The 54,158-nt window shown below is 71.5% G+C and carries 54 protein-coding genes and 1 riboswitch; of the genes, 32 read left to right on the top strand and 22 right to left on the bottom strand.

What is annotated here, in order from left to right:
- Together LB823_RS15330 and LB823_RS15325 are read right to left on the bottom strand one after the other, a co-directional pair.
- On the bottom strand, window positions 1–275 hold a 275-nt coding region (locus LB823_RS15330; RefSeq protein WP_304941284.1), incomplete at its 3' end, for a biotin/lipoyl-containing protein.
- A gap of 155 nt (window positions 276–430) precedes the next feature.
- The gene (locus LB823_RS15325; RefSeq protein ID WP_224648141.1) at window positions 431–1,957 is read right to left on the bottom strand and encodes a leucyl aminopeptidase; all 1,527 of its coding nucleotides are present in this window, start codon (window positions 1,955–1,957) and stop codon (window positions 431–433) included.
- Window positions 1,958–2,001: 44 nt separating this feature from the next.
- On the opposite strand from LB823_RS15325, the gene LB823_RS15320 reads away from it, so the two are divergent.
- The 7 genes from LB823_RS15320 to LB823_RS15290 all read left to right on the top strand — a co-directional run bounded on the left by LB823_RS15320 (window position 2,002) and on the right by LB823_RS15290 (window position 10,017).
- Window positions 2,002–3,096: an AraC family transcriptional regulator gene (locus tag LB823_RS15320; protein ID WP_224648118.1), complete on the top strand. Its 1,095-nt coding sequence runs from the start codon at window positions 2,002–2,004 to the stop codon at window positions 3,094–3,096.
- A 31-nt stretch (window positions 3,097–3,127) separates the two neighbouring features.
- Window positions 3,128–4,444, top strand: coding sequence for an alanine racemase (locus LB823_RS15315; RefSeq protein WP_224648117.1), 1,317 nt, complete (start codon window positions 3,128–3,130; stop codon window positions 4,442–4,444).
- The gene (locus LB823_RS15310; protein ID WP_224648115.1) at window positions 4,441–5,778 is read left to right on the top strand and encodes a D-arabinono-1,4-lactone oxidase; all 1,338 of its coding nucleotides are present in this window, start codon (window positions 4,441–4,443) and stop codon (window positions 5,776–5,778) included. Before LB823_RS15315 ends, LB823_RS15310 begins: the two co-directional genes overlap by 4 nt.
- A gap of 20 nt (window positions 5,779–5,798) precedes the next feature.
- Complete coding sequence (locus LB823_RS15305; protein WP_224648113.1) at window positions 5,799–7,049, top strand: uracil-xanthine permease family protein; 1,251 nt, start codon at window positions 5,799–5,801, stop codon at window positions 7,047–7,049.
- A 58-nt stretch (window positions 7,050–7,107) separates the two neighbouring features.
- The gene (locus LB823_RS15300; RefSeq protein ID WP_224648111.1) at window positions 7,108–7,689 is read left to right on the top strand and encodes a hypothetical protein; all 582 of its coding nucleotides are present in this window, start codon (window positions 7,108–7,110) and stop codon (window positions 7,687–7,689) included.
- Between the two features lie 36 nt (window positions 7,690–7,725).
- Entirely contained in the window at window positions 7,726–8,826 is a 1,101-nt protein-coding gene (gene gcvT, locus LB823_RS15295; protein ID WP_224648108.1) for a glycine cleavage system aminomethyltransferase GcvT, read from the top strand.
- Between the two features lie 87 nt (window positions 8,827–8,913).
- On the top strand, window positions 8,914–10,017 hold the full coding sequence (locus LB823_RS15290) for a branched-chain amino acid aminotransferase (protein ID WP_224648106.1): 1,104 nt from the start codon (window positions 8,914–8,916) through the stop codon (window positions 10,015–10,017).
- A 143-nt stretch (window positions 10,018–10,160) separates the two neighbouring features.
- On the opposite strand, the gene LB823_RS15285 is transcribed toward LB823_RS15290, so the two are convergent.
- The 7 genes from LB823_RS15285 to LB823_RS15255 all read right to left on the bottom strand — a co-directional run bounded on the left by LB823_RS15285 (window position 10,161) and on the right by LB823_RS15255 (window position 16,535).
- Window positions 10,161–11,375 carry an oxygenase MpaB family protein gene (locus LB823_RS15285; RefSeq protein WP_374201335.1) on the bottom strand — a complete coding sequence of 405 codons (1,215 nt, stop codon included), beginning with the start codon at window positions 11,373–11,375 and terminating at the stop codon, window positions 10,161–10,163.
- 62 nt (window positions 11,376–11,437) lie between these two features.
- Complete coding sequence (locus LB823_RS15280) at window positions 11,438–11,872, bottom strand: hypothetical protein (protein WP_224648104.1); 435 nt, start codon at window positions 11,870–11,872, stop codon at window positions 11,438–11,440.
- 74 nt (window positions 11,873–11,946) lie between these two features.
- Complete coding sequence (locus LB823_RS15275) at window positions 11,947–12,555, bottom strand: hypothetical protein (RefSeq protein ID WP_224648102.1); 609 nt, start codon at window positions 12,553–12,555, stop codon at window positions 11,947–11,949.
- Window positions 12,552–13,406 carry a hypothetical protein gene (locus tag LB823_RS15270; RefSeq protein WP_224648100.1) on the bottom strand — a complete coding sequence of 285 codons (855 nt, stop codon included), beginning with the start codon at window positions 13,404–13,406 and terminating at the stop codon, window positions 12,552–12,554. Before LB823_RS15270 ends, LB823_RS15275 begins: the two co-directional genes overlap by 4 nt.
- Entirely contained in the window at window positions 13,403–14,140 is a 738-nt protein-coding gene (locus LB823_RS15265) for an adenosylcobinamide-GDP ribazoletransferase (protein ID WP_255603754.1), read from the bottom strand. Before LB823_RS15265 ends, LB823_RS15270 begins: the two co-directional genes overlap by 4 nt.
- A gap of 31 nt (window positions 14,141–14,171) precedes the next feature.
- Entirely contained in the window at window positions 14,172–15,845 is a 1,674-nt protein-coding gene (gene cobT, locus LB823_RS15260; RefSeq protein WP_224648096.1) for a nicotinate-nucleotide--dimethylbenzimidazole phosphoribosyltransferase, read from the bottom strand.
- Window positions 15,846–15,848: 3 nt separating this feature from the next.
- Window positions 15,849–16,535 carry a DUF3043 domain-containing protein gene (locus LB823_RS15255; RefSeq protein ID WP_224648094.1) on the bottom strand — a complete coding sequence of 229 codons (687 nt, stop codon included), beginning with the start codon at window positions 16,533–16,535 and terminating at the stop codon, window positions 15,849–15,851.
- A gap of 121 nt (window positions 16,536–16,656) precedes the next feature.
- Here LB823_RS15255 and LB823_RS15250 point away from each other — a divergent pair, with 121 nt between their 5' ends.
- From LB823_RS15250 to LB823_RS15240, 3 genes are all read left to right on the top strand, one after another.
- Window positions 16,657–17,007 carry an iron-sulfur cluster assembly accessory protein gene (locus LB823_RS15250; protein WP_224648092.1) on the top strand — a complete coding sequence of 117 codons (351 nt, stop codon included), beginning with the start codon at window positions 16,657–16,659 and terminating at the stop codon, window positions 17,005–17,007.
- Between the two features lie 89 nt (window positions 17,008–17,096).
- On the top strand, window positions 17,097–18,086 hold the full coding sequence (locus tag LB823_RS15245) for a carbohydrate kinase family protein (protein ID WP_224648090.1): 990 nt from the start codon (window positions 17,097–17,099) through the stop codon (window positions 18,084–18,086).
- A gap of 46 nt (window positions 18,087–18,132) precedes the next feature.
- A complete protein-coding gene (locus LB823_RS15240; RefSeq protein WP_224648088.1) occupies window positions 18,133–18,789 on the top strand; it encodes a hemolysin III family protein in 657 nt (218 codons plus the stop codon).
- 2 nt (window positions 18,790–18,791) lie between these two features.
- Here LB823_RS15240 and asnB read toward each other — a convergent pair whose 3' ends face one another.
- On the bottom strand, window positions 18,792–20,756 hold the full coding sequence (gene asnB, locus LB823_RS15235; RefSeq protein ID WP_224648085.1) for an asparagine synthase (glutamine-hydrolyzing): 1,965 nt from the start codon (window positions 20,754–20,756) through the stop codon (window positions 18,792–18,794).
- A gap of 312 nt (window positions 20,757–21,068) precedes the next feature.
- Between asnB and LB823_RS15230 the strand changes: the two genes are divergently transcribed.
- The 3 genes from LB823_RS15230 (at window position 21,069) to LB823_RS15220 (ending at window position 23,365) form a co-directional block, all read left to right on the top strand.
- Window positions 21,069–22,094: a cytochrome c oxidase subunit II gene (locus LB823_RS15230; protein ID WP_224648083.1), complete on the top strand. Its 1,026-nt coding sequence runs from the start codon at window positions 21,069–21,071 to the stop codon at window positions 22,092–22,094.
- Between the two features lie 3 nt (window positions 22,095–22,097).
- Window positions 22,098–22,529, top strand: coding sequence for a cytochrome c oxidase subunit 4 (locus LB823_RS15225; RefSeq protein ID WP_068521058.1), 432 nt, complete (start codon window positions 22,098–22,100; stop codon window positions 22,527–22,529).
- A 113-nt stretch (window positions 22,530–22,642) separates the two neighbouring features.
- Window positions 22,643–23,365, top strand: coding sequence for a hypothetical protein (locus LB823_RS15220; protein ID WP_224648081.1), 723 nt, complete (start codon window positions 22,643–22,645; stop codon window positions 23,363–23,365).
- Between the two features lies 1 nt (window position 23,366).
- Here LB823_RS15220 and LB823_RS15215 read toward each other — a convergent pair whose 3' ends face one another.
- The 5 genes from LB823_RS15215 to LB823_RS15195 all read right to left on the bottom strand — a co-directional run bounded on the left by LB823_RS15215 (window position 23,367) and on the right by LB823_RS15195 (window position 28,414).
- The gene (locus LB823_RS15215) at window positions 23,367–23,957 is read right to left on the bottom strand and encodes a nitroreductase family protein (protein WP_374201334.1); all 591 of its coding nucleotides are present in this window, start codon (window positions 23,955–23,957) and stop codon (window positions 23,367–23,369) included.
- Between the two features lie 80 nt (window positions 23,958–24,037).
- A complete protein-coding gene (locus LB823_RS15210) occupies window positions 24,038–25,663 on the bottom strand; it encodes a cytochrome bc complex cytochrome b subunit (protein ID WP_224648077.1) in 1,626 nt (541 codons plus the stop codon).
- Window positions 25,663–26,844, bottom strand: coding sequence for a ubiquinol-cytochrome c reductase iron-sulfur subunit (locus LB823_RS15205; RefSeq protein WP_224648075.1), 1,182 nt, complete (start codon window positions 26,842–26,844; stop codon window positions 25,663–25,665). Before LB823_RS15205 ends, LB823_RS15210 begins: the two co-directional genes overlap by 1 nt.
- Window positions 26,841–27,761 carry a c-type cytochrome gene (locus tag LB823_RS15200; RefSeq protein WP_224648074.1) on the bottom strand — a complete coding sequence of 307 codons (921 nt, stop codon included), beginning with the start codon at window positions 27,759–27,761 and terminating at the stop codon, window positions 26,841–26,843. Before LB823_RS15200 ends, LB823_RS15205 begins: the two co-directional genes overlap by 4 nt.
- A gap of 38 nt (window positions 27,762–27,799) precedes the next feature.
- Complete coding sequence (locus LB823_RS15195; RefSeq protein ID WP_224648073.1) at window positions 27,800–28,414, bottom strand: heme-copper oxidase subunit III; 615 nt, start codon at window positions 28,412–28,414, stop codon at window positions 27,800–27,802.
- Window positions 28,415–28,680: 266 nt separating this feature from the next.
- Here LB823_RS15195 and LB823_RS15190 point away from each other — a divergent pair, with 266 nt between their 5' ends.
- The 5 genes from LB823_RS15190 (at window position 28,681) to LB823_RS15170 (ending at window position 32,405) form a co-directional block, all read left to right on the top strand.
- On the top strand, window positions 28,681–29,010 hold the full coding sequence (locus LB823_RS15190) for a hypothetical protein (RefSeq protein WP_224648072.1): 330 nt from the start codon (window positions 28,681–28,683) through the stop codon (window positions 29,008–29,010).
- A 23-nt stretch (window positions 29,011–29,033) separates the two neighbouring features.
- Window positions 29,034–30,080, top strand: coding sequence for an anthranilate phosphoribosyltransferase (gene trpD, locus LB823_RS15185; RefSeq protein WP_224648071.1), 1,047 nt, complete (start codon window positions 29,034–29,036; stop codon window positions 30,078–30,080).
- Window positions 30,077–30,544: an aminoacyl-tRNA deacylase gene (locus LB823_RS15180; RefSeq protein ID WP_224648070.1), complete on the top strand. Its 468-nt coding sequence runs from the start codon at window positions 30,077–30,079 to the stop codon at window positions 30,542–30,544. Before trpD ends, LB823_RS15180 begins: the two co-directional genes overlap by 4 nt.
- Before the next feature lie 69 nt (window positions 30,545–30,613).
- Window positions 30,614–31,465 (top strand): CoA ester lyase, encoded by an 852-nt coding sequence (locus LB823_RS15175; protein ID WP_224648069.1) that lies wholly within the window; start codon window positions 30,614–30,616, stop codon window positions 31,463–31,465.
- Window positions 31,466–31,487: 22 nt separating this feature from the next.
- Window positions 31,488–32,405 carry a hypothetical protein gene (locus LB823_RS15170; protein ID WP_224648068.1) on the top strand — a complete coding sequence of 306 codons (918 nt, stop codon included), beginning with the start codon at window positions 31,488–31,490 and terminating at the stop codon, window positions 32,403–32,405.
- A 3-nt stretch (window positions 32,406–32,408) separates the two neighbouring features.
- On the opposite strand, the gene LB823_RS15165 is transcribed toward LB823_RS15170, so the two are convergent.
- On the bottom strand, window positions 32,409–32,684 hold the full coding sequence (locus LB823_RS15165) for an Lrp/AsnC family transcriptional regulator (RefSeq protein WP_068521033.1): 276 nt from the start codon (window positions 32,682–32,684) through the stop codon (window positions 32,409–32,411).
- 27 nt (window positions 32,685–32,711) lie between these two features.
- Entirely contained in the window at window positions 32,712–34,538 is a 1,827-nt protein-coding gene (locus tag LB823_RS15160; protein WP_224648067.1) for a DEDD exonuclease domain-containing protein, read from the bottom strand.
- 119 nt (window positions 34,539–34,657) lie between these two features.
- On the opposite strand from LB823_RS15160, the gene LB823_RS15155 reads away from it, so the two are divergent.
- The 5 genes from LB823_RS15155 to LB823_RS15135 all read left to right on the top strand — a co-directional run bounded on the left by LB823_RS15155 (window position 34,658) and on the right by LB823_RS15135 (window position 39,894).
- On the top strand, window positions 34,658–34,897 hold the full coding sequence (locus LB823_RS15155; protein ID WP_224648066.1) for a hypothetical protein: 240 nt from the start codon (window positions 34,658–34,660) through the stop codon (window positions 34,895–34,897).
- Between the two features lie 121 nt (window positions 34,898–35,018).
- A riboswitch (cyclic di-AMP (ydaO/yuaA leader) is annotated at window positions 35,019–35,171 on the top strand.
- A gap of 14 nt (window positions 35,172–35,185) precedes the next feature.
- A complete protein-coding gene (locus LB823_RS15150) occupies window positions 35,186–35,863 on the top strand; it encodes a C40 family peptidase (protein WP_224648065.1) in 678 nt (225 codons plus the stop codon).
- 60 nt (window positions 35,864–35,923) lie between these two features.
- Window positions 35,924–36,967 carry an NlpC/P60 family protein gene (locus LB823_RS15145; RefSeq protein WP_224648064.1) on the top strand — a complete coding sequence of 348 codons (1,044 nt, stop codon included), beginning with the start codon at window positions 35,924–35,926 and terminating at the stop codon, window positions 36,965–36,967.
- Window positions 36,968–37,009: 42 nt separating this feature from the next.
- Window positions 37,010–38,728, top strand: a complete 1,719-nt coding sequence (locus LB823_RS15140; protein ID WP_224648063.1) for an acyl-CoA dehydrogenase family protein — start codon at window positions 37,010–37,012, stop codon at window positions 38,726–38,728.
- A gap of 35 nt (window positions 38,729–38,763) precedes the next feature.
- On the top strand, window positions 38,764–39,894 hold the full coding sequence (locus tag LB823_RS15135) for a glycosyltransferase family 4 protein (RefSeq protein WP_224648062.1): 1,131 nt from the start codon (window positions 38,764–38,766) through the stop codon (window positions 39,892–39,894).
- A 74-nt stretch (window positions 39,895–39,968) separates the two neighbouring features.
- Here the strand turns inward: LB823_RS15135 and LB823_RS15130 are convergent, their stop codons facing one another.
- The gene (locus tag LB823_RS15130; protein ID WP_224648061.1) at window positions 39,969–41,771 is read right to left on the bottom strand and encodes a long-chain fatty acid--CoA ligase; all 1,803 of its coding nucleotides are present in this window, start codon (window positions 41,769–41,771) and stop codon (window positions 39,969–39,971) included.
- A gap of 122 nt (window positions 41,772–41,893) precedes the next feature.
- On the opposite strand from LB823_RS15130, the gene LB823_RS15125 reads away from it, so the two are divergent.
- The 8 genes from LB823_RS15125 (at window position 41,894) to LB823_RS15090 (ending at window position 48,059) form a co-directional block, all read left to right on the top strand.
- Window positions 41,894–42,286 carry a hypothetical protein gene (locus LB823_RS15125; RefSeq protein ID WP_224648060.1) on the top strand — a complete coding sequence of 131 codons (393 nt, stop codon included), beginning with the start codon at window positions 41,894–41,896 and terminating at the stop codon, window positions 42,284–42,286.
- The gene (locus tag LB823_RS15120) at window positions 42,279–42,743 is read left to right on the top strand and encodes an SRPBCC family protein (protein WP_224648059.1); all 465 of its coding nucleotides are present in this window, start codon (window positions 42,279–42,281) and stop codon (window positions 42,741–42,743) included. The genes LB823_RS15125 and LB823_RS15120 overlap by 8 nt, the downstream gene beginning before the upstream one ends.
- Window positions 42,743–43,969, top strand: a complete 1,227-nt coding sequence (locus LB823_RS15115; RefSeq protein ID WP_224648058.1) for a hypothetical protein — start codon at window positions 42,743–42,745, stop codon at window positions 43,967–43,969. The genes LB823_RS15120 and LB823_RS15115 overlap by 1 nt, the downstream gene beginning before the upstream one ends.
- Window positions 43,962–44,414: a hypothetical protein gene (locus LB823_RS15110; RefSeq protein WP_224648057.1), complete on the top strand. Its 453-nt coding sequence runs from the start codon at window positions 43,962–43,964 to the stop codon at window positions 44,412–44,414. Before LB823_RS15115 ends, LB823_RS15110 begins: the two co-directional genes overlap by 8 nt.
- Entirely contained in the window at window positions 44,411–45,361 is a 951-nt protein-coding gene (locus LB823_RS15105) for an ROK family protein (RefSeq protein ID WP_224648056.1), read from the top strand. The genes LB823_RS15110 and LB823_RS15105 overlap by 4 nt, the downstream gene beginning before the upstream one ends.
- A 74-nt stretch (window positions 45,362–45,435) precedes the next feature.
- Complete coding sequence (locus LB823_RS15100) at window positions 45,436–46,146, top strand: 1-acyl-sn-glycerol-3-phosphate acyltransferase (protein WP_224648055.1); 711 nt, start codon at window positions 45,436–45,438, stop codon at window positions 46,144–46,146.
- Between the two features lie 11 nt (window positions 46,147–46,157).
- Window positions 46,158–46,634, top strand: a complete 477-nt coding sequence (locus tag LB823_RS15095; RefSeq protein WP_224648054.1) for a polyadenylate-specific 3'-exoribonuclease AS — start codon at window positions 46,158–46,160, stop codon at window positions 46,632–46,634.
- A gap of 27 nt (window positions 46,635–46,661) precedes the next feature.
- Window positions 46,662–48,059 (top strand): class II 3-deoxy-7-phosphoheptulonate synthase, encoded by a 1,398-nt coding sequence (locus tag LB823_RS15090; RefSeq protein WP_224648143.1) that lies wholly within the window; start codon window positions 46,662–46,664, stop codon window positions 48,057–48,059.
- On the opposite strand, the gene LB823_RS15085 is transcribed toward LB823_RS15090, so the two are convergent.
- Complete coding sequence (locus LB823_RS15085) at window positions 48,060–49,013, bottom strand: hypothetical protein (RefSeq protein WP_224648053.1); 954 nt, start codon at window positions 49,011–49,013, stop codon at window positions 48,060–48,062.
- 162 nt (window positions 49,014–49,175) lie between these two features.
- On the opposite strand from LB823_RS15085, the gene LB823_RS15080 reads away from it, so the two are divergent.
- Entirely contained in the window at window positions 49,176–51,050 is a 1,875-nt protein-coding gene (locus LB823_RS15080) for an acetate--CoA ligase (protein WP_224648052.1), read from the top strand.
- A 4-nt stretch (window positions 51,051–51,054) separates the two neighbouring features.
- Here the strand turns inward: LB823_RS15080 and LB823_RS15075 are convergent, their stop codons facing one another.
- From LB823_RS15075 to LB823_RS15065, 3 genes are all read right to left on the bottom strand, one after another.
- Window positions 51,055–52,164 (bottom strand): YdcF family protein, encoded by a 1,110-nt coding sequence (locus tag LB823_RS15075; protein WP_224648051.1) that lies wholly within the window; start codon window positions 52,162–52,164, stop codon window positions 51,055–51,057.
- Between the two features lie 40 nt (window positions 52,165–52,204).
- Complete coding sequence (locus tag LB823_RS15070; protein ID WP_224648050.1) at window positions 52,205–52,972, bottom strand: GTP pyrophosphokinase family protein; 768 nt, start codon at window positions 52,970–52,972, stop codon at window positions 52,205–52,207.
- A gap of 16 nt (window positions 52,973–52,988) precedes the next feature.
- A partial coding sequence (locus LB823_RS15065; RefSeq protein WP_224648049.1) for a PASTA domain-containing protein occupies window positions 52,989–54,158 on the bottom strand: 1,170 nt, incomplete at its 5' end.

Genomic DNA, 54,158 nt, shown 5'->3' with positions numbered 1-54,158 from the left:
GCGGGGGCGGGGGTGGACTCCGCGGGGGCGGACTCGCCCGCCTCGCCGATGGTGGCGAGATCGCCACCGACCTCGACGACGTCGTCCTCCTGCGCCAGGATCTTCAGCAGCACACCCGAAGCCGGAGCCGGGATCTCGGTGTCGACCTTGTCGGTCGAGACCTCGAGCAGGGGCTCGTCGACGGTGATCGTGTCGCCCTCCTGCTTGAGCCACCGGGTGACGGTGCCTTCGGTGACGCTCTCGCCGAGTGCCGGCATCTGGACGGAGAAGGCCATTTCCTCTGACTCCTCAGGTTCGGTTATCTGCTGTGATACGAGCTGAACGCGGGTTTCGGCTGGTGGCCTCCACCGACACCTGACCCTACCCTCAGGGGTCCGGTCCGCGCGGCGGTTGGGGGCTTACTCGCCGGTAACTCCCAGGGGTCGGGACGTCAGCCCCGCTGCGCGATGTCGCGGAGCACCGCGAGCATCGTGCGAACCGGGACGCCCGTGCCACCCTTGGTGATGTAGCCGAAGGGGCCGCCGGTGTTGAACGCCGGGCCCGCGACGTCGACGTGCGCCCACTGCACCCCGTCGGCCACGAACTCCTTGAGGTACACGCCGGCGGTGAGCATGCCGCCCCACCGGTTCGGGCTCACGTTCGCCAGATCCGCGACGCGCGAGTTGATGTCGGCGCGCAGCTCCTCCGGGAAGGGCATCGCCCAGCCGTTCTCGCCGACGGAGCGGGAGAGCTCCGCGACGCGGTCGCGGAAGTCGTCGGTGCCCATGACGCCGGGCGTGCGGGTGCCGAGCGCGACCATCTGCGCGCCCGTCAGCGTCGCGGTGTCGATGAGGTAGTCGGGCCCGTCCTCGCAGGCGCGGACGATGGCGTCGGCCAGGATCAGGCGGCCCTCGGCGTCGGTGTTGATCACCTCGACGGTGATGCCGCCCTTCTCCGTGCCGGGGTACTGGGTCAGCACGTCGCCGGGGCGCTGCGCGGTGTGCGATGGCATGTTCTCGGCCATCGGCACCGTCGCGGTCACGTCGACGTGCAGTCCGAGCTGCGCGGCCAGGATCACCGTGGCGATGACCGCTGCGGCGCCGCCCATGTCGGAGGTCATCTGCTCCATGCCCGCGGCCGGCTTGATCGAGATGCCGCCGGTGTCGAAGGTGATGCCCTTGCCGACCAGCGCGACGTGCTTGGCACCGTCGACGCCCGAGACGTGCCGCAGGCGCACGAGGCGCGGCGGGCGCGAGCTGCCCTTGCCGACCCCGACGATGCCGCCGTAACCGTTCGCGTCGAGGTACTGCTCGTCGAAGACCTCCACCTCGAGGCCTGCCGCGGTGCCGAGGCGCTGGGCGCGGTCGGCGAACTCGCCGGGGGAGAGGACGTTCGGCGGGGTGTTGACGAAGTCGCGGGCCAGCGCCACCGCGCCGGCCGTCAGCCGGGCCTGCTCGACGGTGCCGCGCACCTCGTCCGCGAGCGCCTCGGACGCGGGGGCGGACAGCAGCGCGAGCGCGCCGAGCGTCGCCTTCTTCGGCGTGGAGGTGGTGCGGAACTCGGCGAACCGGTACGCGCCCAGGATCGCGCCCTCGACGGTGGCCGCCAAGTCGACCGAGGAGAGGGTGGTGGCCGCTGCGGCGACGCCCTCGAGAGCGCGGCTCGCGACGCCCGCGGCGCGGCGCACCGTCTCCGGGGTCACCGACGCCGCGGCGCCGAGCCCCACGCCCAGCACCGTCGCCGCGCCCAGGCCGGTCCCGGCAGGCGTGGCGATCCGGACGGCCTCGCCGGCCTTGCCCTCGGCGCCGAGGAGCGCGAGCGACTCCGCGACCGGACCGCGCGCGGCCTCCGGGACGCCGGCGTCGAGCGTGATCGGCCCGTCGCCCTCCGCGGAGTACACGCCCACGACGAGCGCGTCGGTCGTCGCCGCGAGATCGTCGGTCAGCGTGATGGCGGGTCCGGTGAACGGCGTGCTCAAGGGGTTTCCTCTCGTCGGGGCGGCGGGTGTGCTTGCCTGTACGGATGTTACGCCTGGGACTGTGGGGCGCGCCGCCGCCCGGGGCCGCCGGCTATGCGGCCGCGATGCCCGCTCCAGTCGTCGCGCATCTGATGGAGACGCTCGGGCGGGAGGGGCACCCGGTACCCGCGTGGGCGGCGCGCGCCGGGATCCGCCGGACCGACCCCTCCGTCGACCTCGTACTCGCGTTCCCGCAGGTCGTGCAGTTCCTCACCGAAGTGGTCCGTGCGCTCCCGGACCGGCCCCTGGGACTGCAGGCGGGCGCTCGGCCGTTGCTGCAGTCCTTCGGGATGCTCGGGGTGGCGGTGCAGACCGCCGACGACGTGGAGGGCGCCGTCGCCGTCGGTCTGCAGTACCACCAGGCGGCGGGCAGCCTGGTGGACTTCGACGTGGACGCCGACGGCGACGCCCTCCGCCTCGCCGTGGTGCCGCGCTCCACGGACCCGGACCTCCTGCCCTTCCTCTGCGAGGAGACCCTGCTCAGCGTCACGACCCTGCTGCGCTCCGCGCTCGGGGACGAGCGCTGGGCGCCCGTGCTGGTCGAGCTGCCGTACCCGGCGCCGTCGTACGCCGCCGAGTACCCCCGCTCCTTCGGGGGCGCCGTGCGCTTCGACGCCCCGTCCGGGCGGATGACAGTGCCGCGGAGCCTGCTCGGCACGCCCCTGCCCCAGCGTGAGCCCGCGGTGCACGCCGCCGCGCTGGCGGCCTGCCGGGCGCTCACCGGGACGAGGGCGGAGGCGCGCGACCTCGACCACGTCTGGGCCGTCGAGCAGCTGCTCCGGGCCGACCTGCGCCGCCCGTTCGCGATGGCCGGCGTGGCCCGACAGCTCAACACCACCGAGCGGACACTGCGCCGGCACCTGGTGGAAGCGGGCGAGTCCTTCCGGTCGATCCACACCCGGGTCCGGCGCGAGCGCGCCGAGGCCCTGCTGCGCTCGACCGACCTGCCGGTGCGGTCCGTGGCCGAGGCGGTCGGCTTCGCCGACGTCCGTGACTTCCGACGGGCCTTCGCACAGTGGACCGGGAGTACTCCCGCCCAGGTCCGGGCCGCCGGGGGGATCCGGACGGGCGAGGGGGGATCTGCGGTCACGCCGAGCTGAGGTGGCACCTGCGCCCGTACGATCGGTGCTCATGACGGGAAACGGCACGGGCGAGACCACGACCGGAGCGGGCGCACTGGACCTGGCGGCGGCACCGTCGTCCCTCGACCGGGACTGGGAGATCGACCCGGCCGCGTACTGGGCGACCATCGACGCCGCCACGCACGGTCTCGACGCGCCGATCCTCGCCGCGGACCTCGATGCGCTGCGCTACAACGTGGCCGACATGCTGCGGCGCGCGGGCGGGAAGCCGATCCGGGTGGCCTCGAAGTCGATCCGCTCCCGCCCCGTGCTCGACGCGCTGCTGCGCGTGCCCGGTTATGCGGGCGTGCTCGCCTACGACGTGGCGGAGGCGCAGTGGCTCGCGGCCGACGGCGTCGACCACGACGGCGCCGATCGGCCGGGGTGCACCGACGTGCTGGTCGCGTACCCGAGCGCCGACCTTGGCGCGATCGCGGCGCTGGCCGCCGATCCGGCCGCCGCGATGCGGGTGACCCTGATGATCGACGACGCCGAGCAGCTCGACCTCATCGACGCCGCCGCGCCGCCGAGCCGCCGCCCCGAACTGCGGGTCTGCATCGACGTCGACGCCTCGTACCACGCCCCCGCGCTGGGCGCGATCGGCGCGCGGCGCTCCCCGATCCGCACGCGCGGCGAGGCCTCGGTCCTCGCGGCGACGGTGGCGGGGCGCAAGGGGTTCCGGCTCGTCGGCGTGATGACCTACGACGCCCAGATCGCGGGCGTCGGTGACCTGAGCATCCGCCGGCCCGGCGCCGGGGCCCTGCTGCGGACCATGCAGCGCGCGTCCTGGGACGAGCTGGTGACGCGCCGCCGGGAGATCCTCACGGACCTGCGCCGGATCGCCGACCTCGAGTTCGTCAACGGCGGCGGCACCGGCTCCCTGGAGCGCAACGCCGAGGACCCCAACGTCACCGACATCGCCGCCGGCAGCGGCCTGTACGGGCCGCACCTCTTCGACGGCTACTCCCACTTCCGCCCGGCGCCCGCCATGGGTTTCGGGCTCGCGGTGGTGCGCCGCCCGGACGCGGACACCGTGACCTGCCACGGCGGCGGCTGGATCGCCTCGGGCGCCGCGGGCTCCGACCGCCTGCCGCGGCCGGTGTGGCCCGAGGGACTCAAGCTCACCGGTCGCGAGGGCGCCGGCGAGGTGCAGACGCCGCTGACCGGTGAGCGCGCCGAGCGGATCTCGCTCGGTGACCGGATCTGGTTCCGGCACACCAAGGCCGGGGAGCCGGCCGAACACGCCGACGATCTGGTGATCGTCTCCGACGGTGCCGTGCACGCCACGGTCCCGACCTACCGCGGCGAGGGGAAGTGCTTCCTGTGAACAAGTGGATCCCGAGCCTGGATCAGCTGACCGGCAACGTGGGCGAGTGGCGGAACTGGGGGCGCACCGCCTCCGCTTTTCCCTCGTACGTCTCGCGGCCGGCGAAGATCGAGGACGTGGTGCGCACCGTCGAGCGGGCCCGCGAGCGCGGCGGCACCGTCAAGGCGCTCGGCGCCGGGCACTCGTTCACGGCGATCTCCGCCCCGCGCGATGTGGCGCTGGCGCCCGACCACCAGGGCGGGTTGGTCACCGTCGACGTCGACGCCAAGCGGGTGACGCTGCGCGCCGGCACCCGCCTGTACGACGTGCCGGCGCTGCTCGAGCCCTACGGGCTCGCCATGGCGAACCTGGGCGACATCGACCGGCAGACCGTCGCGGGCGCGATCTCGACCGGCACGCACGGCACCGGGCTGGGCTTCGGCGGCATCGCGACCCAGGTGGTCGGGGCGACCCTCGTCTCCGGGACCGGGGAGGTGGTCACCGTCGGCGAGAACGACCCGCGGCTGCAGGCTGTTGCCCTCGGGCTCGGCGCGCTGGGGATCCTGGTCGAGGTCACGCTGCAGTGCGTGGACCGGTTCGTGCTCGAGGCGACCGAGGCGCCGATGTCGCTGGCGGAGACGGTGGACGGGTTCGTCGAGCGGGTGCGCGGCGTGGACCACTTCGAGTTCTTCTGGTTCCCCGGTTCCGACGGCACGCTCACCAAATCGCAGATCCGCCGCCCGGGCGACCACAAGCGCAAGCCGATCGGGACGGTGCGGCGGTTCGTCGACGACAAGGTGGTCGGCACCGGCGCCCTGATGGCCGTGTGCGAGGCGGGGCGTGCGGTCCCGTCGCTGACGCCCCGGCTGGTCTCGCTCGCCACGTCGATGCTCTCCGAGCACACCGAGATCGACTACTCCACGAACGTGCTCACGACCGACCGTTCCGTGCGCTTCCGCGAGACGGAATGGGCCGTGCCACTGGAGAACACGATGCCGGCGTTCGCCGCGCTCAAGGCGGCGACCGAGAAGCACGACTGGAACCTCACCTTCCCGATCGAGGTGCGCGTCGCGGCCGCCGACGACCTGATGCTGTCGACGGCCTCGGGCCGGCAGTCCGGGTACATCGCCGCGCACCGCTACATCCGCGACAAGCCCAGCGACTACTTCGCCGAGGTCGAGCGGATCATGATCGAGCACGGCGGTCGCCCGCACTGGGGCAAGATGCACACGCGCACCGCCGAGTTCTTCCGCGGCGCGTACCCCCGGTTCGAGGAGTTCCTGGCCGTGCGCGACGAGCTCGACCCGGACCGCGTGTTCGCCAACGACCACCTGGACGCTGTGCTCGGCCGCTGACTCGTGCATGATTTCCGGCCATGAAGACATTCGGCTGGACGCCGACCACTGATGGCGCGGGCGTGGTGGGGCCCGGTGAGCGGCTGAGCTGGCCCAAGACGTTGGGCATCGGCGTGCAGCACGTGGTGGCGATGTTCGGCTCCACGTTCCTGGTGCCGGTGCTCACCGGCTTCCCGCCGGCGACGACGCTGCTGTTCTCCGGTGTGGGCACCCTGCTGTTCCTGCTCATCACCGGCAACCGGCTGCCCAGCTACCTGGGGTCGAGCTTCGCGGTGATCTCGCCGATCACCGCGGCGACGGCCTCGCAGGGGATGGGGAGCGCGCTGGGCGGCATCGTCGCCGTGGGCGCGCTGTTGATCCTGGTCGGCGGCGTGGTGCATCTCGTGGGCACCGCATGGATCGAGAAGCTGATGCCGCCCGTCGTGACGGGCGCGATCGTCGCGCTGATCGGCCTCAACCTGGCGCCCGCGGCGAAGGCGAACTACGAGAAGGCCGCCGTGACGGCCACGATCACGCTGGTCTGCCTCATCCTCTCCCTCGCCCTGTTCAAGGGCATGCTCGGGCGCCTCGCGATCTTCACCTCGGTACTCATCGGCTACGCGGTCGCGTGGATCCGCGGCGAGGTCGACTTCTCGAAGGTCTCCGCGGCGTCCTGGGTCGGCTTCCCGGAGTTCCACGCCCCGTCGTTCTCCTGGGCCGTGCTGCCCATGTTCCTGCCCGTGGTCCTCGTGCTCGTGGCCGAGAACGTCGGGCACGTGCGGTCCGTCGCGCAGATGACCGGCGAGGACTACGACCCGGTGATGGGGCGCGCGCTCGCCTCCGACGGCCTCGCGACCGTGCTCGCGGGCGCCGGCGGCGGATCCGCCACCACGACCTACGCGGAGAACATCGGCGTCATGGCCGCGACCCGCGTCTACTCGACGGCCGCGTACTGGGTGGCCGGTGTCGCCGCGATCCTGCTCGGCATGTCGCCGAAGGTGGGCGCCGTGATCGCGTCGATCCCGCCCGGCGTGCTCGGCGGCATCACGACGGCGCTGTACGGCCTCGTCGGCATCCTCGGCGTGCGGATCTGGGTGGAGGCGCGCGTCGACTTCTCGCAGCCGATCAACCAGTTGACCGCGGCCGTGCCGCTGATCATCGGCATCGCCGACTTCACCTGGTCCGTCGGCGACGTCACCTTCACCGGCATCGCGCTCGGCTCTGTCGCCGCGATCGTCATCTACCAGGGGATGCGGCTGTTGGGCCGGTCCGGGAGCGCCGCGCTGGACTGACCGACGGGCATCAGGCGATCGCAAGCGGTGTGCAAGTGCATCATCGTAGGGTCGCCGCATGACCGAGCCGGCACACGTCGACAACTACACGATGAGGAGCGCGCGACGCCAGGTCGCGCAGTGGCCGACCTGGCCGCAGGCACTGCCCGGCGGGCCCTCGGGCTGGTTGTGGCGGATGATCGTCACGGCCACGGCGGTCTGCTTCGTGTGCGGCGGGTGGGCCTGGTATTGGTGGAACAGCTGGGAGACTGAATGCCACGGCATCCCGATGCAGCCCGGCGATGTCTGCCAGGTCTATTCGGGGACGCGCCAGATCAAGACGCGCACCTATGAGGAGATGGCGTCGGACTACGGGTTCGTCATTCCGTGGGTCGTGCTCGCGGTCGGTGCGGTGATCGGGACTGCGGTCGTCGGATCGATGGTGCGCCGAGCGAGGGAGGTCCGCCTACCCACGGAGGCGGAGATCGCGGACTTCATGCAGTCGTACAACGCCCGCTGCGCCGAGCTGCAGAGGACGATCGACTTCGTGCCCGCGGCGACGAGTGCGCCGCCCGAGCTCGCGGCGGTGCGCCTCGCCGCGGCCGAGCTCGCCGAGCAGAACGGCTTCCGGATCGACGGGTCGACCGCCACCCTGCTGTGACCCCCGCGGTGGGGCGCGTCGTCTAAGGTGCGAGGCATGAGTGAGACGCTGATCGAGGGCCCCCTGAACGCCGTGCACGTCGAGCTGGGGGCGGCGTTCGCGCCGTTCGGCGGCTGGTCGATGCCCGTCAAGTACGCGGGCACCGTCGGCGAGCACACCGCCGTCCGCGAAGCCGTGGGCATCTTCGACGTCAGCCACCTCGGCAAGGCCACCGTCGCCGGGCCCGGCGCCAAGGACTTCGTCAACCGCGTGCTCACCGCCGACCTCGGCAAGATCCACCCCGGCAAGGCGCAGTACACCCTGTGCACCAACGAATCCGGCGGTGTGATCGACGACCTCATCGTCTACTACGTCTCCGACGACGAGCTCTTCCTCGTGCCCAACGCCGCCAACACGGCCGCGGTGGTCGCGCACCTCGTCGCGCGCGCGCCCGAGGGGATCACCGTCACCGACCAGCACCGCGACTACGCCGTGCTCGCCGTGCAGGGCCCGAAGTCGGCGGAGGTGCTGGCGGCCGTCGGGCTGCCCACCGAGATGGAGTACATGGCCTACGAGGACGCCTCCCTGAACGGCACCCCCGTGCGCGTCTGCCGCACCGGGTACACGGGCGAGCACGGTTACGAGCTGATTCCCGCCTGGGGCGACGCCGAGACCGTCTTCCGCGCGTTGCTCCCGGAGATCACCTCGCGCGGCGGCCAGCCCGCCGGGCTCGGCGCCCGCGACACCCTCCGCACCGAGATGGGCTACCCGCTGCACGGGCACGAGCTCACCGTCGACATCACGCCCGTCCAGGCCCGGGCCGGCTGGGCCGTCGGGTGGAAGAAGCCCGAGTTCGTCGGCCGCGAGGCCCTCCTGGCGGAGAAGGAGGCCGGCCCGGCCCGCAAGCTCTGGGGCCTGCGCGCCACCGGCAAGGGCGTGCTGCGCGCCGACCTCACGGTGCTCTCCGCCGACGGCGCGCCGATCGGCACCACCACGTCGGGCACCTTCAGCCCCAGCCTCAAGACCGGAATCGCCCTGGCGCTCATCGATTCCGCGGCGGGCGTCGAGAAGGGGACGCCGGTGAGCGTGGACGTGCGCGGCCGCGCGATCGAGTGCGAGGTGGTCCTCCCGCCGTTCGTCGAGGCGAACACCAAGTAGTCCCGCGGAGGCCCCGAAAAAATACTCGGGGTTCCTACTGATTGGTACGGCCCGCGCCCACCCGCGCGGGTCGTAGAATCAGGTCCCATGACAACTGGCACGGCCTTCGCCCTCACCCGCAACGACCACCCCCGCTCTGCGGCTGAGCGCTCCGAGATCCTGGCGAACCCGGGATTCGGCAGGTACTTCACCGACCACATGATCTCGCTCCGCTGGAACGAGGCCGAGGGCTGGCACGCGCCCGAGGTGCTGCCCTACGGGCCCATCCCGATGGAGCCCTCGGCGTCGGTGCTGCACTACGCGCAGGAGATCTTCGAGGGTCTCAAGGCCTACCGCCAGCCCGACGGTTCCGTCGCCACCTTCCGGCCCGAGGCCAACGCCGCGCGCTTCCAGCGCTCCGCCGAGCGGCTCGCGATCCCGCCGCTGCCCGAGGACGTCTTCGTGGAGTCGCTCAAGCAGCTCGTGGCCATCGACGGCGAGTGGGTGCCCGCGGCCGGCGGCGAGGAGGCCCTGTACTTCCGGCCGTTCATCTTCGCCGACGAGGAGACCCTCGGCGTCAAGCCGTCGAACAGCTACCGCTTCCTGGTGATCGCCTCGCCCGCCGGCGCCTACTTCGCGGGCGGCGTGAAGCCCGTCTCCGTGTGGCTCTCGCGGGAGTACGTGCGCGCCGCGCCCGGTGGCACCGGCTTCGCCAAGTGCGGCGGCAACTACGCCGCGTCGCTCGTCGCGCAGGCCCAGGCCGCGCAGCAGGGCTGCGACCAGGTCGTGTGGCTCGACGCCATCGAGCACGAGGCGATCGAGGAGATGGGCGGCATGAACCTGTTCTTCGTCCTCGGCTCGGGCTCCTCGGCCCGGATCGTCACGCCGGAGCTGTCCGGATCGCTGCTCCCCGGCGTGACCCGCAGCTCGCTGCTCCAGCTCGCCCGCGACGCCGGCTTCGAGACCGAGGAGCGTCGCATCACCGTCGACGAGCTCAAGGAAGGCGTCGCGTCCGGCGCCATCACCGAGGTCTTCGCCTGCGGCACCGCCGCCGTCATCACGCCCGTCGGGCGGGTCAAGGGGGCGTCCGAGGACTTCGTGATCGGCGACGGCGAGCCCGGCGAGATCACGATGGCGCTGCGCGAGACCCTCACCGGCATCCAGCGCGGCACCGTCCCCGACACCCACGGCTGGATGCACACCCTGAGCTGACGCTCACCCCCGCCGCCGTCGGCCCGCGCCGGATCCCGGTGCGGGCCGACGGCGTCTCGGACAGCACTCCGCCGGAACATCTTTCGAAGCGCTGTGCGGCCGAATCTGCCGGAATCGTCGCAGAATGCTTCGAAAGGTGTCGGCTAGTGCGTGACGTGCTGGGCGGAGTGGCCGACGGCGGCCTCCTCGTTCAGCGTGCGCATGAACTTGGCCTGACCCACGTCGCCGCGGCGGGCGGCGCGCTCGCGGCCCCCGGGGAGCTGGTTGAGCACCGATTCGACGAGGTGGTACGGGATCCGGAGCGCCGGGTACCAGGGGAGGGTCGACGGGACGCCGAGCTCCTTCATCGCCGCCGTGCCCAGGTAGGCGGTCGCGATCGACAGGTGCTGCGAGCGCGCGATCCGGCGCCGCAGCCCCGTGAGGTGGCCGTACCGCCACAGCATGGGGTCGTCGGCCATCGGCTGCGCGAGCGCCTTGCTGGTGTCGTCGGGGGTCGAGAGCGCCCGCGAGGTCTGGAACAGGATCCGAAGGCTGTCGCGGAAGCTGTGCGGCAGGAAGTCGTCGTGCACGCCCATCAGTCGGCCGACGTACCGCGTGAGGTGCGCGGCCGCCTCGTACTCGCGCGGGCTGGCGACCATCCCGATGCCGGTCCCGGTGGCGACCGGGGCGATCAGCGCGCCGACCAGCGTGGCCGCCATGTCCGTCTGGTTGATCGGCAGGCCGTAGGTCTCGTAGTCCCAGTCCGGCAGGGCCATGACGTGCCGGCGCACCATCGAGTGGATGAACCGCACGTGCAGCGTGGACCGGTAGCCGGCGCCGCCGGGCCGCAGGCCCTCCGGCACGATCACGTCGAGCGCCCACTGCGAGGTCTCCGCGAACCGCTTGTTCGAGCCCTTCTCCAGCGCGCCCGTGCGCAGCAGGGTCTGGTTGAAGCCCGAGAAGAGGTACCCGCCCATCAGGGCGACGTCGCGCGCGATCGAGAAGCCGTCCGCGCCGCCGCTGCGCATGAGCTGGCCGCCGAGGAGGATCTTGTCCCAGTCGACCCACTCCGGGGCGGTCTCCATGTCCTCGAAGAACGCCCGCAGCATGCCGGGAGCCTCCGGGACGGACGCGATGCCCTCGTTCAGGGCGCGGTCGAACATCGGCTTGCGTGTCTCGCGGTCCTCGTAGATCCACTCGACGAGCTCGTCCATCGGCGCGTCCCCGACGGTGAGCAGCTCGCCGAACCGCCGGAACTCGGCGTCGGTGGGCTCGGGGAGGCGGAGCGCCGCGCTCACCATGCGGATACCCGGCGGCACCCGCCGCGGTCGCGCGGGGTGGCGCGCGGGGATGGGCCTCGGGGTGTCCACTGTCGTCACACCCCTGTGTCTACTCCTGACAACGCCTGTTGTCGAGTCCCCGGCAGGCGGACCCCAACCGGTCAGCGACGGCCCTTCCACTGCGCGTAGAGCTCGTCGAGCACCGGCTCGACCGCGTTGTAGAGCAGCCACGTGTCGGGCGCGGCGTACATGCTGGCGGCCGCCGCGACGGCGGGGATCCGCTCGTAGGACTCGAGGTAGGCGTCGTACTCCGCCTCGACGAACGCGCAGCCCTCGGCGGTGAGGAAGCTGGGGTCGAGCTGTCCGTCGAGGTACTGGTCCAGGTACGCGCCGGGGGTGATCGTGCGCTCGTCGAGCAGCGGGAGGGACTCGTCGGGAACCTCGCCGTCGACGCCGTGCTCCAGGTGCGTGCCGCTCGCCAGGCCGCGGGCGCGGGCCCACGCGTAGAACATGCCGATGTGCGTACCCGCCGCCTCCTCGGGCAGGCCCAGCTCGGCGATGGTATCGGAGTGCCACCCGGCGTCGTCGTAGGTCATGTCGTGAGCCTCGCTCACCGTGCTTGGCGGGCGCTTGCGGACCGGTTGCGTGCGAACCCCCCGGGCCGCTCGGCTCAGACCGGGAAGTTGTCCCGCGGGTCCTCGCCGAGTCTCGGTGCGGCGGGGCCGAACCGCTCCATGTAGTCCAGGACCCGGGTGAGTGAGTCCATCGTGTACGGGCGGCTGCGCAGGTGTGTGCGCAGGATCGTCGAGCCGTCGGTGGTCCGTCGGGTGAAGTCCATCCCGGGGCGATCGAACAGGAGGTCGCGGAGCGGATCCCGTTCGCTTCCGAAGGGGCCCCCGCGGCCCATGCCGAGCAGCTGGATCGCTCGGTCGCCGCCCTTCACGACGGCCAGCGGATCGCTGCCCCCGTCCAGCAGGCGGGCCAGCAACGGCAGTTCCAGCTCCGCATCGTGAACGTGGTGTTCGAACATGATCGCGAGGTCGATCCGGCCGACCTTCCACCCGGCGTCGAGCAGCGCCTCGGTGATCCGGACCCGGGCTTCGATCGAGTCGTTCCGGAGCGCCCCGTGCAGGACGTTGGTCCACCCGTTCTCCGGGTCGAGATCCAGGTCGTGCTGGAGGCGTACGACACGGGCGACGTCGACCTTCCGCACGAACTCCTCGTAGCTCGAATCCCGCGCCTGGTGGCGGTATTCCATCATGTCGCCGTGATCGGTCATCGGGTCGCCTCCTCGCAGCGCAGCAGCAGCCAGTCGGGAACGAACCGCAGGTCGCGCGGGTGCTGCCGGAGCTCGTCGGCGTAGTGGACCGCGGGAATCTCCGGGTCCCAGTGCGGTTCGTGGTCCCAATTGAACTTGGGGTAGACGAAGGTTCCTCCCGACTGGCGCGGGTCGAACTCCGAGTACAACGAGAACCACGCGCCCACCGAATCGGCCGCCGTGCCGGTGCGGAGCCGGGCGGCCGAGGCCAGTGCGTCATCCGCGACCGGCTCGACGCGCGCAACGCCGTCCTGATCGACGAAGGTCACCCGCCCCTGCGCCGCCGTGCCGGCGTAGCGCACCACGATCGACGCCTCCTCGGCGGTCGGATGCGCCGCGCGGAACGTCGAGGTGAACACCGCGAGCATCGCGAAGATCGAGTCCTGGAAGTCCCTGAACGCCATCGGCGACAGGCCCCGCGACGCCGGAGGCGTGAACCGCGCGCGGGACTGCCGGATCCGTTCGGCCGCCAACGCTGAGACCTCCTCGACCGTCCCCGCGGCTGCACGCGCGACCCGGTCGCCGATCGTGAGCTCGATGCCCTGCCCTGGAGGTACGAGCGTGAGCAGCTCGCGACCCGTCATCCGCTCGAACCACGAGCCCACCCGCGGGGTGGACCTCAGCTGCGCCTCGTCGACGAAGACGCGGACATGCGGAACTTTCGCCACCGACCGCGTGACGAAGTCCCGCGGGCCCGCGCCGCGCTTGTTCAGACCGCGCAGCGGCGCATACACCACGCTGCGGAAGAACGCCGCTTCCAGCTCGTCCGCCGACGCACTCGGTCCCAGGTCCCGCAATCGCGAGTCGATCACATCCATCCCTCCGTCACGCTCAGTCCCACCAGGGCACTCACCGTCGCGAGCTCGATGCCGAAACCCAGGACGTCGCCGCTCATCCCGCCGAACCGGCGCACGCAGTGCCGCATCGCGAGGGCCGCGACGAGCAGCCCCACCGCGACGGCGAGCGGCCCCTGCCACGGGCGCCCGGGCACCGCCGGGACGGCCGCGGCCAGCGCGATCACGACCCAGGACCCCTGCGTCGCAAGGCCCTGCGTGCCCGCCGTCAGCGCGCCGAAGCCGTCGGGGTTCGACGGTGCCCAGCCGCGCCGGCAGCCGAGCACCGCGGCCGTCCGGGCGGCGCCCACGGCGACACCGATCGCGAGCCACGCCCCGCGGTCCGCGAGCCCGCCGACGGCCGCGGACCCCGCGATCAGCAGCAGTGCCAGCGCGGCGGCGCCGAACGGCCCGACGGTGCCCTGCCGCATGATCTCCCGCGCCCGCTCCGGCGATCCGTAGCTGCCGAGACCGTCGACGCAGTCCGCGAAGCCATCGAGGTGCATGCCGCGCGTCAGGAGCGCCCCGGCGCCGACGGCCAGGGCGCCGACGAGCACCGCCGGCAGGCCCGCGGCGTGGGCGGCCCAGGCGACCGCGGCCACGGCGGCGCCGACGAGCGCGCCGGCGAGGGGCACGAGGGCGATGATGCGGGCACCGTCGGCCCGCGTGACCGGGCTCGGCTGCAGCGAACCGGGCACGGGCAGCACCGTCATCCAGGCGACGGTGGCGGCGAGGTGCCGCACGTCAGTCGGCGGCCTTCCCGGACACGCCGGCCGCATCGAAGGTCGCCATCTCGCCGAGGACGGCCACGGCCGAGCGCACCAGGGGCAGCGCGAGCGCCGCGCCGCTGCCCTCGCCGAGCCGCAGGCCGAGGTCGAGCAGGGGCTCGAGGTCCAGGCGGTGCAGCGCGAGGGCGTGCGCGGGCTCGGGGCTCTTGTGCCCGGCGACCCACCAGCTCACCGCACCGGGGGCGAGGTCGTTCGCGACCAGTGCGGCCGCCGTGACCACGACGCCGTCGAGGATCACCGGCGTGCGCCGCACCGCGGCCTGCGCCAGGAACCCGGCCATCGCGGCCAGGTCCGCCCCGGCGACGGTGCGCAGCAGCGCCTTCGGGTTGCCGACGTGCGGGCGCGCGCGGTACATGCCGTCGCGGATCGCGGCGGCCTTGCGCATCCAGGCGTTGTCGTCGATGCCGGTACCGCGGCCCACGACGAGAACGGGCTCGGTGTCGGTGAGCGCGCCGACCAGCACCGCGGCGGGCGTCGTGTTGCCGATGCCCATGTCGCCGGCGATGAGCAGGTCGGCGCCGGAGTCGATCTCCTCGTCGGCGATCCGGCGGCCCGCGGCGATCGCGGCGATCGTCTCCTCGTCGGTGAGCGCGTCGGTCACGGCGATGTCGCCCGACGAGCGGCGGATCTTGTTGCGGCTCAGGTCCTCGCGGGTATCGCCGGCGACGGCGATGTCCTCGATGCGGACCGTCGCGCCGGCCTGCGCGGCGAGCACGTTGATCGCAGCGCCGTCGGCGGCGAAGTTCGCCACCATCTGCGCCGTGACCTCCGGCGGGTAGGCCGAGACGCCGCCCGCGGCCACGCCGTGATCCCCGGCGAAGACCACGATGCGCGCGCGCTCGAACTGCTTCGGCGGGCACACGCCCTGGCACGCGGCGATCCACTCGCCGAGCTGCTCCAGGCGGCCCAGCGAGCCCGCCGGCTTGGTCAGCTCCAACTGGCGGTCGCGCGCCTCGCGGCCCACGAACGGATCCGGCGGGGAGAGCTGCGGGAAGGCCAGCGGGTCGGCGCCCGGCTCGAACGGCGGGAGCACGATCGGCGGCGCCTGCGGCACCTCCGGCACGGGCTTGACCAGGCTCGCGGCGGGGGCCGCCGCGGCCACGGGGGAGGGCGCACCGTCGAGCAGGACGGGGATCCCGGCGACGACGAGCTCGGCCCGGTCGGCGATCGCCGCGAGCCGGCCGTTGAGCGTGCCCAGCAGGTCCTGGAAGACGCGGCCCGCGTGCGTCTCGGCGACCAGCGACAGGCCCACCTCGGGGCTCACGATGACCAGCTCGCCCGCGTACGCCGCCGCGGCGGCCACGAGGCCGTCGAGATCGGGCTGCACGTTCTCGGGGGTCTCCCAGCCGGCCGCGTCGAGGCGCGCGGCGAGCCAGCCGCCGAGGTCGTCGATCAGCGTCGGGGCGGAGCCCTCGGACAGGACCGCGCGGAGGTCCTGCGTCTCGACGGTGGACCACGACGACGGGCGTCGCTCGCGGTGCGCGGCCACCCGCGCCGTGAGGTCGGGGTCACCGTCGGGCCGCGGCGCCGTGGCGACGTACCGGACGAGGGCGCCGGACCCGGCGATCAGCTGCTCGGCGCGCGCGGACTTGCCCGAGCGGACCCCACCGATAACGAGGGTGAGCGCCACGGGCTAGACCGCGTCGCCCGGCTTGACCTGCGGCCGCGGGATGCGCATGCGCCGCAGCTGCGTGGAGCGCATGAAGGCGTACCAGCCGAGGCGGAAGCCCGTCTCGGTGGTGTCCGGCCAGCGCTCGCGGACGCGGTTGTTGACGCGGCGGCCGGTGAGGATGCCCTCGATCGCCATGACCGCGACCATGACCAGCAGGATCAGCATCGGGATGCCCGCGAGCTCCGGCCGGTTGACGGTGACGAACATGAACACCATCACCGCGACCGCGAACGGGATGAACATGGTGGAGATGTGGCGCTTGGCGTCCACCAGGTCGCGCACGTACGCCTTGACGGGGCCCTTGTCACGGACCGGCAGGTACCGCTCGTCGCCCTGCATCATGAGCTCGCGGCGCTCGTTGGCCTGCGTGCGGCGATCCGCCGCGGCCGCCTTGCGCTCCTCCTTGCTCATGGAGTTGCGCAGCTCCTTCTTCCGCGCCCGGGCCTCGGCCCGCGTCATCGGCGCGGGGGCGACGGGGCCGCGCTTGCGGCCCTGCGCCTCGCGGCGGCTGGGCGTGGGGCGGCCCTTGCCCGCCGTCTGCGCGGGCTTGGCGAGCGGATCCGCAGCGGTATCGTCGACGGTGTCGGCTGCCGCGGACTCCGCCGCCTCGGAGGTCGAATCGTCGGCCTTCTGCCAGGGGAGTTTCACGCCGTCCAGCCTATTCGATCCCGCCGGGTGCGCGACGACGCGGGTGATGGTGACTCCCGGGAATGCGGGGCGGGGGAGTACCGTTGAACCAGACACCGACGTGCGTCTGTGAGGAGAACCTATGACTACTGCTGCTGAGAGCGAAACCACCGGTGTGGTGCTGACCGAGGCCGCTGCCTCGAAGGCGAAGGCGCTGCTGGACCAGGAGGGTCGTGACGACCTGGCGCTGCGCATCGAGGTGCAGCCGGGCGGATGCGCGGGCCTGCGGTACCAGCTGTACTTCGACGACCGGTCGCTCGACGGCGACGTGCTGTCCGAGTTCGGCGGCGTGAAGCTGTCGGTCGACCGGATGAGCGTGCCGTTCCTGATCGGCGCGAAGATCGACTTCGTCGACTCGATCGAGAAGCAGGGTTTCACCATCGATAACCCGAACGCCACCGGCTCGTGCGCCTGCGGCGACTCGTTCAACTGACGCACGACTGACGCCCGCGAGGCGTCCGGAACCCTCTCGCGGTTAGGCTGACTGGATTCGTCCGTCGCCGACCACGGGAGGGTTTCGTCGTGTCGATCGCCGTTTCCGGTTCCATCGCCACTGATCATCTGATGCGTTTCGAGGGGAAGTTCTCCGAGCAACTGCTCGCCGAACACCTCGCTCACGTCTCGCTGAGCTTCCTGGTGGAGGAGCTCGTGCTGCAGCGCGGCGGGGTCGGCGCGAACATCAGCTTCGGCATGGCCCGGCTCGGCCGGCGACCCGTGCTCGTCGGCGCCGTGGGCGCCGATTTCGACGAGGGCTACCGCTCCTGGCTCGAGGACGCGGGTGTCGACACCCGCGCGGTCCGGGTCTCGCAGACCGCGCACACCGCGCGCTTCCAGTGCACCACCGACTCCGAGATGGCGCAGATCGCGTCCTTCTACTCGGGCGCGATGGCCGAGTCGCGGGAGATCGCGATCGCCGACGTGGCCGCCACCGTCGGCGGCCTCGACCTCGTGGTGATCGGCGCGAACGATCCCGCGGCCATGACCCTGCACAGCGCCCAGTGCCGTGAGGCGGGCATCCCCTTCGCCGCGGACCCGTCGCAACAGCTCGCGCGCCTGAACGGTGAGGAGGCTCGCGACCTCGTCGAGGGCGCCACGTTCCTGTTCACGAACGAGTACGAGTGGAACCTGCTGCAGCAGAAGACCGGCGTGAGCGCGGAGCGGCTCACCGCGATGGTCGAGGTCCGCGTGACCACGCTCGCCGAGAAGGGCGCCGAGATCGTCGTCAACGGCGCGGACGGCACCGTCGCGCAGCGCATCCACGTCGACGTGGTGCCCGACCGTGGCCGCGTCGACCCGACCGGCGTCGGCGACGCCTTCCGCGCCGGCTTCCTCGTGGGCCTCGACGCGGGCCTGTCCCACGAGCGCGCCGGGCAGCTCGGCTCGTACGTCGCCGTGAAGGTGCTCGAGACCGTGGGGCCGCAGGCGTGGGACTACGACGTCGAGGATGCCCGCGAGCGGCTGACCGAGGCGTACGGCGCCGAGGTGGCCACCGAGATCCTCTCTGCGCTGTAGGTCACAATTGTGATTACCGGCGAGTAACCTACGGTATCGTAGGTTCATGACGATCGCAGGTGTGCCCGAGGCCAAGCCGCGCCTGCGGGGCGTGATCCATCAGTTCGGGGCGATCGGCGCCGCGGTTCTGGGGATCCCGCTCGTGATCGCGGGCTTCCGGGAGAGCACAGCCGCCGGGCTCGCGCTGCTCGTGTACGCGATCACGGTGATCGGCGTCTTCGGGGTCAGCGCCGCCTACCACCGCGGGAAGTGGACCGACGCGCAGCGCGTCTGGATGAAGCGCGCCGACCACTGCATGATCTTCGTCTTCATCGCCGGCAGCTACACGCCGATCGCCGTGCTGGCGCTGCCGTCCGGCGTCGCCCGCTGGGTGCTCGCCGTGGTCTGGGGCGGCGCCCTCGCCGGCGTCGCGCTCAAGCTGCTGTGGCCCCACGCCCCGCGGTGGGTCGGCGTGCCGCTGTACATCGCGCTCGGCTGGGTGGTCGTCGCCGTCGCGGGAGATCTCGTGCGCGGCGCCGGCTGGACCGCATCGATCCTGCTCGCGGTCGGCGGCGTGCTCTACAGCGGGGGAGCGGTGCTCTACGCCACCCGCTGGCCGAACCCGTGGCCCGGCGTCTTCGGGCACCACGAGTTCTTCCACGCCGCCACCGTCGTCGCGGCGCTGTGCCACTACGTCGCGATGTGGATCACGCTGCTGCGCTGAAACTACAGGCGGACCGGGTAGTCCGGCTCCTCGATGGCCGGGTGGATGCGGTCCTCGACGAAGATGCCGTGCCAGACCATGAACACCAGGACGGTCCAGATCCGGCGGGAGTGGTCGGTGCCGCCCGGCCAGCCCTCGGGGGCCTTCGCCTTGTGCTCGTCGAGCATGGCGAGCACCGCGCGCCGGTCGATCCACTCGTCGGTCTGCGACTCCTCGATGACGTTCCGGGCCCAGTCGTAGAGCTCCGGGCCGGCCAGCCAGTGCCGCAGCGGCACGGGGAAGCCCAGCTTCTTCCGGTGCAGCACGTGCGGCGGGATGATCTCCTCCAGCGCGCGGCGCAGCGCGTACTTCGACGTGCCGCCGGCCAGCTTGAGGTCGGCGGGGAGGGTCTCCGCGACGCGGAAGACCTCCTTGTCCAGGAAGGGCACGCGCAGCTCGAGCGAGTTGGCCATCGTCATCTTGTCGGCCTTGACCAGGATGTCGCCGCGGAGCCAGGTGAACTGGTCCAGGTGCTGCATCCGCTCGACGGGGCCCCAGCCGCGGGTCTTGGCGTAGATCGGCGCGGTCACGTCGGTGTGCGTCCACTCCGGCCGGAAGTCGCGCAGCACGTAGTCCAGCTGCGCGTCGTTGAACGAGCGCGCGTTGCCGTAGTACCGCTCCTCGAGCGGCAGTGAGCCGCGCTGCAGCAGCGACTTGCCGCGCTTGCCCTCGGGCATGCGGTCGCCGATCCTCCCGGCGGTGCGTCGCGCCCAGGCGGGCAGCTTGTCGAAGGGCGCGAGGGAGAGCGGCTCCTTGTAGATGGTGTAGCCGCCGAACAGTTCGTCGGCGCCCTCGCCCGACAGCACGACCTTGACGTGCTTGCGGGCCTCGCGCGCGAGGTAGTAGAGGGGGACGAGCGACGGGTCGGCCACCGGATCGTCGAGGTACCAGACGATGGCGGGGATCGCGTCGCGGAACTCCTCCGGCGAGACCGTCTTGACCACATGGCGGGCGCCGATCGCCTCGGCCGACTCGGCGGCCACGTCGACCTCGCTGTAGCCCTCGCGCTGGAAACCGGTGGTGATGGTGATCAGGTCGGGGTTGTGCTGGATCGCCAGCGCCGCGACGGCGGTCGAGTCGATGCCGCCGGAGAGGAAGGACCCGACGGTGACGTCGGCGCGCATGTGCATCTTCACCGAGTCGCGCAGCGCGTCGGCGATGTCGCGGTAGACGGCCTTCGCCTCGGCGGACTCGAGGCCGCCGGTGACGGGTTTCACGGGGAAGCGGGGCTCGAAGTAGCGCTTCGCCTCGATGGTGCCGCCGGGGGAGAGCGTGGCGTAACAGCCCGACTCGAGGCGGCGGATGCCCAGGTGCAGCGACTCGGGCTCGGGCACGTACTGCAGCACGGTGTAGTGCTGCACGGCGCGGGCGTCGAGGCCCGGCTTCAGGCCCGCCTCGTCGGCCAGCGCGAGCACGGACTTCTTCTCCGACGAGAAGACGGTGCCCTTCGACCCGGTCGCGACGTACAGGGGCTTGATGCCGAACTGGTCGCGGGCGAGCGTCAGCTCCCGCTTCTCGGTGTCCCAGATCGCGAAGGCGAACATGCCCCGCAGTTCGGCGAGCACCCCGTCGATGCCCCAGTGGTGGAAGCCGGCGACGATCGGCTCGCCGTCGCCCTCGGTGCGGAACTCGGCGCCGAACTCGTCGGTCAGGCGCCGGCGCAGCTCAAGGTAGTTGTAGATCTCGCCGTTGAAGGTCAGCGCGTACCGGTCGGGGCTCTCGGGCGGGCCCCAGCGCAGCGGCTGATGGGCGTGCTCGATGTCGATGAAGGCGAGGCGGTTGAAGCTCAGCGCCAGGTCGTCGTCGTGCCACGACCCGCCGAACTCGTCGGGGCCGCGGTGCCGCATGCACCGGCCGGCGGCGGTCACCGCGTCGACGACGTCGCCCGCGTGCTGATCGGCGGACAGGAATCCCAGGAGGCCACACACGGTTGACCAGTATGCCGGAACGGGCCCCTGCACCCGGAACGGTGCAGGCCCGTGCGCCGGACACACGAAACGACGCGCCATTTGGCGACCCCGCAACGTGTACCCCGTCCCGTTGGTCTACGCTGCGTAGTACAAGGGGAACGTGCAGCCCCGGCCGTGAGTTCCCGGACGGGGAGACGGTCCGGAACGGGCCCCGTAGCACTGACCGTGTTTCAGCAGGAAGGCGCGACATTGGCACCCGGAAGTAACGCCCACGGTGGGGCCGCGTCCTGGCGTAAGCGCCTGGTTCTGGCCGCCGGGCTCGTCGCTGGCATGTTCGCTCTGGCGGGCTGCTCGGCCGACGAGGTGATGCGTTTCGGTTGGCCCGAGGGTGTTACCCCCGAGGCCCGTGACATGACTGAGCTGTGGAGCTGGTCCGTCGTGGCCGCCCTGATCATGGGTGTCCTCGTCTGGGCCCTCACGTTCTGGACCATCACGTTCCACCGGCGCAAGGCGGACTCGCCCGATTTCCCCCGGCAGACCGCGTACAACGTGCCGCTGGAGCTGCTGTACACCGCGATCCCGTTCCTCATCATCGCCGTCCTCTTCTACTTCACCGTGGTCGTGCAGACCAAGGTCGAGAAGATCGAGGACAACCCGGGCGTGACCGTCGACGTCACCGCCTTCCAGTGGAACTGGCGTTTCGCGTACCGCGAGGTCACCCTCAACGGCACCAAGATCAAGCTCGAGCGGGAGAACCCGTACGGCAAGCAGCCCGACATCGCGAAGCTCAACGAAGAAGCCGAGAAGATGAAGGAGCACGGGCACGTCGAGGCGCAGCCCGAGCGTGGCCCGAACCACGGCCGCTTCCAGGAGATCCGCGACTACCTGAAGTTCAGCACCGTCGAGGTGCAGGGCTCGTCCGCCGAGATCCCCGTCCTGGTGCTGCCGACCGACACCCGCATCCAGTTCGACCTGGCCTCGGCCGACGTCGTCCACTCGTTCTACGTCCCGCAGTTCGCCTTCAAGCGCGACGTGATGCCGAACCCGGTGCAGAACCACACCCAGAACAAGTTCCAGGTGTCCAGCATCGACCGGCCCGGCGCCTTCGTCGGCCGCTGCGCCGAGATGTGCGGCGACTACCACTCCATGATGAACTTCGAGATCCGCGCCGTGACGCCGGAGAACTTCAAGAAGTACATCGAGGCGCGCCAGGGCGGCAAGGACAACGTCGCCGCGCTCGAGTCGATCGGCGAGGTGGGCGTCTCCACGAGCACGTTCCCGTTCGACACCCGCCGCACCGGCCGCACCCCGTCGGGCAACAGCACCGCGCCCGTGAACGCAGAAGGAGCGAACTGACCCATGAAGGTCGAAGCGAAACTCTTCGAGTTCCTCACCGCGTTCTTCTTCCTCGCGGGCATCCTGTACACCGTCGCGACCGCGATCTGGGGCCCGGGCTACGGCTACGGCGCCGTGGAGTGGGTCGGCGTGACCGGCATGTTCCTCACCGGCGGCCTGACGCTGATCATCGGCACGTACTTCCGGTTCGTGTCGAACCGCGTCGACACCCGCCCCGAGGACTACGAGGACGCCGAGGTGTCCGACGGTGCCGGCGAGCTGGGCTTCTTCAGCCCGCACTCGTGGTGGCCCATCCTGCTCTCGGCCTCGGTCGCCGTGGTCGGCATCTCCGTCGCCCTGCAGCTCTACTGGCTCTGGTTCTTCGGCGGCCTGCTCGTCGTGGGCGCCGCGTGGGGCCTCGTCTTCGAGTACCACAAGGGTCCCGAGAAGCACTAGGACACGTTCTTCAGCGACGCCCGCACCGGAATTCACCGGGGCGGGCGTCGTTCTTTCGTCCGCGTTCACCGCGGCGCCGTCCGCGGGTCGTCTCGGGCTGGTTGCATGCACCCATGACGCAGGCCAGAGCCGGGCTGTCCGTACGCAAGCTCACCGCCGACGAGGTGCGCGGCCGGGGCGGCACCGTCGCTCCGCCGAAGGCCAAGCTCGACTTCGCGGAGGCGGAGCCCGAGGCGTACGGCGACGGGGCCTACGGCACCGTCGGGCACACCGGCGTCGTCCACGCTCCCGAGCGCGCCTACCTGGCAGTGGACACCGTCGGCAGCCCCCGGACCTCCGAGGACTTCCGCGTGGCCGCGGAGGCCCTCTACGCGGCCGCGTACGGCGTCAAGGTGCGCAACAAGGCCCTCTACCGCCGCGGCACCCCCGGCGCCGACGACGCGGCTCGCAGTGACTTCCGGATGCCCCCGCTCGAGCGTCTCCGCGGCGACGTGGCGCCGCAGGACACCGACAGCGCCCGCTGGACGCTGCTGCTGCGCCGGCCCGCGTGGATCGATGAGGCCGAGGTGGGGGACGTGCTCGAACAGCTCGAGGTCAGCAAGGGGCTGAGTCTCGCCCGCGTGCACTGCCTGGACCTGCCGGCGTCGTCGTACCTGCAGACCCGCGTCGACGGGCGGTGGTCGGCCGCCCTGACGCCCACGGCGAAGGCCTTCGCCGTGCAGCTGCGCGAGCGGGGACTGACCGCCGTCGACGGTGCCTGGCACGAGGTCTGCCTCGGCGAGCCCGGCGCCCCGGTGGGGGAGAACAGCTACCTGCTGCGCCTGCGTCTGGCCTGAATCAGCGACGGGCGTCGCCGCGGGCGCGCGTCCATGTCACGTCGTCCCGGGTGCGTCGTTCGCGCCCGACCCCGACGACCGTGCCCGGTGCGTGCGCCGCGACCCCGAAGGCCGTCATCGACGCCACCTCCCACTCCCGCGGCACCCCGAAATCGGCGGCGACGGCGTCGCGGTCGAACGCCCGGAACTGGTGCGCGTCGAAGCCGATCGAGAGGGCCTGCAGCGTCATGTGCGCCACGGCCTGGCCGAGGTCGTAGCGGGCGAACTCCGAGTACTCCCAGTCGGTGTCCTCGACGAGGACCCGGGCGAGGTTCACGACGATCGCGGAGGCGTCGGGCGCCCAGCGTGCCGAGCTACCCGCGAGGTGCCGGACGATCCGTGCGTGCACGCCGTCGCCGCGGCGCCCCACGATGAAGGCCCAGGGCTGCGAGTTCCCGGCCGAAGGGGCGAGGCGGCCGGCATCGAGGATCGTGTCGAGCGCGGCGTCGCCGATCTCGACGTCGGGCGCGAAGGCCATCGGGCTGTGGCGGCGCAGAACGGCGGGATGGACCTCCGGGACGACCGGGACCTCGCAGGTGCTCACGGCGTCCATTGTGGCGGACCGTCGGACACCGGAAACGACTGCGGCCCCTCCCCGGGGTGGGGGAGGGGCCGCAGTGGCGTTGTCAGGACCTACTCGACGTCGAGCTTGCCGCCGTTGTCCTGGACCTTCTTGAGGGCCTCGAGCGCCTTGACCTCGTTCGCGTGATCGCGAGCGGCGTTGTCGCGCTGCTCCTCGGCCGAGTCGGCCCGCAGGAACGAGCCCGTGCCGGGCTGGCCGGCGGCACCGAGCTGGTTGGCCTTGGTCGGGACGACAGCGCCCTCGTAGGGGAGCGGCACGGCGTGGCCGTGGTCGTCGACGGGGCCGAGCGGCTGGTGGAGCTCGATGAACTCACCGTTCGGACGGCGCACGATGACGCCGGTCTCGATGCCGTGTTCCAGCACCGCGCGGTCGGCGCGCTGCAGGCCGATGCAGAACCGGTAGGTCAGCCAGTAGGCGACCGGCGGTGCCACGACCAGGCCGATGCGGCCGATCCACGTCATCGCGTTGAGCGAGATGTGGAACTTCAGCGCGATGACGTCGTTCACGCAGGAGAGCGTGAGCACGATGTAGAACGCGAGCGCCATGGCGCCGATCGCGGTACGCACCGGCACGTCGCGGGGACGCTGCAGGATGTTGTGGTGCGCATCGTCGCCGGTGAGCTTCTTCTCGATCCACGGGTAACCGAACATCAGGCCCACGATCACGCCGATGATGATCGCCACGAACGCGGCGCCCGGAACGGTGTGGCCCCAGATGTAGAGCTCCCACGCCGGCCACAGACGGGCCAGACCGTCCGTCCACATCATGTAGACGTCGGGCTGCACGCCCGCGGAGACCTTCGCCGGATCGTACGGGCCGATCGTCCACACGGGGTTGATCGTGAAGATGCCCGCCATGAGGGCGAGGATGCCGAAGGTGGCGGCGAAGTAGGCGCCGGTCTTGACCGCGAAGACGGGGAGGATGCGGACACCCACCACGTTCTCCTCGGTGCGGCCGGGGCCCGCGAACTGGGTGTGCTTCTGGTACCAGACGAGGGCGAGGTGGCCCGCGATCAGCGCCAGGATGATGCCCGGGAAGAGCAGGATGTGCAGCACGTACAGGCGCGGGATCAGCAGCTCGCCGGGGAAGTCCCCGCCGAACAGCGCCCAGTGGACCCAGGTGCCGACCACGGGGAGGCCGACGACGATGCCCGACATCGCGGCGCGGACGCCGGTGCCCGAGAGCAGGTCGTCCGGGATCGAGTAGCCGAAGAAGCCCTCGAACATCGCGAGCATCAGCAGCGCGCAGCCGATGACCCAGTTGGCCTCACGCGGGCGGCGGAACGCACCGGTGAAGAAGATGCGGGCCATGTGGATGATGATCGACGCGGCGAACATCAGCGCGGCCCAGTGGTGGATCTGGCGGACGAACAGGCCGCCGCGCACCTCGAAGGAGATGTCCAGGGTGGTGGCGTAGGCGCGCGACATCGCGACGCCGTGCAGCGGCTCGTAAGCGCCCTCGTAGTGGACCTCCGACAGCGACGGGTCGAAGAACAGGGTGAGGTACACGCCCGACAGCAGCAGGATCACGAAGCTGTACAGCGCGATCTCGCCCAGCATGAACGACCAGTGCGTGGGGAAGACCTTGTTGATCTGGCGACGGATCCCGGGCGCGAAGTGGTACCGCGAATCCAGATCGTTGGCCTGGTGGCCGATCCGATCTCCGAGTGTGGTCATCAGTGCGTCGCCTCCCAGAAGGCCGGTCCGACCTGTTCGATGAAGTCGCCGTTGGCGACCATGTAACCCTGCTCGTTGACCGAGATCGGCAGCTGCGCGAGGGCACGGGCGGCGGGACCGAAGACCGGCTTGCCGTACTCGAGCGCGTTGAACTGCGACTGGTGGCAGGGGCAGAGGATGCGGTTGGTCTGCTGCTCGTACAGCGAGGTGGGGCAGCCGAAGTGGCTGCAGACCTTGGTGTAGGCCCAGTAGTCGCCGTAGTTGAAGCTCTCCTGGCCCTCACGCTTGATCGCGCGCACGGCGTCCTCGGGACGCAGGCGGATCAGCATGACGGGGTTGCGGATGCCCTTGAGGCCGTGGAGCAGCTTGAGGCGCGACTCCTCGGTCTCGCCGAAGCCGTCCGAGACGCGCCACGGGAAGACCGTCATCATGCCGCCGGCGTCGAGGTCCTCGGCGCGCACCAGCTTGACCTTGTAGGGGTCGCCGACGTCGTTGCGCAGGAACACGGCCTCGTGGTTGAGGTCGCTCGAGAAGTCGTTGTCCAGCGAGTTCCAGTACGGCGACCAGCCGGTGTGCCACAGCGGCGAGGCCTCGCGCTTGGCCCACGGGTTCTTCACCAGGCCGCCGATGAAGCCGGCCGCGGCACCGAGGCCGAGGACGCCGACACCGAATCCGGCCGAGGCCATGATCATCTTGCGGCGGGGGAGCGTGGAGGTCTCCAGCGCGTCCTTGAACAGCGCGGCCGTGGTGGCCTTGTCGACCTTGGACGAGCCGCCGGCGTCGTGCCGCTGCTGGACCGCGATCTCCTCGGGGATGAACTTCTTGGTGAACTGCACGGTGCCCGCGAAGACGCAGAGCAGCGACAGCCCGAAGGTGATGCCCAGCATCGGGGTGTACAGCGTGTACCACCAGTAGTGGGCGTCATCGATGCCCTGGTACTTCCACGGCCAGAACAGGAAGACGCCGAGCAGCGCGGCGCCGAAGATCCCGGCCAGCACGAACCACAGGGCGACGGTGCGCTCGGCGCGCTTCTCCGCGCGGGTGCCGGGGACGGGCCAGCGGGGCTCGCGGTAGACCAGCTCGACACCGTCGAGGTTGGTACCGAGCTTCACCAGCTCTTCGTGGGACAGGTTGTCCAGTTCGTCGTCCGACGGGACGTTGTTCAACGGCTTGGCGGTCAATTCCTGCTCCCAACCCACATCGCGGCGCCGACGACGGCGATCATCCCGGTCACCCACATCACCATGCCCTCGGACGCGGTACCGAAACCGCCGAGGCCGTGGCCGCCGGGGGACTGGGTCTCGCCGACGTTCTTGATGAAGCCGATGATGTTCTTCTTCTCTTCAGGCGACAGTGCACGGTCCGAGAACTTGGGCATGTTCTGCGGGCCGGTCAGCATCGCGGCGTAGATCTCCTGCTCGTTCGCGGGATCCAGCGGCGGCGCGAACTTGCCACCGGACAGGGCGCCGCCCCGGCCGGTGAAGTTGTGGCACGACGCGCAGTTGAGGCGGAAGAGCTCGGCGCCGGCGCCGAGGTTCTTGCCGCGCAGCGACTCCTGCGCGATGACGCGGTTGCCGTTCTCGTCGCGCTTGATCGAGCCGTCCGGGTTGTACTCCCACACGATCGACGGGCCGCCGCCGATCGACTGGATGTACGCGCCCATGGCGTCGATCTGCTTCGCGTCGAACTTGGCCGGCTTGCGCACGATCTGCGCCGAGTTGACCGTCGCGGGCATGCGGCCCGAGTGCACCTGGAAGTACACGGCCGAGTCGCCGACGCCGACGAGGCTCGGACCGCGGTCCTTCACGCCCTCGAGGCTGGCGCCGTGGCAGCTGATGCACGAGGTCTCGTACAGGCGCTTGCCGTTCTCGACCTGCGCGGCGTCGAAGTCGTCGGCGATCGCGACCTGCGGGGTCGGGCTGGCGATCGTGGCGACACCGCCCGCGGCGAGGAGGCCTCCGACCAGCAGCGCCGCGCTCGCGAACTTGCGGCGGAGCTTGCGCTGCTTCCGGGCCTTCTGTGCCGAGGCGACGGGCGCGCGCCCGGCACCGTCGGGCTCGCCTCCCTCGCCGGCGGGCTCAAAGTTGGCTGAACTCATCTGCTATCCCTCTGTGATGGCGACTGAGATAAACGTCTTTAGCGAATGATGTAAATGACGGCGAAGAGGCCGATCCACACCACGTCGACGAAGTGCCAGTAGTAGCTGACGACGATCGCCGAAGTCGCCTGGGCGGGCGTGAACTTCGAGGCGCGACTGCGGGCCAGGATGAAGATGAAGGCCACCAGGCCGCCCATCACGTGCAGGCCGTGGAAGCCGGTGGCCATGTAGAACACCGAGCCGTAGACCGAGGAGCTGAGCGTGAGGCCCTCGCCGATCAGGGTCTTGTACTCGTTGAGCTGGCCCGCGACGAACAGGGCACCCATGATCAGCGAGACCAGGTACCAGATGCGGAACTTGAAGACGTCGCCCTTCTCCGCGGCGAAGACGCCCAGCTGGCAGGTGACCGACGAGGCGATCAGCACGATGGTCGGCGGCAGCGCCGCCATCAGGCTGACGTTCGTGTCGACGGGGGGCCATCCGTTCTCCCCAGCTCCGGCCCGCGCCACGAAGTACATGGCGAAGAGCCCGGCGAAGAACATGAGCTCGCTCGACAGCCAGACGATGGTCCCGACGCTGACCATGTTGGGCCGGTTGAGTGAGTGCACGCGCTGGGTGATGGCTGTAGCTGAGGTCGGTGCGGCGCTAGTCACTCCGCAAGTATGACCGGTCGTAGTATCGAATGCCTACCCGGGTCGCAGATTGGGCGCGTCGAATATCGCGGGCAGGTTCAGGACCTCCCGCTCGACGACTCGAAACGCCACGTCAACGGCCTGATCGGCACCAGCAGATAAGGCATACCTTGCCCTACGACCTCAATGGCAGACCCGAGCAGCGGACCCGTCTGGGCCGCCTTCTCGGCCGCCTGTCCACGCGCACCGTCGAGGAGTTAACGCCCGGGGACCCCGGTTTGGTTCCCGTGGCCGAATCGGGCGACGACGCGGCGGCCTCGTCGTCGGTCCTCGACGCCTCCCCGGGCTTCGATCCGGAGGCACAGAGCGTGCTGCGGCACGTGCTCGAGATCCCGCGCGGGGAGGTCGACGAGGTGCTGCGGCTCGTCGCGCAGGACCGGTACGAGCGCGTGCCCGACGGTGCGCCGTCCGGCGAGGGCCTGGAGACGGTGGCGGTGGCGCGGGTGCAGAGGGTCGACGCGCTGCACGTCTCGCAGGAGCGCTCGCGGATGGCGGGCGTCACCGCGCGGCACGGCGGACGGGCCGTCCTGTGGCAGGTGCTCCAGATACCGGGTTGACCGCCCCGATTACAGTTGCGGCCATGGATTGGCCGACGGTTCTCACCGAGCTCACCTCCCAGCGCGACCTCAGCGCGGAGCAGGCGCGGTGGGCGATGTCCGAGATCATGAGTGACGGGGCGACCCCGTCGCAGATCTCCGCGTTCGGCGTCGCCATGAAGATGAAGGGCCCGTCGCCCGTCGAGGTGCGGGCGCTGGCCGACGTGATGCTCTCGCTCACCACCCCCGTGCCCTTCGACGCCCGCGCCGTCGACATCGTCGGCACCGGCGGCGACCGCTCGCACTCGGTGAACATCTCCACCATGAGCTCGATCGTCGTGGCCGCCGCGGGCGTGCCCGTCCTCAAGCACGGCAACCGGGCGGCGTCGTCGAAGTCGGGCGGCGCGGACTGCCTCGAGGCGCTGGGCGTGGCCATCGGGCTGAACGCCGACGGCGTCGCGCGCACCACGACCGAGCTGGGCATCGGCTTCTGCCTCGCCTCCGTCTTCCACTCGGGCCTGCGCTTCGCCGGCGCGACCCGTAAGGAGATCGGCATCCCCACCGTCTTCAACGTGCTCGGGCCGCTGACCAACCCCGGCCGCCCCTCCGCCGGCCTCATCGGCTGCGCCTTCGCCGACCTCGCCCCCGTCGTGGCGCAGGCCTTCGCCGACCGCGGCGGCCAGGACCACGTGATCGTCGTCCGCGGCGACGACGGGCTGGACGAGCTGACCACCACGTCGACCTCCACCGTCTGGCGGGTGCAGGAGGACGGCGTCGGGGTCGAATCGGTCGACCCGCGCGAGCTGGGCCTGACCCGGGTCGCGATGGAGGACCTGCGCGGCGGCGACGCGACCGTGAACGCGGCCATCGCGCGCGCCTTCCTCGCCGGCGAGACCGGCGCGGTGCGTGACGCCGTGCTGCTCAACTCGGCCGGCGCCGTCGCCGCGTACGAGGGGCTGACCGCGGGGGAGTCGGTGCAGGACTCGATCGCCGCGCACCTGCCGCGGGTCGCCGAGGCCGTCGACTCGGGCGCCGCGGCCGCGCTGCTCGACCGCTGGATCGCGCTCTCGCAGGAGATCGCGGGCGCGTGAGCGGGTCGGGACTGGACCGGATGCGCGCCGACGCCGCAGCCCGGGGCCTGACGGTGACCGTCCGCGAGCGCCCGGCGGCGCGGAGCCTGGAGGAGGCGGCCGCACTGATGGACCTGCCGCCGTCGCAACTGGTGAAGTCACTCGTCGTGCGCCGCGGCGAGGGCGCCTACCTGTTCGCGCTGGTCCCCGGCGACCGCTCGATCGCCTGGCCCAAGTTGCGCGCCGTCGTCGGCGTGAACCGGCTCGCCATGCCGCCCGCCGCCGAGGCCCTCGAGGCCACGGGGTACGAGCGCGGCACGATCACGCCCGTCGGGGCGCGCGGAGATTGGCCGGTGTACGTCGACGAGCGGATCGTCGGCGCGACGGTGGCCCTCGGTGCCGGCGCGCACGGGCACAGCGCGATCGTCGACGCCGACGCCCTCATCGCGGCGTACGGCGCGACCGTCGCCGACATCTCCGACTAGGCGCGCGAACAGAACGCACAAAATTCCATTCCGTGGAATTCCGTGTTCCGCCCGCCTACCCTTGTCGGCGTGAGTAAGCGCACCGTCTCCCCGCAGATCGCCCGTTCCTGGCTGCTCGTCCCGGCCTCCCATCCCGAGTCCTTCGCCGTTGCGCAGGCAAGCGACGCCGACGCCGTGATCATCGACCTCGAGGACGCCGTCGCCGCGAAGGACAAGGAGCAGGCGCGGGCCGACACCGTCGAGTGGCTGTCGACCGGCCACCGTGCCTGGGTACGCATCAACGACGCGGCGAGCGAGTACTGGAGCGCCGACTGCGCCGCGCTCAAACAGTGCGCCGGCCTCGAGGGCGTGATGCTCGCGAAGTCCGAGGGATCGAGCCACCTCGACGACACCGCGGACCGTCTCCCCGACGGCACGCCGATCCTCGCGCTCGTCGAGACGGCCCGTGGGATGCAGAACGTCGCGCGGATCGCCTCCGCGCCGTCGACCTTCCGGATCGCTTTCGGCACGGGCGATTTCAAGCGCGACACCGCCGTCGGCGAGGATCCGATCGCCCTGGCCTACGCGCGCTCGCAGCTGGTCATCGCGTCGCGCGCGGCGCGCCTGCCCGCGCCGATCGACGGGCCGACCCTGAACATCGCGCACCTGCCCACCGGGACCGCCCTGGCGAAGGAGATGGGCATGTCCGGGAAGCTGTGCCTCACGCCGGAGCACGCCGGCGTCATCAACAGCGGCCTCAGCCCGAGCGAGTCGGAGGTGGCGTGGGCGCACGGCTTCATCGACGCCTTCGAGAAGTCCGGCGGCAAGATCACCGACGGCTCGGACCTCCCGCGCCTGGCGCGGGCCCAGAAGATCGTGCAGCAGGCCGTCGACTTCGGCATCGAGGTCGAGGCCGCGGAGGTCAGCCACAGCGGCTACTGACCGCACGGCCTACTCTCGGGGCATGGGGTTGTTCGGGAGGAAGAAGTCGGTCGAGGACCAGCCGGACCCGTACCTGGATCTGCTGACGATCCGCGACGCGGACCGGCTGCGGGCGCTCACGCGGACTGTGCTGGCGGAGAACGGGTTCGAGGCGCAGGTGCTCGGTGACCACCTCGCTCTCGCCGACGGGCGAACGCTGGGGCTCGACAACCTCGTGCGCAAGGTCCGCGCCGCCGACGGTGAGGAGTGGGACCGGATCGTCCGCTCGCACCTGGCGGCGCTGCTCAGGCCCAGTGAGGACCCCACCGGCGATGACCTGCTGACCCGGATCGTGGCGCGGCTGCTCGACGTCTCCGTGGGCTCCGGCGACCCGAGGCTGACCTTCGACTACGCGTCGCCCTGGCAGCCGGGCGTCGCGGAGATCCTGGTGGTGGATCACCCCGACCATGTGAGCATGCTCGGCGACGGCTCGGTCCGCGACCTGGCGCCGCTCGGGCCCTGGTACGACCGGGCGCGACGGAACCTGTTCCGCGAGCTGACCGAGACGGCCGAGGTCCGCGTCGAGACCGTGGAGCACGACGGTCACCGATTCCAGTGCGCTCTCAGTGAATCCGTGTTCACCGCCAGCGGCGCGCTACTCCTGCCCGAACTGCTCCCGCGGTGGGTGCCGGGCATCGACGTGAGCGGCGGCGTGCTGTTCGCCGTGCCCTTCCGCAACCAGCTGGCGTTCGCCGCCTGCTCGAGTGCGGAGGCCGCGCTCGGCGGGCTCATGCTGCTGCCCGTGTTCGCCGCCAACGGCTACTCCGACGGGGTGGGCCCGGTATCGCCGAACGTCTACTACTGGCGTGACGGTACGGTGACGCAGATCAGCAGCATCGCCGACGACGCGCTGAACGTCACTCCGCCGCCGGAGCTCCTGGAGATCATCAACGGCGAGTAGGCGTCAGTTCCCGATGTCGAAGCCCGCGTCGACGTCCGCCGAGGCGTACTCGCGGAACGCGATGTGGGTGGACGTGCTCGCGACGCCGTCGATGCGGTTGATCTTCTCCGTGACCACCTCGGCGATCTGATCGTGCTCGCGCACGCGGACCTTCGCGATGAGGTCGATATCGCCGGCGCAGGAGTACACCTCGGTCACGCCCTCGATGTTCGCGACGGCCTGCGCGGTCTCGGGGATGCGGTGCACGTCGGCGTTGATGAGGACGATCGCGGTGATCACTGCGGGGCCTTCCGGTCGATCTGGCGTTCACGCGGCGTGCGTGGCCTCCTCACTGTATTGCCTGGCGGTCCCGCGCGGATGCGCCGCGGCCGCACGGGCGTCGCGGCCCGCTTCGGAGGCCCGCTCGGCCCACTCGAGCCAGCGCCCCGCGCCGGCCCGCGGCTCGCCCCACGTGCCCTGCACGTCGACGATGCGCGTACCCGGCCGGAGTGCCCAGCGGCGCAGGAGCGCGGCCTCCTCGGGGCTCGCGCCGTGCAGGGTGTCGGCGGGGAAGAGGGTGTCGGGCACGTCCGGCGCGGCGAGGTCGCCGCACGCCTCGTAGACCGACTCGGCGCCCGCGCGCAGCCGGTCGAAGACGGGCATCGGCGGCACCCCGCGCGGGGCGACCCCGGCGGCGGCCAGCCTGCCGTGGCGGACGATCGACAGCTCCCAGCCCCCGGCCCCGTCGGGATGGGCGATCGAGAGCTCGGGCACGTCCGCGAAGGCGACCAGCGCGTGCGACCGGGCGACGGCGTCCACCAGCCGGGCGGCGCGGTCGCGCAGCCGCGCGGCCGATTCGAAGAACTCCCGTTCCGCCAGCGCCGCCAGGCGCTCCTCCAGTGCGCCGAAGACGTCCGATGAGCGTCCGGTGAGCGCGGCCGCCGCCCGCTCGGCCCGCGGCCGGTACAGGGCGGCGGGTTCGGGCTCGGCGACGGAGGCCTGGCACCCGCCGAGGGGGCGCGCACCGTCGGGTCCCAGGGCGCACGGGTGGACCGCGCCGGCGCGCAGCCGGGTGGTGCACGTGCGCAGGCCGCACATCTCGGCGAGCAGCTCGGCGAGGTCGGCCGCGTCGGCGCGGGAGCGCACCGGCCCGATGCACGCCGTGCCCGCCGGCGCGGAGCGCTTCACCGCGAGCCGGGGGAAGGGCTCCGCGGTGAGGCAGATCCACCAGCCGCGCTTGGGGTACTTCGACCGGCGGTTGTACGGGGGAGTGTGCGCGGCGATGAGCCGCAGCTCGCGCGCGGCCGCCTCCAGCGCGTGCGCGCACTCCACGTGGTCCACCCGCTCCGCGAGGCCCACCATCTCCTTGATCCGGCCCCGCGTCTCGCCGGCGGTGAAGTAGCTGCGCACCCGGCGGTGCAGGTTCCCCGACGTGCCGACGTAGAGCACCTCGTTCCCGGGCCCGCGGAACAGGTACACGCCCGGCCGCTCGGGCAGCGGATCGGCGAGATGGCGCTTGGCGCGCTGCTGCGGCGTGACCGACGGCAGATGCCCGCGCAACTCCCCGAGGGTGTGGATGCCCAGGTTCCCCACCCGGCCGATCAGCCCGTGCAGCACCTCGACGGTGGCCCGCGCGTCGTCGAGCGCGCGGTGGTTGGGCGTGGTCTCCGTGCGGAACAGGCGCGCGAGCTCGCTGAGCTTGACCGACGGCGCCTCGTCCCGCGTGAGCACCCGGCGCGCGAGCTGGACCGTGCACAGCGACGCGGGTTTCGGCCACGGGGTGCCGGTGGCGGCCGCGGCGGCCTTGAGGAAGCCGAGGTCGAACCGGGCGTTGTGCGCGACCAGGACGGCGCCGTGGGCGAACTCGAGGAAGGAGGGGAGCACCGATTCGATCCGCGGGGCGCCGGTGACCATCGCCGTGGTGATGCCGGTGAGGTGCGTGATGTGCGGGGAGATGCCGCAGCCGGGATCCACCAGCGTCGCGAACTCGCCCAGGACCTCGCCGCCGCGCACCTTGACGGCGCCGATCTCGGTGATCGCGTCCCCGCCCTTGGGGGAACCGCCCGTGGTCTCCAGGTCGACCACCACGAAGGTCACCTCCCGCAGGGGCGGGTCGACGGTGCCCGTCTCGCAATCGTCCAGGCTGAGCTGCATGCGAGGACCGTAGAACACCCCACCGACAGGTTTTCGCCGACCGAACGCGCACTCGAAACTTGTCGGTCACCGCGCCTAGCGTCGCCGGCATCGAGACCCCGTCAACGAAGGGATGCACCATGACGCTGCACATCGACTGCTCCACCTGCCCCGCCAAGCCGCGAGCGTGCGGCGACTGCTCCGTCGGCTTCCTGCTCGGCCCGGTCGTCGTGTCCGCGCCGACCGGGCCGGGGCCCGGCGGCAGCGGGGACGCTTCGGTCACGGAACCGGGTCTGAGTGACGCAATCGCCGCATTCGCGAACGAGGGAATGTTGCCCCGCCTCAGGGTGGTCCCTGACCAGGCAAAACAGGCCGGATAGGGTGCTCCTCGGGGGTGTCTCGGGGTGGTTCCCCGGCGCGTCCGGCTAGACAGGCGCGTTTCCGTTTCGTAATCTTTCTGAGACCTTGCGGAGGAGCCCGGAGCGAAACACGCCCCGTCTCCCGAGGTCACCGCCTAAGAGGCCGCGAGGCCTCGCCGGGGACCCACACGTGTTATCCGGGGTGAATCGCCGGAGGTTCTTCGAGCCTCCGGGGTAGGGCATCTTCCTCGCCCGAACCCGTCAGCTAACTCGGTCGGCGGTCGGGAAGAAACTTAGGAGAATCGCTTCGTGGCGAAACACCGACTTCAGCCGCAGCCCAGCCGGGGTGCCACCGTCGCCCGCGGTGCCCTCGCAGCGGGCGCCGTGACCCTCGGCACGCTCGCGGTACCCGCGGCCGCGTTCGCAGCGCCCGCCCCCGCGGCGCCGGCGCCGGTCGCGCCCAACGCGAAGCCCGCCCCCGCGCCCGGCGTGAAGCCCGCGGTCGCCGCAGGGAAGGCCAAGCCGGCCGCGAAGCCCGCGCAGACCGTCGCCACCCGCAACACCACCGCGCGCCCGAACGTCGTGAGCGGCGTCGCGATCGCCCCGAAGCCGGGCGTCACCACCGTCGCCGGCGCGCAGCCGGGCGGCGCGAAGGCCAAGGTCGTCCAGGCCGCGCTGTCGCGCACCGGCCTGCCCTACTCGTACGGCTCCGCCGGCCCCAACTCGTTCGACTGCTCGGGCCTCGTCTACTGGTCCATGAAGCAGGCCGGCATCACGGTGCCGCGCGACAGCTACGGCCAGCTCGGCGGTGGCCGCTCGATCCCGATCTCGGACCTGCAGGCCGGCGATATCGTGATCTACAACGGCGGCAGCCACGCCGCGCTGTACATCGGCAACGGCAAGGTCGTGCACTCGGTGAACTACGGCATCCCGGTCAAGGTGAGCCCGCTCAACGAGATGTCGGTCTACTCCGCTCGTCGTTACTGACGTAACCTGGCAGTGATTGCGTTCGCAATCGTGCTCCAGCTTGGAAGGACCCGCTCGGCCGTGTCATCGACCTCCCCCTCCCGCTCGCTCGTGTTGCGCGGTTCCGTCGCGTCCGCCGTGGTCGCCCTCGTGGCCGGGCTGACCGTCACCGGTAGCGCGACCGCGGATCCCGACACCGCCGACGCCGCTCTCAAGCAGTACGAGGCGCTCTCGGAGCAGGCCTCCGGCACCAACGAGGCCGCGAAGGCCGCGCAGGAGGACGCCGAGAAGGCCACCGCCGCCAAGCGCGCCGCCGATGCCACGCTGGTGGCCGCGAAGCGCGAGGTCGCCGCCGTGCAGGCGCGGAAGGCGGCCCTGCAGCCGCAGATCGACGCCGTCGTCGTCGCCAACTACAAGGGCTCGCGCACCAACCGCACGTACGCGCTGCTGGTGAGCGATTCGCCGCAGCAGATGCTCGACCAGATGTCGACGCTCGACTTCGTCAACCGCGACGTCGTCGCCACCGTCGACGCCTACAAGAAGTCGAAGGCCGCCGCCGATTCCGCGGCCACCCGCGCCGCCGACGCCGCCAAGTCGGCCGAGGACACCCGCACCGAAGCCGAGCGCAAGGCGGCGGACCTCCGGCAGAAGAAGTCGCGCCTGGCGCAGGAGATCGCCCGGATCAAGGCGATCTACGACCGGCTTACCGGCGCCCAGCGCCAGACGCTCATCGGCCCGCCCACGCCCTTCGACCCCAGCAAGGTGCCGCCGGGGAGCACCGCGGAGCTCGCCGCCGTGCGGGCCGCGCTCACCCGCGTCGGCAGCCCCTACGCCTGGGGCGGCACCGGCCCGGGCCAGTTCGACTGCTCGGGGCTCATGGTGTGGGCGTACCAGCAGTCCGGCAAGTCCCTGCCGCGCACCTCGCAGGCCCAGCTCAACGGTGGGCGTCCCGTCTCGCGCGGCGAGCTGCAGCCGGGCGACATCATCGTCTACTACTCCGCGGCCACCCACGTCGGCATGTACGTCGGCGACGGAAAGGTCGTGCACGCCTCCACGTTCGGTGTGCCCGTGCAGGTCGTGCCGATCGACGCCGCCGGCCCGTACAACTCGGCGGTCCGCTACTAGCCATCCGCGGTGCGGGCGGCGTCCGCGGCGCTACAGTGAGCCATGGCCGCTTTCCTGTTGAATCCGCAAACCGCCGACTACGCGCACTTCGACGAGGAGACGCGGCGGCTGCTGCGGGCCACCGTCGACTTCTTCGAGTCGTACGGCAAGAAGCGCCTCCTGCAGGCCGATCTCGACGCCGACTGGGTGGCGGACTTCCTCGCGTTCGAGAAGCGCGAGAAGCTGTTCGCCACGTTCCTCACGCCCGCGGCCTACGCCGACGGGGACCCGAACCGCCGCTGGGACGCCGCCCGTAACGCCGCGCTCAGCGAGATCCTCGGCTTCTACGGCCTCTCGTACTGGTACGCCGAACAGGTCACCATCCTCGGCCTGGGGCCGATCTGGATGAGCGCCAACGAGGAGGCCAAGCGCAAGGCCGCGCGGCAGCTCGCCGACGGCGGCGTCATGGCCTTCGGCCTCTCCGAGCGCGCGCACGGCGCCGACGTCTACGACACCGACATGATCCTGACCCCCACGGGCGACGGCGGCTTCACCGCGTCCGGCACCAAGTACTACATCGGCAACGGCAACGTGGCCGGGATGGTCTCGGTGTTCGGCCGCCGCGCCGACGTCGAGGGGCCCGAGGGCTACGTCTTCTTCGCCGCGGACAGCGGCCACCCGGCGTACGAGCTGATCGACAACGTCGTGCACTCGCAGATGTTCGTCTCGACGTTCGCGTTGCACGACTACCCCGTCTCCGCCGAGGACGTCCTGCACACCGGGCCCGACGCCTTCGCCGCCGCGCTCAACACCGTCAACGTGGGCAAGTTCAACCTCTGCCACGGCGCGATCGGCATCGGCGAGCACGCCTTCTACGAGGCGATCACGCACGCCAACAACCGGATCCTGTACGGCCACCCCGTCACCGACTTCAGCCACGTGCGCGCCAATTTCGTCGACGCCTACGCCCGGCTCGCCGCGATGAAACTGTTCAGCGACCGCTCCGTCGACTACTTCCGCAGCGCCAGCCGCGAGGACCGCCGGTACCTGCTGTTCAACCCGATGACGAAGTCGAAGGTCACGTCCGAGGGGGAGAAGGTCGTGACCCTGCTGCTCGACGTCATCGCCGCCAAGGGGTACGAGAAGACCACGTACTTCCACCAGGCCAACCGGTACATCGGCTGGATGCCGCGACTCGAGGGCACCGTGCACGTGAACGTGGCGCAGATCCTCAAGTACATGCCCAACTACCTCCTCAACCCGGCCGAGTACCCCGAGGTCGGCACCCGGCTCGACGCCGCCGACGACGCCTTCTTCTTCGCCCAGGGGCCGCTGGGCGGCGCGAGCAAGGTGCCGTTCGCGGACTGGACGACCGCGTACGAGGCGGCGTCGGACGAGCCCAACGTCGCGATCTTCTACGAGCAGGCGAAGGCGCTGCGCGACTTCCTGCTCACCGCGCCGCCCGACAAGGCACAGGCCGAGGACCTCGATTTCGTCCTCAACGTCGGGCACCTCTTCTCGCTCGTCGTCTACGGCCAGCTGATCCTGGAGCAGGCGGCCCTGACGGGGCTCGATCGGAGCCTGCTGAGCCGCATCTTCGACGTGCAGATCCGCGACTTCTCGGCGTACGCCGTCGGCCTGTACGGCAAGCCCGGAGCCACGGCGGCCCAGCAGCAGTGGGCGCTCGACGCCGTGCGCCGACCCGTCGCGGATCAGGCGACCTTCGACCGGGTGTGGGACCAGGTCGCGGCGTACGACGGCGCCCACGAGATGCGCCCCTGAGCTGTCGGGGACGGGGCGCCCAGTACGGTTGACGCATGCCGCGCACGCTGCTGGTCACCAACGACTTCCCGCCCCGCCCCGGAGGCATCCAGACCTACCTCCAGGCCTTCGTCCGGCAGCTGCCCGCCGACGAGCTCGTGGTCTACGCCTCGCGCTGGCGCGGCAGCGAGGAGTACGACGCCGCACAGCCCTTCGAGGTGGTCCGGCACCCTACGACCCTGCTGGTACCCACCCCCGACGCGTTCTCCCGCGCCCGGGACCTGGTGCGCTCCCGCGACATCGAGACCGTCTGGTTCGGCGCCGCCGCGCCGCTCGCGCTCTTGGGCGCCCCGCTCAAGGACGCCGGCGCGCTGCGCACCGTCGCCTCCACCCACGGCCACGAGGTGGGCTGGTCGATGCTGCCGCCGTCGCGCGCCTGCCTGCGCCGGATCGGCGACACCACCGACGTGACCACGTACGTCAGCAAGTACACCCGCGGCCGGTTCGCCGCCGCCTTCGGCCCGCGCGCCGCGCTGGAGCACCTCCCGCCCGGCGTCGACACCGACGTCTTCCGGCCCGACGATGCCGCCCGCTCGGCCCTGCGCGCCCGCTACGGCCTCGGCGAGGACGAGCCCGTCGTGCTGTGCCTCTCGCGGCTCGTGCCGCGCAAGGGGCAGGACATGCTGATCCGCGCCCTGCCGCGGATCCGGAAGCAGGTGCCCGGCGCCACGCTGCTGATCGTGGGCGGCGGCCCCTACGCGGACACGCTGCACAAGCTGGCGCGGGAGACCGGCGTCGAGGATCAGGTGATCTTCACCGGGACGGTCCCGTTCGACGAGCTCGCGGCGCACCACAACGTGGGCGACGTCTTCGCCATGCCGTGCCGCACCCGCGGCGCCGGCCTCGACGTGGAGGGTCTCGGCATCGTCTTCCTCGAGGCCTCCGCGACGGGGAAGCCCGTGGTGGCGGGCGATTCCGGCGGTGCGCCAGAGACCGTGTGGGAGGGCGAGTCGGGCCACGTGGTGCCCGGCCGCGACGTCGAGGCGATCGCCGACGCCGTCGCGGGCCTCCTCGCCGACCCCGACCGGGCCGCGGCGATGGGCGCCCGCGGGCGCGAGCTCGTGGCCGAGCACTTCGACTGGCGTCGTCTCGGCCACCGCCTCCAGACCCTGCTCAACCCGTACTGATCCGCGGACCGTCGGACAGAGGAACAGAACCGCCGCACCGGGATCCGGTGCGGCGGTTGGTTGTTCGGGTGCGACTACTTCGCGTACAGCTCGGCGATGTCGTCGGCGTACTTCTGCGAGACGACGTTCCGCTTGACCTTCATGGTCGGCGTCATCTCGCCGGTCTCCTCGGAGAAGTCCTCGGGCAGGATGCGCACCTTCTTGATGGCCTCGGCCTTGGAGACGGTCTCGTTGGCGGCCGCGACGGCCTTGTTGATCTCGGCCAGCAGGTCGGGATCGTTGCGCAGGTCGGTGACGGTGGCCGATTCCGGCTTGCCGTTCGCGGCCTTCCACTGCGGGAAGGCCTCCGGGTCGATGGTGACCAGCGCTGCGATGTACGGCTGCGCGTCGCCGACGACCATGGCCTGCGAGATCAGCGGGTTGCTGCGCAGCGCGTCCTCGAGGCCGGCGGGGGAGACGTTCTTGCCGCCCGCGGTCACGATCAGTTCCTTCTTGCGGCCGGTGATCGACAGGTAGCCGTCGTCGTCGATGGAGCCCAGGTCGCCGGTGTGGAACCAGCCGTCCTCGATCGCCGTCCTGGTGGCCTCCTCGTTGTGCCAGTAGCCGCGGAAGACCACGGAGCCCTTGAGCAGGATCTCGCCGTCCTCGGCGATCTTCGCGGCCTGGCCGGCCAGCGGTCGCCCGACGGTGCCGATCTTCTGCGCGCCCGCGACGTTCACGGTGATGGCCGCGGTGGTCTCGGTGAGGCCGTAGCCCTCCATGACCGTGACGCCCACGCCGCGGAAGAAGTGGCCGAGCCGCGCGCCCAGGGGAGCGCCGCCCGAGATCGCGACCTTGCAGTTCCCGCCGAGCGCGGCCTTGAGCTTGCCGTAGACGAGCTTGTCGAAGAGGGTGTGCTTCGCCTTGAGGATCAGGCCCGCGCCGCCGGTGTCCTGCGCCTGGCTGTACTCGATCGCGGTCTGCACGGCGGCGTCGAAGATCTTGCCCTTGCCGCCGTCGACGGCGCTCTGCTGCGCGGAGGCGTAGACCTTCTCGAAGACGCGCGGGACCGAGAGGATCAGCGTGGGCTTGAAGATCGAGAACTGCGGCACCAGGTTCTTGGTGTCGTTGAAATGGCCGACCAGCGCGCCGCCCTTGAAGCAGGCGATGTTGACGGCCCGGGCGAGCACGTGCGCCAGCGGCAGGAACATCACGTTCGAGCCGCCGCGGATGGCCTCACCGAAGGGCGAGCTGAGGATCGCCTCGGCCTCGCTCATGAGGTTCGAGTGGGTCAGCTCGCAGCCCTTGGGTCGTCCGGTGGTGCCGGAGGTGTAGATCAGGGTCGCGAGGTCCGCGGCGGTGACGTCGGCGCGACCGGCGTGCACCTGCTCCTCGGTGATCGCCGAGCCCTCGGCGGTGAGGGTCGCGACGGCGCCCGGGTCCCCGTCGGTGGGGTCGATCTGCAGCACCCGCTGCACGTTGTGCAGGCCCTTGAGCTCCGCGACCTCGGCCGCCTGCTTCGGGCCCTCGATGATCATGAGGACCGCGTCGGAATCCTCGAGGATCCAGTCGATCTGCCCCGACGAGCTGGTCTCGTAGACCGGCACGGTGACCGCGCCGACGGCCCAGATCGCGAAATCGATGAGCGGCCACTCGTACCGGGTCGACGAGACCAGCGCGACGCGGTCGCCCGGCTTCACGCCCTGCGCGACGAGGCCCTTGGCGACACCGAGGATCTCCTGCTCGTACTGCTTCGAGGTCACCGGCTCCCAGGTACCCGCGACGAGACGCTTGATCCGGACGCTGTCCGGGTCCGTGCGGGCCACATCGAAGACGACGTCGACCGTGGAGGCCGAGGGGTCGATGGTGTAGTTGGCGGGAACGCTGATCTCGCGCACGAATCCTCCGGGTCGCAAACGGTGGTGTTGTGGTGAACCTTACACCGCTGTTCGAGGCGCCTTCCGGGCCCGAACCGACCCGGCACCGTCCGCCCCGCGGCCGGATGTGTGAAGCTTAGGAGGTGAGCACCATCCAAGTGGCCGACGTCGCGTTCGTCGCCGCCCACCCGAGTGCCGTGGCCGCCGCGATGGCGGGCGCGCAGCGGTGGCGCGGCTGGTTCCCCGACCTGCGGATGACCGTCACGGAGGACCGGGGTGATCTCGGGATCCGCTGGAAGGTCGACGGTCCCGTCACCGGGACCTCGGAGTTCTGGATCGAGCCGCACCTCGACGGGAGCCTGCTGCACTACTTCCTGCACGCCGAGCCGAAGGCGCCCATGACCCCCGAGCAGATCGTCGCCGACGTGCGCGAGCGCCGGGTCCGCGGGCACGACGTCATGTTCGACGTGAAGTTCACCGCCGAGAACGGCCGCGTCCTGGGCGGCCCCGCCGCCGGGGAGGTGGAGCGTGTCTGACGCGGAGCGCACCCGCGAATCCATCGTCATCGCGGCGCCGCCGGAGCGGATCATGGCCGCGATCTCCGCCTTCGACCGCTACCCCGAGTGGGTCTCCGCGGCGCGCGAGGTCACCGTCCTCGAGACCACGAACGAGGGGCTGCCCCGGCGCGTGCGGTTCGTGCTGGAGGAGGGCTTCCTCCGCGACACCTACGAGCTTGAGTACCGCTGGGCGCCCGGCGGCCGGTCCGTCGAGTGGGACCTCGCGGCGAGCACCCTGCAGAGCACCCAGCACGGCCGGTACGACCTGACCCCGACCGCCGACGGTGCCGGCACCACCGTGACGTACACCCTCGAGGTGACCCTGCAGATCCCGATGCTCGGGATGCTCCGCCGCAAGGCGGAGAAGGCGATCACCGATACCGCCCTCAAGGAGCTCAAGCGCCACGTCGAGGGCGAGTCGGCGGCGCAATCCTGATGTCCGGGGAGGGCACCGCGACCCGCCTGCTGCTGGTGTCCGGGGCCGGGGGAGCGGGCCGGACGGTCCTGGCGACGGCACTGGCGTCCCGCGCGGCCGGTCGCGGGCGCACCCTGCTCGTCACCGTCGGGCGGGTCGTCGATCCGCTCCTGGCCGACGGGACGGGGCCGTTCGACCACGTCCACCTCAACCCCGTCGAACTGCTCGCGCAGTGGTGGGCGGGCCTGTCGGCCACCGTCCGAGCCGGCCGCGGGCTGGCCGACGGTGCCGACGCCGGGGCGTCCGGATTCGACCCCTTCGCCCTCGAGCCGCCAGAACTGACGGGGCTCGCCGACGCCGAGCACGTCCTGGTGCTCCGGGCGATCCGCGGGCACGTGGAATCAGGCGCGTACCGCACCGTCGTGGTCGACGGCCCCGCGTTCGACGGCCTGGTCTCCCTGCTCACAGCCCCGTCGTCGCTGGCCGCGTACCTGGAGCGGGTGTGGCCGCGGCACGTCCGGCTCTCCGGGCCCGCGGCCGGCCCCGCCGCGGGGGCGCTCGCCGCGCTGCTGCTCGCCGAGCCGCTCGCGGGGCTCGCCGACCAGCTGGCGGCGTTCGTGGCGGATCGGGCGGCGCTCGAGCTGGTGCACGTCGTGACCGGCGATCCCGGCCGCCCGGCCCGCGCCCGCGAGGAACTGGCCGCGCTGGAGGTGCTCGGACTGCGCCCGGTGGCGCTCGTGCTCAACCGGCTGATCGCCGTCGACGACCGGTTCGCCCTGGACCTGCCGCACCCCGCGGTGCGCCTCGTGCGGTCGCGGGTGGCCGCGCAGGACGACGCGCGGGAGTCGCTCGCCGAGGTGGCGACGGTGCTCGACCGCCCCGTCGTCGAAGTGGCGGAGTCGGCCGATCCCGTCGTCACGCCCGCCGCAGCGGGGACGCTGGACTGGGACGCGGCCGCGATCCTCGACGCCGCGCCCGCGGTCGTGCCCGTGCCGGAGGTCCGCCCGCTGGGCGGCGCGGGCCTCGACGCGCGGTACGAGTGGTCGGTCGCGCTGCCGCTGGTCGACCCCGCGACGATCGGGCTGGGCCGGGTCGAGGAGGACGTCGTCGTCGAAGCCCAGGGTGTGCGGCGCCGGATCCGGCTACCGTCTGTGTTGCGCCGCTGCGTCGTTGCGGGCGCCACGTACGAGGAAGGGGAGTTGCGCGTGACCTTCGTCCCCGATCCGGAGGTGTGGCCCCGTGGCTGATCCGACACCCGATCCCTCCGAGGAGTTCCTGACCTCCGCTGCGCGCCTGTTCGAGACCGCCCGGCCCTGGATCGCCGCGGCCCTCGCCGAACACTCCGCGCACCCGGACGGCGAGCCCGGCGGCTGCCGGTTGTGCGCGCTCGGCGGTGCCGTGGGCCGGCACATCGAGCCCTTCGCCGCCGAGGCCTCGAAGTCCTTCGGCCACTTCGCCGACGAGGTGCTGGCCGACCTCCTGCGGCTCGCCGAGGAACTGCTGGGCAGCGCGCGGATCGCCGCGGCGGCCGTGGCGGCCGACTACCTCGCGACCGTGGGCGGTGAGCCCCCGGTGGACCCGCAGGCACCCGCCGCCGAACCCGCCGAGCCCCCCGCTCCCTCATCGCAGGCGAGCGGGTACGAGCGCATCGACGTCCGGCTGACCGCCTCCGAGGAGGACCCTTCCGCATGACGCTGACGATCGGCATCGACATCGGCGGCACCTCGGTCCGCGCGGGTGTCGTGACGGACGACGGCACCGTCGTCGACACGGCGCGGGCGGAGACCCCGCGCAGCGCCCGCGCCCTGGAGCGCTGCCTGGACCGCGTGGTCCAGGAACTGTGCGTGGAGCACGACGTGAAGGCCGTGGGCCTCGCCGTCGCCGGCTTCCTGGATCCGGCGCGCCGGACGGTGGCGTTCGCGCCGCACCTGCCGTGGCGTGATGCGGCGGTGCCCGCCGAGATGACCGAGCGGATCGGCCTGCCGGTGGTCATGGAGCACGACGCGAACTCCGCGGCGTGGGCCGAGTTCGTCCACGGTCCGGCGCGGCAGTCGCGGGTCACGTGCGTCGTCGCGCTCGGCACCGGCATCGGTGCGGGCCTGCTCATCGACGGCTCGCTGTACCGCGGGGCCTTCGGGGTCGCGCCGGAGCTCGGCCACCTGCAGGTGGTTCCCGACGGTAGGCCGTGCGAGTGCGGCAAGCGGGGGTGCTGGGAGCGCTACTGCAGCGGCACCGCCCTGGTGGAGACGGCGATCGACCTGATGGGCGGGCAGGGCTCGCGCGGCGTGCTGCTCGCGCGGGAGCTCGCGGACGACCCGGGCTCGCTGACGGGGCGCAAGGTCGCCGCCGCCGCGGAGGCCGGCGACCCCGTCGCGCAGGAGGCGGTGGGCGAGCTGGCCCGCTGGCTGGGCGTCGGCCTCGCGATGGTCAGCGACGTCTTCGACCCGGACCTCATCGTGCTCTCCGGCGGCGTCGGAGCCTCGTCGCGGCTGTTCCTCGACGACGCCCGGGATCACTACGCGCAGCAGCTCACCGGCGGTAGGTACCGCCGCAAGGCCCGCATCCGCGCCACCGAGCTCGGCGAACGCGCCGGCATGCTCGGCGCCGCCGCCCTCGCGCGGGACGCGGTCCGCGCCTGATCGCACGGCGCCGTGCGCGCGCCCTCGGTAGAGTGAAGCGCAGCACGTCGGGTCGGGGATCAGGAGCAGGTCACATGTGGTGGATGGTCTTCAAGTGGGTCCTCATCGGACCGGTACTGCGCCTGCTGGGGCGCCCGCGCGTGGTCGGCGTCGAGAACCTGCCCAAGGACGGCCCCGCGATCCTCGCGAGCAATCACCTCGCGGTGATGGACTCGTTCTTCCTGCCGCTCATGGTTCCCCGGCCGATCAAGTTCCTCGCGAAGAGCGAGTACTTCACCGGTAAGGGCCTCAAGGGCGCCTTCAAGAAGTGGTTCTTCTCCTCCGTCGGCTGCATCCCGATCAAGCGCGGCAGCGCGAGCGCGGCGCAGGACGCGCTCAACGCCGGCGTCGGTGCGCTCCAGGACGGCCAGCTCCTCGGGCTGTACCCGGAGGGCACGCGCAGCCCCGACGGCCGGCTGTACAAGGGCAAGACGGGCATGGCCCGCATGGCACTGGAGACCGGCGCACCGATCGTTCCCGTGGCGATGGTCGACACCGAGAAGTTCAACCCGCCCGGTTCGACGCTGCCGCACCCCACGAAGGTGCAGATCCGCATCGGTGAGCCGCTGGACTTCTCCCGGTTCGAGGGCATGTCCGGCAACCGGTTCATCGAGCGCGCCATCACCGACGAGGTGATGTACGAGCTGATGAAGCTCTCCGGCCAGGCGTACGTGGACGTCTACGCGCAGGACGTGAAGGACGGCGTCGTCGTCCCGGGCGACGAGCGCGAGGCCGGCGCAGCGTAGCGTCGACCCCCGTGAAATATTTCTACGACTCGGAGTTCATCGAGGACGGGACGACCATCGAGCTGGTCTCGATCGGCATCGTCGGCGAGGACGGGCGCGAGTTCTACGCCGTCTCCACCGAGTTCGATCCCGAGCGCGCCGGGCCGTGGGTGCGCGCCAACGTGCTGCCCAAGCTGCCGCCGCCCGCGAGCAAGTCGTGGCGGTCGCGCGCCGCGATCCGCGACGGCGTGCTCGACTTCCTCACCGCCGGCCCCGGCGACATCGAGCTGTGGGCGTGGGTCGCGGCCTACGACCACGTGGCGCTGTGCCAGCTCTGGGGACCGATGACGGCGCTGCCGCGGTCCATGCCGCGGTTCACCCGCGAACTCAAGCAGCTGTGGGACGAGCAGGGCCGGCCGCACCTGCCCGCGGCACCGGCGGACGCGCACGACGCGCTCGCCGACGCCCGGCACAACCTCGCCAAGTACCGGGCGATCACGGGCGGATAGACCCGGCGTAATCTTTCTCACGTGGCAGTGAATTGGACCGTCGACGTCCCCATCGATACCCTCCCCAAGCTCCCGGCGCTCCCGGGTGACCTGCGCGAGCGCCTCGACGGCGCGCTGGCCAAGCCGGCGCTGCAGCAGCCGAGCTGGCCGCGGGACCAGGCGGACGCGATGCGCACGGTGCTGGAGTCGGTGCCGCCGATCACCGTGCCGCCGGAGATCGAGTCGCTGCAGGACCAGCTGGCCGAGGTCGCCCTGGGCCGCGCCTTCCTGCTGCAGGGCGGCGACTGCGCCGAGACCTTCGTCGACAACACCGAGCCGCACATCGCCGCGAACATCCGCACCCTCCTGCAGATGGCCGTCGCGCTGACCTACGGCGCGTCCATGCCCGTGGTCAAGGTCGCGCGGATCGCCGGGCAGTACGCCAAGCCGCGCTCCTCGGACACCGACGCGCTGGGCCTGACCAGCTACCGCGGCGACATGGTCAACGGCTTCCCGCCCGAGGAGGCCGTCCGCAAACACGACCCGTCGCGCCTGATCCGCGCCTACGCCAATGCGAGCGCCGCGATGAACCTGGTGCGCGCCGTGACCGGCTCCGGCATGGCCGATCTGCACAAGGTGCACGAGTGGAACCGCGAGTTCGTCGCGAACTCGCCCGCCGGCGCCCGGTACGAGGCGCTCGCCGCCGAGATCGACGGCGGCCTGCGATTCATGGCCGCGTGCGGCGTGGAGGACCGGAACCTCAAGTCCGCGACCATCTACTCCAGCCATGAGGCGCTCGTGCTCGACTACGAGCGCGGCCTGCTGCGCCTGGCCGACGATCCGGAGGACCCCGAGGCCCAGCAGGTGCTCTACAACCTGTCGGCGCACTTCCTCTGGGTCGGGGAGCGCACCCGCCAGCTCGACGGTGCCCACATCGCGCTGATGGAGCTGATCCAGAACCCGATCGGCGTGAAGATCGGCCCGACGACCACGCCCGAGCTGGCGGTCGAGTACGTGAAGAAGCTCGACCCGCACAACAAGCCCGGCCGCCTCACCCTGATCTCCCGCATGGGCAACGGCAACGTGCGCACCGCGCTGCCGCCGATCGTCGAGGCTGTCGAGGCGACGGGTCACAAGGTGATCTGGCAGTGCGATCCGATGCACGGCAACACCCACGAGTCCTCGACCGGCTACAAGACGCGTCACTTCGACCGCATCGTCGACGAGGTGCAGGGCTTCTTCGAGGTGCACCGCGCGATCGGCTCGCACCCGGGCGGCGTGCACGTGGAGCTCACGGGCGAGAACGTCACCGAGTGCCTCGGCGGCGCGCAGGACATCTCCGACGCCGACCTCGCCGGCCGTTACGAGACCGCCTGTGACCCGCGGCTGAACACCCAGCAGTCGCTGGAGTTGGCCTTCCTGGTCGCGGAGATGCTCCGCGGCTGATCACACGAGGTAGCGGACCTCCCGGACGGCGGACTCGCCCGCCGGGAGCCCGTCGCCGCCGGGCGTCACGGTGAGGGATTCGCCGCGCGCGACGGCCATCCGGATGTCGGACATCTCCCGCCGCGACCACGGCTCGCGGCGGAAGAACATGTCGTCCAGGCCCTTGACGAACCACGACGCCGAGAACGCCAGGATGCCGACGACCTCGGCCACCCAGAGCGGGCCGAAGTGCAGGGGCAGCGTCGTGTGCGTCCGCGACGCGAGCAGGCACAGGCCGCCGACCACCACGATCGTCAGCGCGCACCCGAGGTGGAACCGCCAGCCGAGACGGTTCGACACCTGCGCGAGGAGCCGCGTCAGCCGCCCGCTTCCGGTCGGGGCGAGCGCCGGCCGCAGGAACGGGTTCCGCCGGTCGTGCAGTGCCGTCAGCACGCACATGAGGACGAACATGCCGAACACGACGGCTGCGGCACTCAGGTGCACGACCGACGTGTCGAAGGGCAGCCGCTGCTGGAGGGGCGTGGGCAGGGGGATCGCCGATCCCGCGCCGCATTCGCCGACGGGGATCGGGCCGGGCAGCTTCGTCGGGAAGACGGCCACGAGCACGGCCGCGACGCCGGCCACGGTGCTCGCCGCGTTCGCCACCGATCGCCGGTTGAGCTTGTAGGAGAACAGCAGGAAGCCGACGATGCCGAGCCCGATGACGAAGACGTCGCGCGCCCCGGAGTGGTAGTACGCGCTCAGCGAGTCGCGCACGCGCACGCAGCCCTCGCCGAGGGCGAGGAAGTCGACCGCGATCAGCGCCACCGGCAACAGGACGCCCACCAGGCCGCCGTGGAACCGGATGGTCAGGAGCGACCGGACCGAGTCGGACTGTTCGATGGCGCGCAGGTCCTCGGCGGGCATGACGTCCGCGGCGCACCGCCGGGACGAAGGGGAATCGTTGTGTGTCATAGCATCATCCATTCCCAGGTGCGCCCGGAACCACCGCTGGGTCGAGGCTAGCAAGTGCGATGTGCCGGCGCTTCCCGTTCCGGCGACGCGGAACCGGGAGGAACGGGCCACAATCGGGGCAATCTCCTGACCGTGCCGCCGGAGTCCTGGGACCATGCGTACATGGGTGCCTACGCCGACGAGTACCGCCGCAGCATGTCCGATCCGGAGGGGTTCTGGGCCGAACAGGCCGCCGCGATCGACTGGATCGTCCCGCCGTCGCGGGTCCTCGACGACGCTGATGCGCCCCTCTACCGGTGGTTCCCGGACGCGGAGCTGAACACCTGCGTGAACGCCGTGGACCGGCACGTCGCGGCCGGACGGGGGGATCAGCCGGCGGTGATCCACGACTCCGCGATCACCGGCGAGGTGCAGACGCTCACCTACGCGCAACTGCTGGACCGGGTCGCGAAGTTCGCAGGCGTGCTCGCCGGACTCGGCGTGGGCAAGGGCGACCGGGTCGTCGTGTACCTGCCGATGATCACCGAGGCCGTGGTCGCGATGCTCGCGTGCGCGCGGATCGGGGCGGTGCACTCGGTAGTCTTCGGCGGCTTCGCGGCGCCCGAGCTCGCGGCGCGGCTGGACGACGCGCAACCGAAGGCGATCGTCACCGCGTCGTGCGGGCTCGAGGGCTCCAAAGTGTTGCCGTACCTGCCGATCGTGCACGCGGCGATCGACGCTGCGACGGCGAAACCGGACGCCGTGGTGGTGTGGCAGCGCCCGCAGCTGACGGCGGAACTGGGCCCGCGCGATCACGATTGGGCCGCGGCGGAGACGGCGGCGCGGCCCGCGGACCCGGTCGCGGTGAAGGCCACCGATCCGCTGTATATCCTCTACACCTCCGGCACCACCGGTAAGCCCAAGGGCGTGGTGCGCGACAACGGCGGACACGCGGTGGCGCTGGCCTATTCGATGCGGGCGATCTACGACGCGCACCCGGGCGAGGTGTGGTGGACGGCGTCCGACGTGGGCTGGGTCGTGGGCCACAGCTACATCGTCTACGCGCCGCTGCTGATCGGCGCCACGACGGTGGTGTACGAGGGCAAGCCCGTCGGCACCCCCGACGCCGGCGCCTTCTGGCGGGTGATCGAGCGGCACGGCGTGAGCAACCTGTTCACCGCGCCGACGGCACTGCGCGCCATCCGCAAGGAGGATCCGGACGCCGAATTCCTCACGCGCTCCGACGTCTCCAGCCTGCGGACGCTGTTCATGGCGGGGGAGCGGCTCGACCCCGACACCTACGAGTGGGCCGCCGCGAAGCTGGGCGTGCCGGTGATCGACCACTGGTGGCAGACGGAGACCGGCTGGCCCATCGCGGCCAACCTGCGCGGCGTGGAGTCCATGCCGGTCAAGCCGGGCAGCGCCACCGTCCCGGTGCCCGGGTTCGGGGTGCGGATCGTCGACGACGCCGGGCAGGACGTGGCCGCGGGCGCCGAAGGCGCCGTGGTGATCTCGCTGCCCCTGCCGCCCGGGACCCTGCCGACGCTGTGGGGCACCGACCAGCGCTACATCGACTCGTACCTCTCGACCTTCCCCGGCAACTACCTCACCGGCGACGGCGGCTACCTCGACGACGACGGCTACCTCTTCGTCATGGGCCGCACCGACGACGTGATCAACGTCGCGGGCCACCGCCTCTCGACCGGCGCACTGGAGGCGGCGATCGCCGGGCACCCGGCGGTCGCGGAGTGCGCGGTGATCGGCGTGGCGGATCAGCTCAAGGGGCAGCTGCCGCGGGCCCTGGTGGCGCTCAAGGCCGGCGGCGACTGGGACCACGACGCGGTGCGCGCGGAGATCGTGCAGCAGGTGCGCGAGACGATCGGCGCCGTCGCCGCGCTCAAGGAGGTCGCGATCGTCGCGGCGCTGCCGAAGACGCGCTCCGGCAAGATCCTTCGCCGCAGCATGCGCGCCATCGCCGAGGGCCGCGACGAGGCGGTCCCGTCGACGATCGAGAACCCGGCCGTCCTCGACGACCTGCGGGGCGTGCTCCGCGGGTGAGCCCTCAGCGCTGCAGCAGCGGCGCGCTGCGGTAGCTCCACAGGCCGATCGTGCTCAGCGCGTCGCGGTAGATGCTGCGCAGCTCGTCCGCCGACGGCGTCGCCAGGTCGGCGAGCGGCTTGTCCACGGCCGCCACCGAACTCACGGTGAACGTCGCGGGCAGGTTCTCCCGCGCCGCGAGGATCAGGTCGACGGTGCCGCGCCGCACGTGGCTCGCGGAGCTCACCACGATCGCGTGCTCGACGCGCTTCGTCGCGAGCACGTACGAGCTGTACAGCGCGTTCTCGACGGTGGTGCGGGCGAAGTTCTCGTCGGTGATCCGCGCGGCGTCGACGCCCCGCTCGACGAGCCAGGTCTTCATCAGCCTGCCCTCCGTCTTCCCGGCCTGCTCCACGCCGCCGGTCACCACGATCGGCGCCGCGGGCAGGGCCCGCGCCACCTCCAGGGTCTTCTCCAGGCGCTGGATCAGCGGCGCGTCCATCGTGCCGTCCTTCTTCAGCGCGTAACCGAGCACGACGATGCCGGTGGTCGGCGGGGCGATCCGCGGCGACGAGTCGGTCAGCGTGGACGCGACGGCCTGATCGATCGCGGCGAACAGCGCCTCGACCTCCGGGACCCGGTCCGGCGCGACCCGGCGTAGCTGTTCGACCTCGGCGGCCGAGCCCGCGGCGTCGCCCAGGAAGCGGTTCCACACCGCGAGGTAGGTGTGCGCATCGTCGTCGTCCGGCGCGAAGGCCAGGACCTGGCGGTAGAGCTCCAGGGCGCCGGGGACGTTCTTCTGCGCGATCCGGGCCGACGCCGCGCTGAACAGCAGGTCGGCGCGGTACGGCGCGAGCGCGGAGGCCTCGAGCAGCTTCTGCTCGACGACCGCCATGTTGTCGACGGTCTTGTCGGTGTTGCCCGCGGTGGACGTGCGGGTGGGGTTGTCGAAGGCGTCCTTGGCCTCGGCGAGCAGCGCGGCCACCTGGCTCGCGACCCCGCGGGCGGCGGCCGACGAGGACGCCGACGAGGACGTCGGCGCACCGTCGGACGAGTTCGCGGTGCAGCCGGCGAGCGTGATCGCGGCGACCGCGGCGAGGGCGACCGCGCGGGTCAGGACGGAGGTCCGGTTCATGGCGCCCACGCTATCCCGCGTGCCGGGGCCCCGCCGGGGATCAGTCCGCGCGCTGAGCGAGCTTGAGCAGGCGGCCGAGCAGCTCGTCGCCGGCGAGCTCGGTCTCCGCGGCGTCGCGGTCGGCGGCGACGGCGGCGTCGTGCTCCCCGTGCACCTGGGTGTGCAGCTGCTCCATGCGCCGGTCCAGCTGTTCGGCGATGGCCGCGGCCGCGGACAGCTCGTCCTGCAGGTGGCCGGGGACGGCACCGTCGTACTTGTAGAAGATCTTGTGTTCCAAGCTGGCCCAGAAGTCCATGGCGATGGTGCGGATCTGCAGTTCGACCGGCACGTGCACGGGGCCGGTGGAGAGGAAGACGGGGATCTCGATGATCGCGTGGAGACTCTTGTAGCCGTTGGGCTTCGGCTCCGCGATGTAGTCCTTCACCACGACGACGCGCACGTCGTTCTGCGCGGTGATGGTCTCCAGGATCCGGTAGGTGTCGGCGATGAAGCTGCACGTGATCCGGATGCCCGCGATGTCGGTGATCGCCTCGCGGATCAGCGGCAGCTCGGGGGCGATGCCGCGGCGCGCCACCTTCTTGACGATGCTCTCGGGCTTCTTGATCCGCGAGGTGACGTGCTCGATCGGGTTGTACCGGTGCAGCTGCAGGAACTCCTCGCGGAGGATCGTCACCTTGGTGAGCACCTCCTTCACGGCGAACTGGTACTCCATGAGGAAGCGCGTCAGCTCGTCGCGCATGCGGCGCGCCTGCGCCAGCGTCGCGGCGTCGGGCACGAAGCCGGGATCGAACGGCGCGGGGCTGCTCATCGACGGTTCCCGGACGTCACGGCAGGGCCGTGACGGTCACCGTCGACCCGGCCTGCACGCGCGTGCCCCCGCCCGGATCCTGCCAGATGACCTGGGACTTGTCGGAGGCGAAGATGCCGTTCACCTTGACCTGCAGTCCGGCGTCGCGCAGCACGGAGCGGGCCTGGCCCACGTTCATCCCGGTCACCGAGGGCACCGTGACCCGGGAGGCCATGGTGACGGTGACGCGCTTGTTCGCCGGGTCGACGCGGCCGCCCGCGGACGGGCTCGTCGAGGTGACCACGGAGCCGGAGCCGGTCTCGCCCGTGAGCTCGGCGACCAGGCCCGCGCGCTGCAGCAGCTGCTGCGCCTCGGCGGACGTCTTGCCGATCACGTCGGGCACCGTCAGCGCGTTCGAGACGAGCAGCGTCACGCTGCCGCCCTTGTTGACCTGACCCGATGGGTCCGTGCCGAAGACCTTCCCGGCCTCGGTGCCGGAGTCGAACTGCTGCTGGGTCTCCTTGACCGTGAGGCCCGCCGCACGCAGCAGCGCCGTCGCCTCCTCGGGCGTCCGGCCACGGACGTCGGGGATGTCGACGGGCTGGTTGCCGGCGGAGGCGACCACGGTCACCGTCGCGCCGACGGCGACGCGGGTGCCGGGCGTGGGCGAGAGGCCGATGACGCCGCCCTGTGCGATGTCGCGGCTGAACTGCGCGGGGCCGCGCTTGGGCACGAGGCCGTTGTCGCGCAGCTGCTTCTCGACGTTCTCCGGGCTGTCGCCGGGGCGGAACTGGGGGACGGTCGGCCGGCCCCGCGAGTACTCGATGGTGACGGTCCCGAAGCGGCTGATCCGGCTGCCCGCGGACGGGTCGACGCGGGTGATCGTGTCCTCGGTGATGTCGTTGCTGTACGTGCCCGCCAGCTCGACGTCGAGGCCGGCGTCCTTGATCGACTTCTCCGCCGCAGCGCGGTCCATGCCCGTCACGTTGGGCACCGTCGTGTACTGGCCGGAGGCCAGCCACCAACCCCCGAACGCGAGCAGCAGCGAGACGACGGCGATGAGCGCGACGATGATCCACGACTTCGCGCGGTTCTTCCGCGGCGGCGTCCAGGGCTGCGACGCGGTCTCGGACGGCAGCGGCTCGTGCATGGTCTCGGCGCGGGTGTGCTGCACCGGGGTCGGCGGTACGGCGGGCTGGGAGAGGGT

This window comes from Tsukamurella sp. M9C, from assembly GCF_020169415.1.
Taxonomy (GTDB): Bacteria; Actinomycetota; Actinomycetes; order Mycobacteriales; family Mycobacteriaceae; genus Tsukamurella.
The sequence above is the reverse complement of the archived record's forward strand: the minus strand, read 5'-3'. Positions and strand labels throughout refer to the sequence as shown.

Excerpts from the sequence above, each read along its gene's own strand:
- LB823_RS15320 (WP_224648118.1), top strand. The coding sequence starts at position 2,002 with ATGTTACGCCTGGGACTGTGGGGCGCGCCGCCGCCCGGGGCCGCCGGC.
- LB823_RS15315 (WP_224648117.1), top strand. The coding sequence starts at position 3,128 with ATGACGGGAAACGGCACGGGCGAGACCACGACCGGAGCGGGCGCACTG.
- LB823_RS15305 (WP_224648113.1), top strand. The coding sequence starts at position 5,799 with ATGAAGACATTCGGCTGGACGCCGACCACTGATGGCGCGGGCGTGGTG.
- LB823_RS15300 (WP_224648111.1), top strand. The coding sequence starts at position 7,108 with ATGACCGAGCCGGCACACGTCGACAACTACACGATGAGGAGCGCGCGA.
- gcvT (WP_224648108.1), top strand. The coding sequence starts at position 7,726 with ATGAGTGAGACGCTGATCGAGGGCCCCCTGAACGCCGTGCACGTCGAG.
- LB823_RS15290 (WP_224648106.1), top strand. The coding sequence starts at position 8,914 with ATGACAACTGGCACGGCCTTCGCCCTCACCCGCAACGACCACCCCCGC.
- LB823_RS15280 (WP_224648104.1), bottom strand. The coding sequence starts at position 11,872 with ATGACCTACGACGACGCCGGGTGGCACTCCGATACCATCGCCGAGCTG.
- LB823_RS15275 (WP_224648102.1), bottom strand. The coding sequence starts at position 12,555 with ATGACCGATCACGGCGACATGATGGAATACCGCCACCAGGCGCGGGAT.
- LB823_RS15265 (WP_255603754.1), bottom strand. The coding sequence starts at position 14,140 with ATGACGGTGCTGCCCGTGCCCGGTTCGCTGCAGCCGAGCCCGGTCACG.
- LB823_RS15250 (WP_224648092.1), top strand. The coding sequence starts at position 16,657 with ATGACTACTGCTGCTGAGAGCGAAACCACCGGTGTGGTGCTGACCGAG.
- LB823_RS15240 (WP_224648088.1), top strand. The coding sequence starts at position 18,133 with ATGACGATCGCAGGTGTGCCCGAGGCCAAGCCGCGCCTGCGGGGCGTG.
- LB823_RS15230 (WP_224648083.1), top strand. The coding sequence starts at position 21,069 with ATGTTCGCTCTGGCGGGCTGCTCGGCCGACGAGGTGATGCGTTTCGGT.
- LB823_RS15225 (WP_068521058.1), top strand. The coding sequence starts at position 22,098 with ATGAAGGTCGAAGCGAAACTCTTCGAGTTCCTCACCGCGTTCTTCTTC.
- LB823_RS15220 (WP_224648081.1), top strand. The coding sequence starts at position 22,643 with ATGACGCAGGCCAGAGCCGGGCTGTCCGTACGCAAGCTCACCGCCGAC.
- LB823_RS15215 (WP_374201334.1), bottom strand. The coding sequence starts at position 23,957 with ATGGACGCCGTGAGCACCTGCGAGGTCCCGGTCGTCCCGGAGGTCCAT.
- LB823_RS15210 (WP_224648077.1), bottom strand. The coding sequence starts at position 25,663 with ATGACCACACTCGGAGATCGGATCGGCCACCAGGCCAACGATCTGGAT.
- LB823_RS15200 (WP_224648074.1), bottom strand. The coding sequence starts at position 27,761 with ATGAGTTCAGCCAACTTTGAGCCCGCCGGCGAGGGAGGCGAGCCCGAC.
- trpD (WP_224648071.1), top strand. The coding sequence starts at position 29,034 with ATGGATTGGCCGACGGTTCTCACCGAGCTCACCTCCCAGCGCGACCTC.
- LB823_RS15170 (WP_224648068.1), top strand. The coding sequence starts at position 31,488 with ATGGGGTTGTTCGGGAGGAAGAAGTCGGTCGAGGACCAGCCGGACCCG.
- LB823_RS15160 (WP_224648067.1), bottom strand. The coding sequence starts at position 34,538 with ATGCAGCTCAGCCTGGACGATTGCGAGACGGGCACCGTCGACCCGCCC.
- LB823_RS15155 (WP_224648066.1), top strand. The coding sequence starts at position 34,658 with ATGACGCTGCACATCGACTGCTCCACCTGCCCCGCCAAGCCGCGAGCG.
- LB823_RS15140 (WP_224648063.1), top strand. The coding sequence starts at position 37,010 with ATGGCCGCTTTCCTGTTGAATCCGCAAACCGCCGACTACGCGCACTTC.
- LB823_RS15135 (WP_224648062.1), top strand. The coding sequence starts at position 38,764 with ATGCCGCGCACGCTGCTGGTCACCAACGACTTCCCGCCCCGCCCCGGA.
- LB823_RS15115 (WP_224648058.1), top strand. The coding sequence starts at position 42,743 with ATGTCCGGGGAGGGCACCGCGACCCGCCTGCTGCTGGTGTCCGGGGCC.
- LB823_RS15105 (WP_224648056.1), top strand. The coding sequence starts at position 44,411 with ATGACGCTGACGATCGGCATCGACATCGGCGGCACCTCGGTCCGCGCG.
- LB823_RS15100 (WP_224648055.1), top strand. The coding sequence starts at position 45,436 with ATGTGGTGGATGGTCTTCAAGTGGGTCCTCATCGGACCGGTACTGCGC.
- LB823_RS15085 (WP_224648053.1), bottom strand. The coding sequence starts at position 49,013 with ATGACACACAACGATTCCCCTTCGTCCCGGCGGTGCGCCGCGGACGTC.
- LB823_RS15080 (WP_224648052.1), top strand. The coding sequence starts at position 49,176 with ATGGGTGCCTACGCCGACGAGTACCGCCGCAGCATGTCCGATCCGGAG.
- LB823_RS15075 (WP_224648051.1), bottom strand. The coding sequence starts at position 52,164 with ATGAACCGGACCTCCGTCCTGACCCGCGCGGTCGCCCTCGCCGCGGTC.
- LB823_RS15070 (WP_224648050.1), bottom strand. The coding sequence starts at position 52,972 with ATGAGCAGCCCCGCGCCGTTCGATCCCGGCTTCGTGCCCGACGCCGCG.